At 33.8% G+C, this 57,671-nt stretch carries 49 protein-coding genes and 1 pseudogene (1 of these 50 cut by a window edge); 34 read left to right on the forward strand and 16 right to left on the reverse strand.

Annotated features, from left to right (window positions below):
* The 6 genes from BUC29_RS03280 to BUC29_RS03305 all read right to left on the reverse strand — a co-directional run.
* On the reverse strand, positions 1–44 hold the 5' portion of the coding sequence (locus BUC29_RS03280) for a Wzz/FepE/Etk N-terminal domain-containing protein (protein WP_073413299.1). The gene continues 838 nt to the left of window position 1, outside the view; 44 of the gene's 882 nt are visible here — the first part of the coding sequence; the start codon lies at positions 42–44; its stop codon lies beyond the left edge, outside the window.
* Between the two features lie 226 nt (positions 45–270).
* Positions 271–3,447 carry an efflux RND transporter permease subunit gene (locus BUC29_RS03285; RefSeq protein WP_073413301.1) on the reverse strand — a complete coding sequence of 1,059 codons (3,177 nt, stop codon included), beginning with the start codon at positions 3,445–3,447 and terminating at the stop codon, positions 271–273.
* Positions 3,448–3,539: 92 nt separating this feature from the next.
* Positions 3,540–4,607, reverse strand: a complete 1,068-nt coding sequence (locus BUC29_RS03290; RefSeq protein ID WP_073413303.1) for an efflux RND transporter periplasmic adaptor subunit — start codon at positions 4,605–4,607, stop codon at positions 3,540–3,542.
* 9 nt (positions 4,608–4,616) lie between these two features.
* Entirely contained in the window at positions 4,617–5,951 is a 1,335-nt protein-coding gene (locus tag BUC29_RS03295; RefSeq protein ID WP_073413305.1) for a TolC family protein, read from the reverse strand.
* A gap of 31 nt (positions 5,952–5,982) precedes the next feature.
* Positions 5,983–6,582: a TetR/AcrR family transcriptional regulator gene (locus BUC29_RS03300; RefSeq protein WP_073413307.1), complete on the reverse strand. Its 600-nt coding sequence runs from the start codon at positions 6,580–6,582 to the stop codon at positions 5,983–5,985.
* Between the two features lie 109 nt (positions 6,583–6,691).
* Entirely contained in the window at positions 6,692–7,213 is a 522-nt protein-coding gene (locus tag BUC29_RS03305; protein ID WP_073413309.1) for a YceI family protein, read from the reverse strand.
* A gap of 266 nt (positions 7,214–7,479) precedes the next feature.
* Here BUC29_RS03305 and BUC29_RS03310 point away from each other — a divergent pair, with 266 nt between their 5' ends.
* Positions 7,480–8,454 (forward strand): polyprenyl synthetase family protein, encoded by a 975-nt coding sequence (locus BUC29_RS03310; protein WP_073413311.1) that lies wholly within the window; start codon positions 7,480–7,482, stop codon positions 8,452–8,454.
* 147 nt (positions 8,455–8,601) lie between these two features.
* Here the strand turns inward: BUC29_RS03310 and BUC29_RS03315 are convergent, their stop codons facing one another.
* The 3 genes from BUC29_RS03315 to BUC29_RS03325 all read right to left on the reverse strand — a co-directional run bounded on the left by BUC29_RS03315 (position 8,602) and on the right by BUC29_RS03325 (position 14,640).
* Positions 8,602–10,470: an alpha,alpha-trehalase gene (locus tag BUC29_RS03315; protein ID WP_073413313.1), complete on the reverse strand. Its 1,869-nt coding sequence runs from the start codon at positions 10,468–10,470 to the stop codon at positions 8,602–8,604.
* Positions 10,460–11,680 (reverse strand): MFS transporter, encoded by a 1,221-nt coding sequence (locus BUC29_RS03320; RefSeq protein ID WP_073413315.1) that lies wholly within the window; start codon positions 11,678–11,680, stop codon positions 10,460–10,462. Before BUC29_RS03320 ends, BUC29_RS03315 begins: the two co-directional genes overlap by 11 nt.
* Before the next feature lie 320 nt (positions 11,681–12,000).
* A complete protein-coding gene (locus BUC29_RS03325; protein ID WP_073413317.1) occupies positions 12,001–14,640 on the reverse strand; it encodes a TonB-dependent receptor in 2,640 nt (879 codons plus the stop codon).
* A 165-nt stretch (positions 14,641–14,805) separates the two neighbouring features.
* Here BUC29_RS03325 and BUC29_RS03330 point away from each other — a divergent pair, with 165 nt between their 5' ends.
* Complete coding sequence (locus tag BUC29_RS03330) at positions 14,806–15,831, forward strand: LacI family DNA-binding transcriptional regulator (protein ID WP_073413319.1); 1,026 nt, start codon at positions 14,806–14,808, stop codon at positions 15,829–15,831.
* Between the two features lie 41 nt (positions 15,832–15,872).
* The gene (locus BUC29_RS03335; protein WP_073413321.1) at positions 15,873–16,226 is read left to right on the forward strand and encodes a hypothetical protein; all 354 of its coding nucleotides are present in this window, start codon (positions 15,873–15,875) and stop codon (positions 16,224–16,226) included.
* A 621-nt stretch (positions 16,227–16,847) separates the two neighbouring features.
* Here the strand turns inward: BUC29_RS03335 and BUC29_RS03345 are convergent.
* The gene (locus tag BUC29_RS03345; protein WP_073413325.1) at positions 16,848–17,399 is read right to left on the reverse strand and encodes a hypothetical protein; all 552 of its coding nucleotides are present in this window, start codon (positions 17,397–17,399) and stop codon (positions 16,848–16,850) included.
* 116 nt (positions 17,400–17,515) lie between these two features.
* Here BUC29_RS03345 and BUC29_RS03350 point away from each other — a divergent pair, with 116 nt between their 5' ends.
* The 6 genes from BUC29_RS03350 (at position 17,516) to BUC29_RS03375 (ending at position 25,326) form a co-directional block, all read left to right on the forward strand.
* Entirely contained in the window at positions 17,516–20,293 is a 2,778-nt protein-coding gene (locus BUC29_RS03350; RefSeq protein ID WP_073413327.1) for a 2-oxoglutarate dehydrogenase E1 component, read from the forward strand.
* Positions 20,294–20,375: 82 nt separating this feature from the next.
* Entirely contained in the window at positions 20,376–21,629 is a 1,254-nt protein-coding gene (odhB, locus tag BUC29_RS03355) for a 2-oxoglutarate dehydrogenase complex dihydrolipoyllysine-residue succinyltransferase (RefSeq protein WP_073413329.1), read from the forward strand.
* Positions 21,630–21,864: 235 nt separating this feature from the next.
* The gene (locus tag BUC29_RS03360) at positions 21,865–22,197 is read left to right on the forward strand and encodes a hypothetical protein (RefSeq protein WP_073413331.1); all 333 of its coding nucleotides are present in this window, start codon (positions 21,865–21,867) and stop codon (positions 22,195–22,197) included.
* A gap of 14 nt (positions 22,198–22,211) precedes the next feature.
* The gene (locus BUC29_RS03365; RefSeq protein WP_073413333.1) at positions 22,212–22,511 is read left to right on the forward strand and encodes a hypothetical protein; all 300 of its coding nucleotides are present in this window, start codon (positions 22,212–22,214) and stop codon (positions 22,509–22,511) included.
* Between the two features lie 5 nt (positions 22,512–22,516).
* Positions 22,517–24,076 carry a PepSY-associated TM helix domain-containing protein gene (locus BUC29_RS03370; protein ID WP_073413335.1) on the forward strand — a complete coding sequence of 520 codons (1,560 nt, stop codon included), beginning with the start codon at positions 22,517–22,519 and terminating at the stop codon, positions 24,074–24,076.
* A gap of 170 nt (positions 24,077–24,246) precedes the next feature.
* Positions 24,247–25,326, forward strand: coding sequence for a PepSY-associated TM helix domain-containing protein (locus BUC29_RS03375; protein ID WP_073413337.1), 1,080 nt, complete (start codon positions 24,247–24,249; stop codon positions 25,324–25,326).
* Positions 25,327–25,405: 79 nt separating this feature from the next.
* Here the strand turns inward: BUC29_RS03375 and BUC29_RS03380 are convergent, their stop codons facing one another.
* Together BUC29_RS03380 and BUC29_RS03385 are read right to left on the reverse strand one after the other, a co-directional pair.
* Complete coding sequence (locus BUC29_RS03380) at positions 25,406–25,753, reverse strand: toxin-antitoxin system YwqK family antitoxin (protein WP_073413339.1); 348 nt, start codon at positions 25,751–25,753, stop codon at positions 25,406–25,408.
* A 211-nt stretch (positions 25,754–25,964) separates the two neighbouring features.
* Positions 25,965–26,960 (reverse strand): TlpA family protein disulfide reductase, encoded by a 996-nt coding sequence (locus BUC29_RS03385; RefSeq protein ID WP_073413341.1) that lies wholly within the window; start codon positions 26,958–26,960, stop codon positions 25,965–25,967.
* Positions 26,961–27,116: 156 nt separating this feature from the next.
* Between BUC29_RS03385 and aspS the strand changes: the two genes are divergently transcribed.
* From aspS to BUC29_RS03475, 18 genes are all read left to right on the forward strand, one after another.
* A complete protein-coding gene (aspS, locus tag BUC29_RS03390; RefSeq protein ID WP_073413343.1) occupies positions 27,117–28,868 on the forward strand; it encodes an aspartate--tRNA ligase in 1,752 nt (583 codons plus the stop codon).
* Between the two features lie 307 nt (positions 28,869–29,175).
* Positions 29,176–29,370 (forward strand): cold-shock protein, encoded by a 195-nt coding sequence (locus BUC29_RS03395; RefSeq protein ID WP_007137066.1) that lies wholly within the window; start codon positions 29,176–29,178, stop codon positions 29,368–29,370.
* 244 nt (positions 29,371–29,614) lie between these two features.
* On the forward strand, positions 29,615–29,980 hold the full coding sequence (locus tag BUC29_RS03400; RefSeq protein ID WP_073413605.1) for an NADH-quinone oxidoreductase subunit A: 366 nt from the start codon (positions 29,615–29,617) through the stop codon (positions 29,978–29,980).
* A gap of 158 nt (positions 29,981–30,138) precedes the next feature.
* The gene (locus BUC29_RS03405) at positions 30,139–30,687 is read left to right on the forward strand and encodes an NADH-quinone oxidoreductase subunit B (protein ID WP_073413345.1); all 549 of its coding nucleotides are present in this window, start codon (positions 30,139–30,141) and stop codon (positions 30,685–30,687) included.
* Position 30,688: 1 nt separating this feature from the next.
* The gene (locus BUC29_RS03410; RefSeq protein WP_073413347.1) at positions 30,689–31,210 is read left to right on the forward strand and encodes an NADH-quinone oxidoreductase subunit C; all 522 of its coding nucleotides are present in this window, start codon (positions 30,689–30,691) and stop codon (positions 31,208–31,210) included.
* Positions 31,211–31,228: 18 nt separating this feature from the next.
* The gene (locus tag BUC29_RS03415) at positions 31,229–32,467 is read left to right on the forward strand and encodes an NADH-quinone oxidoreductase subunit D (RefSeq protein ID WP_073408169.1); all 1,239 of its coding nucleotides are present in this window, start codon (positions 31,229–31,231) and stop codon (positions 32,465–32,467) included.
* 200 nt (positions 32,468–32,667) lie between these two features.
* Positions 32,668–33,198, forward strand: a complete 531-nt coding sequence (locus BUC29_RS03420) for a complex I 24 kDa subunit family protein (protein ID WP_057115709.1) — start codon at positions 32,668–32,670, stop codon at positions 33,196–33,198.
* Position 33,199: 1 nt separating this feature from the next.
* Entirely contained in the window at positions 33,200–34,567 is a 1,368-nt protein-coding gene (gene nuoF, locus BUC29_RS03425) for an NADH-quinone oxidoreductase subunit NuoF (RefSeq protein ID WP_073413349.1), read from the forward strand.
* An 86-nt stretch (positions 34,568–34,653) separates the two neighbouring features.
* Positions 34,654–35,685: an NADH-quinone oxidoreductase subunit G gene (locus tag BUC29_RS03430; RefSeq protein ID WP_073413351.1), complete on the forward strand. Its 1,032-nt coding sequence runs from the start codon at positions 34,654–34,656 to the stop codon at positions 35,683–35,685.
* 3 nt (positions 35,686–35,688) lie between these two features.
* Positions 35,689–36,741: an NADH-quinone oxidoreductase subunit NuoH gene (gene nuoH, locus BUC29_RS03435; RefSeq protein ID WP_073413353.1), complete on the forward strand. Its 1,053-nt coding sequence runs from the start codon at positions 35,689–35,691 to the stop codon at positions 36,739–36,741.
* 81 nt (positions 36,742–36,822) lie between these two features.
* Positions 36,823–37,368, forward strand: coding sequence for a NuoI/complex I 23 kDa subunit family protein (locus BUC29_RS03440; protein WP_073413355.1), 546 nt, complete (start codon positions 36,823–36,825; stop codon positions 37,366–37,368).
* Positions 37,368–37,907 (forward strand): NADH-quinone oxidoreductase subunit J family protein, encoded by a 540-nt coding sequence (locus BUC29_RS03445; RefSeq protein WP_073413356.1) that lies wholly within the window; start codon positions 37,368–37,370, stop codon positions 37,905–37,907. Before BUC29_RS03440 ends, BUC29_RS03445 begins: the two co-directional genes overlap by 1 nt.
* Positions 37,907–38,227, forward strand: coding sequence for an NADH-quinone oxidoreductase subunit NuoK (nuoK, locus tag BUC29_RS03450; protein ID WP_012023318.1), 321 nt, complete (start codon positions 37,907–37,909; stop codon positions 38,225–38,227). The genes BUC29_RS03445 and nuoK overlap by 1 nt, the downstream gene beginning before the upstream one ends.
* A 7-nt stretch (positions 38,228–38,234) precedes the next feature.
* Positions 38,235–40,118: an NADH-quinone oxidoreductase subunit L gene (gene nuoL, locus BUC29_RS03455; protein WP_073413357.1), complete on the forward strand. Its 1,884-nt coding sequence runs from the start codon at positions 38,235–38,237 to the stop codon at positions 40,116–40,118.
* A 10-nt stretch (positions 40,119–40,128) separates the two neighbouring features.
* Positions 40,129–41,568, forward strand: coding sequence for a complex I subunit 4 family protein (locus BUC29_RS03460; RefSeq protein ID WP_073413358.1), 1,440 nt, complete (start codon positions 40,129–40,131; stop codon positions 41,566–41,568).
* A gap of 55 nt (positions 41,569–41,623) precedes the next feature.
* Positions 41,624–43,015 (forward strand): NADH-quinone oxidoreductase subunit N, encoded by a 1,392-nt coding sequence (locus BUC29_RS03465; RefSeq protein WP_073413359.1) that lies wholly within the window; start codon positions 41,624–41,626, stop codon positions 43,013–43,015.
* Between the two features lie 160 nt (positions 43,016–43,175).
* Positions 43,176–43,949, forward strand: coding sequence for a Bax inhibitor-1/YccA family protein (locus BUC29_RS03470; protein WP_073413360.1), 774 nt, complete (start codon positions 43,176–43,178; stop codon positions 43,947–43,949).
* 443 nt (positions 43,950–44,392) lie between these two features.
* A complete protein-coding gene (locus BUC29_RS03475; protein WP_073413362.1) occupies positions 44,393–47,218 on the forward strand; it encodes a pectate lyase family protein in 2,826 nt (941 codons plus the stop codon).
* 56 nt (positions 47,219–47,274) lie between these two features.
* Here the strand turns inward: BUC29_RS03475 and amaB are convergent, their stop codons facing one another.
* Entirely contained in the window at positions 47,275–48,828 is a 1,554-nt protein-coding gene (amaB, locus tag BUC29_RS03480; RefSeq protein ID WP_073413606.1) for an L-piperidine-6-carboxylate dehydrogenase, read from the reverse strand.
* Between the two features lie 182 nt (positions 48,829–49,010).
* Between amaB and BUC29_RS03485 the strand changes: the two genes are divergently transcribed.
* On the forward strand, positions 49,011–49,970 hold the full coding sequence (locus BUC29_RS03485) for an MBL fold metallo-hydrolase (RefSeq protein WP_073413364.1): 960 nt from the start codon (positions 49,011–49,013) through the stop codon (positions 49,968–49,970).
* Between the two features lie 56 nt (positions 49,971–50,026).
* On the forward strand, positions 50,027–50,314 hold the full coding sequence (locus BUC29_RS03490) for a type II toxin-antitoxin system RelE/ParE family toxin (protein WP_073413366.1): 288 nt from the start codon (positions 50,027–50,029) through the stop codon (positions 50,312–50,314).
* Here the strand turns inward: BUC29_RS03490 and BUC29_RS03495 are convergent.
* From BUC29_RS03495 to BUC29_RS03505, 3 genes and pseudogenes are all read right to left on the reverse strand, one after another.
* The gene (locus BUC29_RS03495; protein ID WP_073413368.1) at positions 50,307–50,618 is read right to left on the reverse strand and encodes a hypothetical protein; all 312 of its coding nucleotides are present in this window, start codon (positions 50,616–50,618) and stop codon (positions 50,307–50,309) included. The two genes, BUC29_RS03490 and BUC29_RS03495, sit on opposite strands and share 8 nt — an antisense overlap.
* 132 nt (positions 50,619–50,750) lie before the next feature.
* On the reverse strand, positions 50,751–51,290 hold the full coding sequence (locus tag BUC29_RS03500; protein WP_073413370.1) for a 3-hydroxyanthranilate 3,4-dioxygenase: 540 nt from the start codon (positions 51,288–51,290) through the stop codon (positions 50,751–50,753).
* Between the two features lie 104 nt (positions 51,291–51,394).
* Positions 51,395–52,492: pseudogene (locus BUC29_RS03505) on the reverse strand (endonuclease/exonuclease/phosphatase family protein).
* Positions 52,493–52,704: 212 nt separating this feature from the next.
* Between BUC29_RS03505 and BUC29_RS03510 the strand changes: the two are divergent.
* The 5 genes from BUC29_RS03510 to BUC29_RS03530 all read left to right on the forward strand — a co-directional run bounded on the left by BUC29_RS03510 (position 52,705) and on the right by BUC29_RS03530 (position 57,529).
* Entirely contained in the window at positions 52,705–53,604 is a 900-nt protein-coding gene (locus tag BUC29_RS03510) for a S66 peptidase family protein (protein ID WP_073413372.1), read from the forward strand.
* Positions 53,605–53,774: 170 nt separating this feature from the next.
* On the forward strand, positions 53,775–54,146 hold the full coding sequence (locus tag BUC29_RS03515; protein WP_073413374.1) for a YraN family protein: 372 nt from the start codon (positions 53,775–53,777) through the stop codon (positions 54,144–54,146).
* Positions 54,147–54,264: 118 nt separating this feature from the next.
* Positions 54,265–54,921, forward strand: a complete 657-nt coding sequence (locus BUC29_RS03520; RefSeq protein ID WP_012023298.1) for a hypothetical protein — start codon at positions 54,265–54,267, stop codon at positions 54,919–54,921.
* A 397-nt stretch (positions 54,922–55,318) separates the two neighbouring features.
* On the forward strand, positions 55,319–55,882 hold the full coding sequence (locus BUC29_RS03525) for an RNA polymerase sigma factor (protein ID WP_073413377.1): 564 nt from the start codon (positions 55,319–55,321) through the stop codon (positions 55,880–55,882).
* A gap of 468 nt (positions 55,883–56,350) precedes the next feature.
* A complete protein-coding gene (locus tag BUC29_RS03530) occupies positions 56,351–57,529 on the forward strand; it encodes a FecR family protein (protein WP_073413379.1) in 1,179 nt (392 codons plus the stop codon).
* Positions 57,530–57,671 lie beyond the last annotated feature (142 nt).

A 57,671-nucleotide genomic window follows, 5' to 3' on the forward strand; every position in this document is an offset into this window, starting at 1 on the left:
GAGATTGACCAGTATTCATTGTTTTCTTCTGTTATATGTGTCATGCTTTTTTTAATTAAATTGTAATACCAAATTCTACAAGTTCATCATTATATAATTTATTCGAAAGAGACATATATGATAACTAAATCAAAGATGCTTAAAAATTATTGCATTTACTAATATTATTTAAAAGCTGTTATTCTCTTTTAACTTCTCAAAAGTTAGTAATTAAAAAATCCCAAACTCCTTTCGGAATTTGGGATTTTTTCGTCTAAAATTAAATCAAAATTAATGGGTATGTTTAGGATTAAAACCGTCTTCGCTTAATTCTGTTGGCTCGTAATCAGCAACCATTTCAGCTTCGTAGTCGATTTTTTCTCCTTTAGAGAATTTCTGAATTAATTTCTCCATGATATTATAAATTACAGGAACCACAATTAAGGTTAGGAATAATGAAGAAATTAATCCTCCGATGATTACCCAGGCCAAACCGTTTTTCCATTCTGCTCCTGCTCCTTTTGCCAATGCAATTGGGAACATACCAAATACCATCGCAATTGTTGTCATCAGGATCGGACGTAAACGAGCGTGGTTTGCCTGAATTAACGCATTTCTGATTGATTCTCCGGCTGCTCTTCTTTGGTTGGTATAATCGACAAGCATGATCGCATTCTTACACACCAGACCAATCAACATGATGATACCTAAAATCGTAAAGATATTTAATGAGTTGTTAGTTAATGCCAGCGCTAACATCGCTCCAATGAACGAAAGCGGAATAGCAAACAATACCACAAATGGGTGTGCGAAACTGTCATACAAACTCACCATTACAAGGTAAACCAAAATAATAGCGGCTAATAAAGCGATTCCTAAAGTACCAAATCCTTCAGACTGGTTTTCCTGGTCTCCACCCCAAATATAATTTACTCCGGCTGGTTTATCTAATTTATCCAGTTTTGCCTGCCATTGCTGAACAATTGTTCCTGATGGAACCCCAACGTTTTGTCCTTTTACAGTTACAGATGCAGATTTATCTCTACGCTCTAACTGGCTAGGTCCAGAACCTTCAGTAATATCAGCAAACTGAGATAACTTAATTTGTTGTCCTGCTGCGTTTACAAAAATCAGATTACTTACGTCAGTAATACTTTTTCTGTCAAATGCATTGTATCTAATGTTGATATCGTACTCGTATTCACCAGCTCTGTATTTACCGTCAGTGTTACCACTAAAAGCAGTCTGCATGGTTAAACCAACTGTTTGAAGTGTCAATCCTAAAGCAGCCATTTTATCACGGTCTACTTTTACGTTAATTTCAGGGTTTCCATCTTCAACCGTTAATTTAATCTCAGTTGTTCCTGGAATTGTACGTAATTCAGCTTCCGCTTTTTTAGCAAATGCCATTGCCGCTTCTGTTGAAGGACCTGTTACGATTAATCCTAATGTAGCATCTTCGGCAGTACCTAAGATACCTACTGGAACTGTTTTTACTTTTGCACCAACTAATACTTTTTCAAGTTTACGTTTAATTTTTGCTGCGTAAACATTCGCATCATCTGTACGATCTTTTTGTTCGATCATTTTTACGTCAATCTCCGCTTTGTATGCTGTCGCTTGCGACGCTCCAAAACCTTCAGATGTTTGTCCTACCGTTGTAATTTGGCTGTGAACATATTCCTGAGATTTTAAGAAAGCTTCTGCTTTTTGCGTCATAAAGTTTGTTTGTTCTAACGAAGCATCTTTTGGCATCTCAATCTGCACTAAGAATTCACCACTATCAGAAGAAGCAAAGAACTCTCCACCAATGAAACCTCCGCCTACTAATCCAATTGTCGAAGCAAAGAATAATATGATTACTACAATAAAAGTTTTAATATAGTGATCTAAACACCAAGTCAATAAATTAGAAACCCAGTTTGTAAAACGTGTTAAATAGTTTTCGAAACCAAGAATAATTCTTCCAAATAAATTCTTTCCTTCAATATGCTCTAATTTACCGAAACGAGATGATAACCAAGGAATAATAGTAAACGAAGCTAAAAGAGATAACATCGTTGAGATAATTACCGTAACACAGAATTGCGTGATGATGTTTGATACTAGACCAGAACTCATCGCAATTGGCAAGAATACTACAACAATTACTAATGTAATCGAAGTTACAGTTCCGCCAATTTCTGCAGTTCCGTCATAAGAAGCACGGATTCGGCTTTTACCCATTTCCATGTGCCTGTAGATATTCTCCAGTACTACAATCGCGTCATCCACAAGGATACCAACAACAAGAGATAATCCAAGTAAACTCATTAAATTTAATGTATATCCCATTAAATAGATTCCGATGAAAGTTGCAATCAACGATGCAGGAATAGAAACCATTACAATTAACGAGTTTCTAATACTGTGAAGGAAGAACAACATTACAAATGCTACCAGAATTACGGCAATCAATAAATCGTGAACTACAGAGTCAGCAGCTTCAAGAGTAAAGATTGTACTATCTTTTGCAACTTCTAATTTCAACTGATTTTTTGCATAATCTTTTTCAAGAGTTGCAATTGTTTTTAACAACTGCTCACTTACCGCAACGGCATTTGCATCAGATTGTTTAATAATTTGTAAAACAATCGCACTTTTTTGATCTACACGAGATATTTTTTCGGCAATTTTCTGCGTATCCTGAACGTCTGCAATTTCACCTAAACGAATTTGGATTCCGTTTTGAGAAGAAACTACAAGGTTTCTTAATTCGTCAACACTTTTATATTTACCCGCTAAACGAATTAATATTTTTTGATTACGAGTCTGGATATTTCCTGTTGGGAAATCTAAGTTTGAACTCAAGATTGTTTGCTGAACCTGAGGAACAGATAATCCATAACCCTGCATTTTAACAGCATCAAGGTTTACCTGAATTTCACGCTCAGAACCACCAATAATATTTACCTGAGCAACCCCTTGTACACGAGATAAGATAGGAGCAATTTTTTTGTCAATTAAGTCATAAAACTCTGCTTCATCCATTTTACCATTGGCACCAAGCGTCATGATAGGTAAATCACTCAGCGAGAATTTGGTTAATGCCGGCGTTTTAACATCTTCGGGCAAATCACTAATAATCGCATTGATTTTACGCTGTGCATCATTTAAAGAGAAATCGACTTTTGCATTTGATGTCAATGTAATCGAAACGATCGATAAACTTTCGTAAGACTTTGAGTCAATCTTTTTTACGTTTTCCAGAGACGCAATCGCATCTTCAATTTTCTTTGTAACCGTATTTTCTACCTCACTTGGAGAAGCTCCAGGATAAATTGTAGAAATTGTAATAACGTTTTGTTCAAATTTTGGTATCAGCTCATAACCTAACTGGCTGTAGCTGAACAATCCACCAAGTGTCAGAATTGTAAACAATACAATTACCAACGACGGACGTTTTATGGATATTTCGGCTAATTTCATATATTTTTTCTTTATGCTTTAGGCTGTAGGCAATAGGCTTTAAGCTTTTAATTTTGCTTATAGCCTATAGCTCACGGCTTATAGCCAAATAATTATTTAATAATTTCTACTGTATTTCCGTCTTGTAAGTTAATCTGACCCGTAACAATTACTTTTTCACCATCAGATAAACCTTTGATAATTTCTACTTTATCACCCAAAATTCTTCCTGCAACTACCTTTCTTAATTTTGCAACACCGTTTTCTGCAACAAAGATTTCGTTACTGTTCACACTTCCTACGAATGCATTTCTCGGAACAACCATCAAGTTTTGTTTTTGTTGGTTTGATGCGAAGTTTGCAGTTCCGTACATACCAGCTTTTAAGTCGTTGTTTGCATTGTTTGTGATTTCAATTTCAACTGGGAAATTTAAAGAAGCATCTGCTTTTGAAGCTATAAAAGTAATTTTTCCAGAGAAATTTTTATCAGGATAAACACTAGCCGTTACATTAATATAGTTACCAACTTTTAAGCTTGCAACCTGATTTTCATTTACTGTAACAACCAATTTTAATTTAGAAACGTTTACAATATCAAATAAAGCTGTAGCTGGCATTCCTGCTAAAATAGATCCAGGCTCAATATATTTTTTATTGATAAATCCATTAATTGGAGCTTTTACTTTAGTATCTCCAACATTAATGTTTGCTTGTTTTAAATTAGATTCTGCATTTGTCAAAGCCAATTTTGCCTGATCCAATTGTTGTTTTGTAACACCGCCGGTTTTAAATGCATTTTCGTATCTGCTGTAATCTGATTTTGCATTTTGATATGCTGCCTGCGCTTGTTGTGCATTTACATTAATAACATCTCCTCTTACTGTTAATAATGTCTGACCCACTCTTACATAGTCTCCTTCTTTAGCTAAAACGCTGATAACTTTTCCGGATTTTTCAGCAGAAAAAGTTAACTCCTGAATTGGCTGAAAGTTTCCGTTTGCAACGAAATCTAATGAAACTTCTTCTGTTTTTACCGGAGATACTTTTACAGAAACTGCTGCATTTTTTTCGGCAACGATATCTGTTTTCGCTTTATTCTTTTTCTTATTATTATTTAAGACATATCCAATTACACCCAGAGATGCAATTATGATTACGATTGTTATAATAGTTTTCTTCATTGTAATTAGTTATTTAATAAGAGATTTAAGTTCGCCTTTTGATTTGATTAGAGATATTTCGGCAATTTTATAATTTAAAACTGCTCTTGTATAATTATTTTGAGCTTCAAGTGATGCATTTTCAGCGTCTAATAAATCCGTCAAAGATGCTAACCCCTGAAGGTAATTGTTTTTGGTATTACTTAAAATTTCAGTTGCCAAACGCATATTTTCTTTTTGATTTTCGATTGTAACAAGGTTATTCTCGATTTGAGCCATTGCATTTTTGTAATCTAAATCAAGAGAAAGTTTTGTGTCTTTAATATCTTCCTGAAGCGATCTGATTTGAACATCTGCTTGTCTTACTTTAGCACGGGTTCCAAAACCTGTAAAGATTGGTACATGCAGATTTAATCCTATTGCAGAGAAATCTGACCAGTAAACTCCATCTTTTGGTTTTCCAAACCATGGAAATTCAGGCCCCTGACCGATATAATTGTAACCAGCCGTTAATGAAAGTGTTGGGTAATACCCCGCTTCGACTGCTTTTTTGTTTAACACTAAAAGCTCTTCTTGTTTTTTCAAAAGAAGATATTCTGTTCTGTTTTCAATATTTGGTTCTTGTGTCAAGGCTGCAGGAACAACTTCAAATTCTTCTTTTGGCATTTCGATTTGAGTTTCAATTGGCATTCCCATGTAAAACTTCAAAGCATTTTCCTGTAAAGTAATTTGGTTTTTAATCTGCTGGCGTTCTGTATCAATATTTGACATTTTTACGACGATACGATCTAAATCAATTTTTTTAGCAAGACCATTATCATACTGACCTTTTACGATATCACGAACTTTTGTTGTATTTACGTAATTACTGTCTAACAAAGTCAATCTTTCTTTTTGTACATAAACAGAATAATAGTTATTTGCAACTCTTTCAATAACCTGCTCTTCTGTTAACTGATCGTTGATTTGATAAAACTCGCGTGTTGTTTTTGCTGCTCTCAACCCTGTAAAAACAGACTGATCGAACAATGCCTGTGTTAATGAAACTCCAGCTGTAGAAGTCCATTTTTGACCAAATGCTGCCTGAATTGTAGTTCCTGGTGCGCCAAATGCTGCTCCGTCAATAACTGTAGTCTGAATTACCGGATTATACGTTAAATTTCCGTTTGCAGAAATCTGAGGCAATGCTCTTGAACGTACTTCCTGAATTTGATATTCACTGTTTTCAACCTGAAGTTTTGCTTTTTTAGCATCGGCTTTATTTTGAAGCGCGTAGTTAACTGCGTCTTTTAAGGTTAAGTTGGTTACTTGTGCGTTGACCGACAGACCAATTGTGCACAAAAATATAAGAACTATTCGTTTCATATGTAGTTAAATATTATTTATTGATTGATGATTATGCCTTAATTTTTTGAAGTTGTTTTTCTAATTCGGCTATACCTTTTGGTGTTGCCATTGCCCGGGTATGATATTCTAATGCTTCTAATTCTATTCTTTGCGCTTCACTTTCAGAAACCGTATTTTCGTTAATATGAAAAATCAATGTATAGTAAAACTTCACATACACTTCTACATTCAAATCATTTCTGTACAATCCTTCGCGAACTCCTTTTTCGCTATTATCTCTAAAACACTGTGTACACTGATCAATTTCGATAGAAAGGATATTTTGATAAATCTCAGGATAATGCTTTTTCAACTGGTAAATTGGAGAAGTATCAATGTTATTTTTAAACATATCACGAAACATTTCTCTAATTTCAAAGTTTTCATGAATCGCATTATAATTCTTAGCAATAATCGTGTCCATAATTTCATGAACTTGTCTATGAACCATTGAAGTGCTTTCTTCAATTAAAACTTCTTTATTACAGAAATATTTGTAAATCGTTTTTTTTGAAATACACATTTCTCCTGCAATATCATCCATTGTAACACTCTTAAAACCAAGCTTTAAAAAAAGTTCGCTTGCTTTTGATATTATTTTCTCTTTCATTTTGATTTTTCCGATTGCATTACAAATATAGTCAGGAAACTAAAATTCTAAAAACAGTTTCCGTTGTTTTTGTAATAATTTTACATTAATTTATTCAATATGTAAGAATTTATATGCTGAATTCTAAATTTGCAATCAGCTTAATATCTTTTCCAAGAGCCAAACCCCCATTATGCTGAAAAGAATTATAATCTAAACCAAAATCCTGACGCTTGATATCGCCTTTAATTTCAAAAGCCACTTTCTTTTCTCCGTTATAAGTATTCACACCAATAAATTCTGCATCGAGTTCTACAACCCGAGTCACATCTTTTATGGTTAAATCTCCTTTAATGAAATTTATATTGTTATTAACTTTTTGAAATGAAGTCGATTTAAAACTTATGATTGGATGTTCATCTGCATCAAAAAAATCCTGAAGCTGCAAATGGGAATCAACCTGCTGAAAGCTTTCGTTTTTATTATTAATATCAAGTGAAAACTCAACCGATGCATCTTCAATTTCATTATCTTCAAGACTTACATAACCGCCAAATTTATTTATAGCTCCTCCTAAATACGCAATTTTTGAATGTCTCATTTTTATTAAAACATCTGATTGAGTAGAATCTAAAGTCCATGTTGTTTTCATAAATACCTAATTTTATTGAGTTTACAAACTCACTTAAACCTTCATGGAAACTTTTTAAGTGTTCTTAGTTTCCATTTCATGCTGCAAATATATACAGGAAACTATAAATACCAAAAAAGTTTCCAAGTTTTTTTGAAAAAAAATTAACATATTTGTCACTAACACCTTGCCGTAAATTTTGAATGTTTTGCAGCAATTGAAATTTTGAACCCAAAAATTCATAATTGAATTGTATCTTTGAGGCTCGTAAATCAGAATTTCATTTTATGCACGATATAAGTCAGTACCAGGATTTTTTTATTGAATATTTAAAAAAACAAGACATACATAAAGAACCTACAAATCTTTACGAACCTATTGAATACATTTTAGGACTTGGCGGAAAACGTATGCGTCCTGTACTTACTTTAATGGCTGCGGAAGTTTTTGATACTGAATATAAAGTGGCGCTTCCGGCTGCAATGGCTGTTGAAGTTTTTCACAATTTCTCTCTTGTTCATGACGATATTATGGATGATGCGCCTTTGAGAAGAGGACAAGTTACAGTTCACGAAAAATGGAACCTCAACACGGGAATTCTTTCGGGCGACACCATGTTAATTCTGGCATATCAATATTTTGAGCAATACGAACCTGAAGTTTTTAGAGATCTTGCGAAACTTTTCAGCAAAACGGCGCTTGAAGTTTGTGAAGGTCAGCAATGGGATGTTGATTTTGAAACCCGAAAAGATGTTACAATTCCTGAATATCTGAAAATGATTGAATATAAAACCGCTGTTTTAGTTGCTGCAGCCATGAAAATGGGTGCGATTGTGGCCAAAACTTCTGAAAAAGAAGCCAATTTAATTTATGATTTTGGATTAAATTTAGGTTTGGCTTTCCAATTACAAGATGATTATCTAGATGCTTTTGGAGATCCTGAAACTTTTGGAAAACAAGTTGGCGGCGATATTATCGAAAACAAAAAAACCTATTTATATTTAAAAGCTTTAGAATTTTCAACTCCTGAGAAAGCTTCAGAATTACAAAAATTATTCACTTTGCAATTAGAAGATAACACTGAAAAAATAGAAACTGCTAAAGCTATTTTTAACGAATCCGGAGCTTCAAAAGCAACACAGGAAGCGATTGAAATGTATACTTTTAAAGCTTTTGAAACTTTAGAAAAATTAGACATTAACGCTGAAAAGAAAAATATTCTGAGAACTTTTGGAGAGAATTTAATGGGCAGAAAAGTTTAGTTTTTTGTCCTGAATACAAATAGTAAACCCGACAGATTTTAAAAACCTGTCGGGTTTGTTATTTTCTACGTCTAGAGGGCTTCGACTTCGCTCAGCCTGACAAACGTTATCATAAAAATGAGTGTCATCCTGAGCGAAGTCGAAGGCTTATGAAAACAAATCATCGGGATCAACTAAATCTGATAATTTTTGTTTTAAATCCTCTTCTAAAATTGTCAAACCGAATTGATATGAAGCGTTCATCCACCCAAAACCTTCTTCGGTTATGTAATTAAATTCGGTTCCTACGTTTCCGTATTCGGCAAAAATTTTGTGTGAACTTATCGATAAATCAAACTTTTCGGGAATTGTTCCGTTGTAATCAACCGCGTTTCTGGTAATCAGCCAAAGCCAGCGATAAACCATTTCCTGTGCTTCTTCATTAAAATTATAATTCAGTAAACCTTCCCATAGAAGCATTTGATGCGGCGCCCAGCCAAACGGATAATCCCATTGTCTTGTTGGCGAATTATCATCAAAACCGGCGATAGATTCTTTGGTACTTCCAGAAATTCCGCCTTTCATTTTAAACTTCGGAAGTGTTTTTTTAACTAAAATATCGGCTTGTTCCGGCGTACTTATTTTTGCCCAAAGCGGATAAAAAGTTGTCGCAGCATCAAAAACATGCTGTTTTTCGTTTACAAAATCATAATCGAAATAAATTCCCTTTTCTTGATTCCATAACAATTTGTTTATTTTTTCTTTTCTCGAAGAAGCTTTTTGCAGCCAATATTCGCTTGAAAAAGATTTATCTTCAAAATACTGAAATTCGTTTTTAAAGTATTTTTGAATCAAAAAAGCAATGTCTGTTTCATATTTATAAAGCAAACTGTTAATTGCAACGGTATTTAAATTAGCGCAGACCCCAACCAATCTATGAGTTGTATCGTGTCCGCTTTCGCGCATGCTTCGGTCGTGCGTAAAATACTTATCAAGTTCAGGATCAACAATTTCTCTTTCGAGATATTTCTTTTCAAATTCACGGGTTGAGAGATTATATTTTGGCGCATATTTTTCCAGAATATCATCAAAATGTCCTTCTTCAACCTCAAACGGAAGTCCAATTCCTTCTGCTTTATAGCGATTTAAACCATTTGCAGTAAGTCTTTTTCCTTCTTCCATCCAAACCGTTAAATATTCTTTTATGGTAGTTTTTAAATGTCTTTCAATCCAAAAAATATCCGGATTTGACTTTTCTAAAACATCCATAATTAAAGATGTATAAAGCGGCGGCTGCGTTCGGGTTAAGTAATAACTGCGGTTGGCATTTAAAATTTTTCCGTAATGATCTATTTGATATTTGAAGTTTTCGGCAATGCCCAAAGCAAGGTCAATTTTATCATCAATCAAAAGTCCTTTGGCAATAAAATAACTGTCCCAGCCGTACATTTCGTTGAATCTTCCGCCGGGAACGACAAACGGTACGCCCGAAATTTCATTGTTTTTTATTTGAAGTGCCAAAGCCAGAATTCCCGGTTTTTTGTTTAGTGATAAAACGTATTCGGGAGTAATATTCTTAGGCAATTGTACCACTTTTAATTTTGGCGTTGTGGCTTCTAATTTCTTGAAATAATCAAAAACAATTTCGTCGCCAAAAGGCACATATAGATAGGCAAATTCATTTTCGATTTTATCGTCTTCCAGAATTTTCTTTACGCCCGTTGCGTCAATTGTTCGTGTAAGACCATTCCAGTATAAATCTTTTATTTTTCTTGAAATACGCTTTACAGGATCTTCGGTAATTTCATTTAAATCAATAACTGCAAATTCTGTATTGTTTTTTTTAGCCAAAGCCAATTCCTGCAATAAGTTAGAAAGCTGATACGTTCCTTCAATTACTGCCGAATTTCCGTTTTCATCATTCAATAAAAACTTCTTTGGACCGTTATCATCAATCGTAATTTTTTTATCGCCGTCAGTATCTTCCTGAGCCAATAATTTTTCGATGGTTTGGGTTATATGTAGTCTAAATTTCATCTTTTGCAGTTATTTTTTTAAGAATAAAAAAGGAGATCAGTAACAAAGTCATCGGAATTAAGGTGAAATAAAATGCTTTTTCCGGCCCTTCGTTTTTAAAAAGCCAGCCTGTTATTCTGGATCCTAATGTTCCGCCAAGTGCAGAAAAAATCACGATTAATCCGGTCATGGAACTTTGCAAATTCTTTGGTAAAGCGCTTAATACAATTGAATTTAACAGCGGATAAATAGGTGCAATAAATAATCCGATTAAAGGAAATGCAAAACCAATTAACGGAATATCTGAAAGTGTCTCGATGTTTTTTACTTCTAACCCAACTGTTTTTGGAAGTACAAATGTTACCAAAAGCATAGCGGAAATAATGCAAAAAGTCAATACCCAAATCCAGTTTACTTTTTTGGTTACAATTCCGGCAATCAATCTTCCAATCGCTAATGAAACTGCTAAAATACTGGCCATCATTATGCTGATATTTTCCGGCAGATGAAGCACTTTTGTATTAAATGTCGGCAGCCACGAAAGTATTCCCTGCTCGATCATTACAAATAAAAACACACTAATTACAAAAATAACAGTCAGCAGTTTTGCCATCAATTTGAACATCTGCAGAAAATCATCTTTTAGGTTTGCTCCTGCTGCAGCTTCAGTTTCTTCGAATTTTATAAAGAGTAAAAATAGAAACGATAAAAACGATAATCCGGCTAATAACCAATATACATTAAGCCATGAATCCCGATCATTTTCATTATTAAACGCCGGAAATAAAAAATAGGCCAGCGCAATTCCTACCATAAAAAATCCTTCAATACTGCTCATTAAGGCGTTGTGTTCTTTTTTGGTTTCGGTTACGGTTCCTATTAATGAATAAACAGAAACTTTTATCAAAGCAAATGAAACTCCAACGGTTGCAAAAAGAATTTTGGCATTGTCAAACGAGTTTCCAAAATACATAGAAATACAGGCCAAAGTCACTAAACTCAATCCTATTAACATGGCTTTTCTATAGCCAATTCGGGGCAAAAAAGAGGCTATAAAAAAGGATACAATAGCAATTGGCATGTCTTTAAAGGCTTCTAAAATACTCGCCTGAACCTCATCGACTCCATAATTTTTCTGCGATTTTAAAATCACAATTCCTACGCTGTTTAATAAAATAGCGAAGACAAAATAATTGAGGTAAAGTGAGATTTTAATTCCTATGTTTTTCATTTTTTATATGCTTTGTGGTTACTGTGTGGAGACGCACTGCTGTGCGCCTCTACAGTATACCATATACAATTTGTTTAACCCGTTGAGGATAAATTTAACACATAAAAACATAGTTTACTTTGCGTTAAAAGGCGTTTCACTTGCATTAATTCACATAGATAACTATGTGTGGAAACTAGTTTCTTTTTTGTTCTTTTTTAAAACAATAAAATCTATGTTTCTATGTGTTTAATATTTTTACAAACTACATTTATTCGTTGTGGTTACTTTATGGAGACGCACTACTGTGCGCCTCTACAGTAACTTTGAGTACATTAAATTTAGAAATTAATCGCTACCGAAAATCTAAACGCGCGTCCTAAAATAGGTCTTGCCATAAACACATCGCTTGCTGCAGATGTAGTTTGTCTTGGATCTCCTTCTGTTAAACCAATTTCGTTGAATAAATTTGAAGCATCGACTGCGAAACGAAGATTGTTATACGTATAATTTAACCCTGCTCCAACTTCTTTGTAAGCCGGCAAAACTTGTTTGTTATCCTGATTAGTGTATTTTTTATCATAATAAGAAAACTGAACGTAAGCTGTAAAATCTTTTGTTATATCAACTTCTGGTCTTAGGTTACAGAAAAATTTAGGGATTCTTCGTGCTGTATTTCCGTTAAAATCAAAAGTAGAACCGTCGGCATTTGTTCCGGTAAAGTTGTCGTATTCTGGTTTTTGAACTGTGAATGTAAAGTTCAGTTTTGCGAATTTATATCTTGCATTCGTTTCGACTTCTAGACCAATATTGTTTACGTCGGCAAATTTGTTTTCTGAAGATCCGTCTGATAAAATATCTGTGAAAGCAACGTTTTTCAAATTCATGTGAAACAAGTTGGCATTTACAGAGAAGAAAGAGCTTGAATATTTATACCCCAATTCAAATTGATTTACTTCTGTATTTTCCAATTTGCTTAAATCGGCCGCGTTATCATAAAACGATTCTTCAATTGGAGATCTAAAACCGTGGCTGTAACGAACGTAAGAAGCCATATTGTCGTTGAATTTGTAATTTCCGGCAGCTGTATACGACCATTCGCTTACATCATATCTCCAGTATGTATACGGATTTCCTTTTACCGTTGTTACCGCGTCGTCAGCCGTATTGTTGTCTAAAACTCCTAAGTTTTCTGCAAAAAATCTGGCGTTGTCTCTGTATCCGGAATATTTATCTTTATTATATCTTAAACCTGCGTTGAAGGTTAAATTATCTGTGGCTTTAATTTCGGCATCAGCATAAATATCATTCAAAAGACCTTTTGTCTGTGCATCTCTTTCGAGCCATGTAATTCTTTCGATACCATTCCAGGTGTGATCAACTCCTGTTGTATTATCTTTTACATTTAATAATCTCGGATTATCTGAAACGCTTACCAAATACGAGTTCCAGTTCCAGTATTGATTTGATTTCCAGTTAGAATAGTAGTAACCCGCTGTTAATTTCACAGGATCTAAATCAAAAGAAAAAGAGAAATTGTTCGCAAAGTTGTTCATCTTTTTCTCGATGTGCCAAAGATCTGCTCTCATAATCAAGGCGTTTGGATCCAGCGTTTGTCCGTTATCTACATAACTATAAGTCAAATTACTTGCCGTTGTGTTTTGAACTCCTGTTGCATACGCATCTTGTGTCCAAGGTCCGCCATTTGGAAAAATAGCATTGTAATTTAAATCAATGCTGGTTTGTTTAAAAGCATTTTTGAAAGTCACTTTTTCAGAAATTTTCTTTTTGAATTCAGCTCCAATTGAGTTGATAATTGGATGAGAACCATCTTCTAAATCTGCACTGAAAGTTCCACCTCCATATTGAGGAACATTTAAATGACTGAAATTAACAGAAGTCAGAGTTCCATAATTTGGATTAAAGCCCGGAATTCCTTCTACTTTTCCGTTATTGCTTTTTAACGGAATTGGCAAATAGAATGTATTTCTGTCGTCAAGATGTTTAAAATTAACTCTTAAATAGTCATTGTCGTCAAATTTATAGGTAAGATTTCCTTTTATTTGTCCGCCTTTGTTAGCCGTAAAACCAGTATTTCTTACTCCATTATCCGTTCTGTAGAATCCGCCGACATTAAAAAATAATTTATCCTGAACTAAAGCGCCAGATAAATTAAGATCGGTTCTGAACATTCCGTAATCTGAAGTTGTGAATTTTGCTCTTCCCTGAAAATCATTCTGACCCGTTTTCGTAATGAAGTTGATAATTCCACCCGGAGCATTATTTGCAAAAATTGACGCAGAACCTCCACGAACAGCTTCCATTTTACTAACCGTTTCGTCAAGTCTGTAAAATGTATCGGCGTTGGCAAATTGTAATGCACCATCTTCAAAAACCGGTAATCCATCTTCCTGAATTTGTACATATTCATACGCTCCTGCTGATGGAATACCTCTTGCAAAAAGGTTGTTTCCAATTTCTCCTCCAGATGCTTCAACCACAAATCCCGGAATTGTCTGTAATAAAGCCGCCGTGCTCGATGGCGCTCTGTCTTCGATTGCTTTTGCTCCCATTGTGGTAATGGCAACACTCGATTCTAATTTCGATCTCGGGGCAGATGAACCCGTTACTACAACTTCTTTTAAACTTTGAGATTCGGTTTCTAAAAGTAAATCTGTAACTACTGATTCTCCTTCTTTTACCGAAATTTCTTTGCTGTATGTTTTGTAGCCCACATTTGTAGCTTCTACAATATAATTTCCGGCAATAACATCTGTAAAAACGTAACGTCCGTTTTCATCTGTTATGGTATTTTTTCCAGTATCTTTTAAAGATACATTTGCTCCCGGAATAGATTGTCCGGTTTCGTCTAAAACTTTTCCGGAAACGGTGTTTTTTGCCTGAGCAAATACCTTATTTTGAACAGTAATTAAGCATATTATCAAAAATAATATACCTAAATAAGAATGTTTCTGTTTCATGATTTTTTGGTTTAGTTAGTAAATTTTTCATTTATACTGTAAACTTAAAACACTAATTAAATACAATTTAGCAATTCTAAATCGAAAACGTTTTCGAAATCACCTAAAACGTTTTCGGAAATATATTTTTTATCAATCAAGTTTATTTTTTACTACATTTATTTCATGAATGATACAAAGTTAATAGATATAGCCTCGGCCTTAGGAATATCGGTTACAACGGTTTCAAAGGCATTAAAAGGATATACAGACATTAGTAAATCGACGCGCGCCAAAGTTATCGAAATGGCCGAATCGATGAACTATATGCCTAATTCTGTTGCGGTGAATTTACGAACCAACGAAACCAAAACGATTGGTGTTATTATTCCGGCGACGGTTCATCACTTTTTTTCGAGTGTTTTAAATGGTATTTTGGAAGAAGCCGAAAAAAGAGGTTATCTGGTTATCATTCTACAATCGAATGAAAAATATGAAATGGAGAAAAAACAGCTTGCTTTATTAATTCAAAAGCGGGTTGACGGCGTTTTGATGTCACTTTCTAATGAGACAGATGATTTCTCTCATATTAATGACGCCATCCGAAAAAATACTCCGGTTGTTTTATTTGATAAAATTGCCAAAAGAGTTGATTGTTCCAAAGTGGTTATTAATGATGCCAAAGCGGCTTTTGATGCTGTTTCGTATCTTATAAATAAAGGTTATAAAAAAATTGCACATTTTAGAGGTTCTTATGTTCCTCAAAATTCTATTGATCGTTTTCTTGGTTATAAACGTGCACTCGAAGCGCACGGAATTGAGTACGATTCGAAACTCGTTTATGTTTGCGATAATAATACCGATTTTGAAGACGGCTACGAAAATGCTCAAAAAATCATGACTGAACATCCTGATATCGACGCTATTTTTGCGATTACAGATTTGGTTGCTATCGGAATTATAAAATATTTTAATGAGGCGGGCATAAAAACGCCGGATCAGGTTGCGGTTTTTGGCTTTAGCAACTGGTTTATGAGTACTGTTATTTCGCCTAAATTAACAACAATCGATCAGCCGGGATTTGAAATGGGACATACTGCTGTTTCGATTTTAATTGATGAAATTGCCGATATAAAAGAGCATCGAAAAGTAGAACATCAAATTATAGAACTTCCAACGAGAATCATAGAACGAGAATCGACGGTTAAATGATTTTTTAGTTTTAACTTTGCGTAAATTATTAAAAAGCATCAATGTTTCCGATTCCTGAAAATACCGATTTTTTATTGGCTGATGCCGAAAAAGAAAATTTATATTTAAGCTTAATCGAACAGATTAACAAAGATTTTAATCTGGCAAATGAAGGGATAGATTTTCCGTTAAGCATTTCTCCAAATGAATTAAAAATTCAGCTTCACGAAAAAATCTACAGAATGATTCAGTACAAATTTGCCGAATATTTAAACCTGCTTTACATTATTGATGTTCCCGAAAATGAAATCAAACAACTCGACGGTTCTGATTTGGTAATTCTGGCTGAGCAAGTTGCTTTTTTAATTTTAAAAAGAGAATGGCAGAAAGTGTGGTTTAGAAATCACTATAAATAGAGGTTCTAAGTTGCTTAGATACTAAGGCTGTTAGATTTTTTGATCACGAAAGCTTTTTTTCTAAATAGAATTTATATTCCATTTGTTGTTTATTGCTAACACTTTAATTTTATTTCTTTCATTCTCATCTAACGATTTTAATTTAAGAACTACATCCGTTTTGGTAATTCCTTTTTCACCAAAATTAATTTTTACTATACCATTGTTAAAATTAATTTTGTCAGGCTTTTTAACATAAGCAAAAGGAAATTTATTCAGAAAATAATCAATATCACGAGTTAAAATTATCGGAAATGAAAGTTGTTTAAAAAACTATCTTTCTTAAATCCCAATATTATAATTGCATTTTTTGTTACATATAAATCACAATGATTAAATAAGAAATTAGTATTTCTTAATCCTATTGTAAAATTAAAAGTTCTAACCTGTTCACAATAGAAATCTACTTCAACTTTAATGTTTTCAATTAAAAATTCATATTGCTGTTCTCTAGTTTTGTTTAAAGATTTCGTGCCGAAAATTAGCAGAAATAGTAAACTTGAAATCATTATGATTGGAATAAACATATTTATTTTACTTAAAAAAAACTTAGAATCTCAGCATCTTAGAACCTTAGCAACTCTAAAAATATACTCTCACAAAAGGCATAAATCCAGACCCATAAAGGCTTTTATCAGGATCATATAACACATCGTAACGAGCGCCAATTGTCACATTTCCGGTTCTGTAACCAGCTCCAAGATATAAGGCTGTATTCCAGTAAGCATCAGAAAAAGCTGGTCTGTTGATATTTGATTCATATCTTGTATCTATTCTTACCTGTTCTAATTCGGCAGATAACTGAACCTCGGGAATTGGGTTTACAAGCGTAATTAAACTTCCGCCATAAACATAAGATTCGTAGTAGTTTTTTGAAGATAAATAGCCAAATTGAAGTCCAACTCCAACGGCAAAAATTTCGTTAACATTGTAAATGGCACTTGGCATTACAGAAATGTCGGTATATCCGGAACCAATTCCTAAACCCAGACCGCCTCCAAATTGTACTTTATCCCAAAAATGATTTTTGTTATCAATAATATACGTTTGCTGCGCATTTGCATAACTTGAGAATAAGACTGTCAAAATCACAAAAAAAGATCTGCAATCGATTGAAAATTGTTTTTTATTCATAGTTAACGTTTATTTTAACAAATTTTTACGTAAAAGTACGTAAAAAAAAGATTTAAATAAAGGCGATTGTTGTACTTTTGCCATTCTATTTAACAAAAAGTATATTCACTAATATTATGGATAGGTTTTCATTTTTAAATGCAGCGCATACCGAGTTTTTTGCACAATTATACGATCAATATTTAGTTAACCCAGACAGCGTTGAGCCTAGCTGGAGAAGTTTCTTTCAAGGTTTTGACTTTGGACAAACGACTTATAATGACGAAAATCCAGTGCAGACGATTGTTGAGTATGTGACTAGCCCAAACACAGATTACAGTCAGGTATCAGAAAAACTGCAAAAAGAATTTAACGTTCTAAAATTAATTGATGGATACCGTACACGCGGGCACTTGTTTACAAAAACCAACCCGGTTCGTGACCGCAGGCAGTCTTCTCCAACTTTAGATATCGAGAATTTCGGATTATCTGCAGCTGACCTTCCTACTGTTTTTGATGCTGCACAAACAATTGGAATTCCTCCTTCTTCATTAGAAGCTATCGTAAATCGTCTTAAAACTATTTACTGTCAGCATATTGGTATTGAATATATGTACATCAGAAATCCTGGCGTTGTAAAATGGATTCAGGATAAATTAGCTGTAAATACTAATCAGCCTAATTTCTCTACAGAAGAAAAGAAAACGATCTTAAATAAATTAAACGAAGCCGTATCTTTTGAAAACTTCCTTCATACTAAATATGTTGGTCAAAAACGTTTCTCATTAGAAGGTGGAGAATCTATCATCCCGGCTCTTGATGCTTTAATTGAGCAAGCTGCTGAAAAAGGTGTTGAACAATTCGTAATGGGAATGGCTCACCGTGGTCGTTTGAACGTTTTGGCAAACATCTTTGGAAAATCTACTCAGGATATTTTTGGTGAATTTGACGGAAAAGACTACGATCAGGAATATTTTGATGGTGACGTAAAATACCACTTAGGTCTTACTGCCGACAGAAAAACAAGATCTGGAAAAAGTATCAACATCAATTTAGCGCCAAACCCTTCTCACTTAGAAACTGTTGGAGCTGTAATTGAAGGTATCACAAGAGCAAAACAAGAAAGACATTTCCCGGAAAATATTTCAAAAGTATTGCCAATCGCTGTTCACGGTGATGCTGCAATCGCAGGACAAGGTATTTTGTATGAAATCATTCAAATGTCTTTATTGGACGGATACAAAACCGGAGGAACGATTCACATCGTAATCAACAACCAAGTTGGATTTACAACAAATTATTTAGACGCTCGTTCTTCTACTTACTGTACAGACGTTGCCAAAGTAACGCTTTCACCAGTATTACACGTAAATGCTGATGATGCTGAAGCTGTTGTACATGCTGTATCTTTTGCATTAGACTACAGAATGCAGTTTGGACGTGACGTATTTATCGATTTATTAGGATATAGAAAATACGGACACAACGAAGGTGACGAACCTCGTTTCACACAGCCAGTTTTATATAAAATCATTGCAAAACATAAAAACCCAAGAGACATCTATGCTGAGAAATTACTTTCTGACGGCGTAATCGATGCATCTTATGTAAATGCTTTAGAAAAAGAATACAAATCTGCTTTGGAGGAGAATTTAGAAGCTTCTCGTAAAAAAGATTTAACAATCATTACTCCATTCATGAAAAACGAATGGGAAGGTTTTGTTCAGGTGACTGACACGCAAATGCTGCAAAAAGTTGATACTTCTTATCCAAAAGAAAAATTAACTCAAATTGCAAATGCACTTTCTAATTTACCTGAAGACAAAAAATTCATCAGTAAAATTCAAAAATTAATCAACGACAGAAAAACAATGTTCTTCGAAACTAATCTTTTAGATTGGGGAATGGCAGAACATTTAGCGTACGGATCTTTATTACAAGAAGGTTTTGATGTTCGTATTTCCGGACAAGACGTAGAAAGAGGAACTTTCTCTCACCGTCATGCAGTAGTTAAAGTTGAAGATTCTGAAGAAGAAGTAATCTTAATCAACAGCCTTGAAGACAAAAAAGGAAACTTTAATGTTTACAACTCTCACTTATCTGAGTACGGAGTTTTAGGTTTTGATTACGGATATGCATTAGCAAGCCCAAAAGCTTTAACAATCTGGGAAGCACAATTTGGAGATTTCTCAAACGGAGCTCAAATCATGATTGACCAGTATATTTCTTGTGGTGAAGATAAATGGAACAACCAAAACGGTATCGTTCTTTTATTGCCTCACGGATACGAAGGACAAGGTGCTGAGCACTCTTCTGCAAGAATGGAACGTTACTTACAACTTTGTGCAAGACATAATATGTATGTTGCCGATTGTACAACGCCAGCTAACTTCTTCCACTTATTGAGAAGACAATTAAAAACAAACTTCCGTAAACCACTTGTAGTATTTACTCCAAAAAGTTTACTTCGTGACCCAAGATGTGTGTCTCCGGTTGAAGATTTAGTAAACGGAAGCTTCCAGGAAACAATTGACGATACTACAGTAAACAAAAAAGATGTTAAAACTTTGGTTTTCTGTACAGGTAAATTCTATTATGATATTGTTGCAGAAAGAGAAAACAACGGAAGAAAAGATGTTGCAGTTGTTCGTATTGAGCAATTATTCCCTTTCCCTGTTGAGCAGATCAAAGAAATCATTGCACAATATCCAAATGCAGATGATTATGTTTGGGCTCAGGAAGAACCTAAAAACATGGGAGCTTACAGCTATATGTTAATGAATTTTGATCTTGTAAAATGGAGATTAGCTTCATTAAAAGCATATTCTGCTCCTGCATCAGGAAGTTACACACGTGCAAAACGCCGTCATGCAGATGCAATTAGAATGGTATTCGATAAAAATTTATTTAGATAATTAAAAAAATGTTTCAAGTTTTAAGTTTCAAGTTTAACAACCTGAAACCTGAAACCATAAAAACCTTAAACAAAGAAATAAGATGATTTTAGAAATGAAAGTCCCATCACCAGGGGAATCAATAAAAGAAGTTGAAATTGCAACTTGGTTAGTAAAAGACGGAGATTATGTAGAAAAAGATCAGGCGATTGCTGAAGTTGATTCAGATAAAGCTACTCTTGAATTACCTGCTGAAATGAGTGGTGTTATTACGCTAAAAGCTGAAGAAGGTGATACAGTAGCTGTAGGCGCAGTAGTTTGTTTAATTGATACTGATGCGGCAAAACCTGCAGGAAGCGCTCCGGCAGCAGAAGCACCAAAAACTGAGGCTCCTAAAGCGGAAGCCCCAAAGGCAGAAGTAAAAGAAGCTCCAAAAGCTGAGCCAGTTCAGGCTCCGGCAGCTACAAGTTACGCAGCTGGAACTCCATCTCCTGCAGCTAGAAAAATATTAGATGAAAAAAATATAGCTCCTGCAGCAGTTACAGGAACTGGAAAAGGCGGCAGAATTACTAAAGACGATGCAGTAAATGCTACAGCTGTAGCTTCTATGGGAACTCCAACTGGAGGAAACCGTGGAACTGAGCGTACAAAATTATCAATGTTACGTCGTAAAGTAGCAGAAAGATTAGTTGCAGCTAAAAATGAAACAGCTATGCTTACTACTTTCAACGAAGTAAACATGACGCCAATCAACAATATCCGTAATGAATACAAAGATGCTTTCAAAGCTAAACACGGTGGTTTAGGTTTAGGTTTTATGTCATTCTTTACAAAAGCAGTTACAAGAGCCCTTCAATTATATCCAGATGTAAACTCTATGATCGACGGAGATTACAAAGTAGGATACGATTTCTGTGATATCTCTATCGCTGTTTCTGGACCAAAAGGATTAATGGTTCCTGTTGTTCGTAACGCTGAGAACTTAACTTTCCGTGGAATTGAAGCTGAAATTAAAAGATTGGCTTTAAGAGCTCGTGATGGTCAAATTACAGTGGATGATATGACTGGAGGAACTTTCACAATCACTAACGGTGGTGTTTTCGGAAGTATGTTATCAACTCCAATCATCAATCCTCCTCAATCAGGAATCTTAGGAATGCACAACATTATTGAGCGTCCGATTGCTGTAAACGGAAAAGTTGAAATTCACCCAATGATGTATGTAGCTCTTTCTTACGATCACAGAATCATCGACGGACGTGAGTCTGTTGGTTTCTTAGTTGCTGTAAAAGAAGCTTTAGAAAATCCATTAGAATTATTAATGAATGGCGACGCTAAACGTGCTTTAGAGTTGTAATCAGAAGTAATTTTCATTAATATATAAAACCTGTTCATTAAATTGGACAGGTTTTTTTGTTTTTAAATTTCTCAGTAATATAAAATTTAACCTATAATTTAAAAAAATTTATTTAGAATGAATAAGAATAACTTGTTTTGTTTGATTTGATAACTTAGATTTGCAGAATGAAACAATTTAAAACCATTCTAAATACAACTAAAAGAAGAATGGATCAAATATAATCTGCAGATTTATGATAACAATAGCCAGTCTTATCGTTTTTTTAGCTTTTTACACCCTTTACTATACTTCAAAAAGAGCCACATTATCGTATGATTTTGGTTTTGAGAAATGGATGCAGAAAAATCCAAAACAAACCAAAATTACAGGCTTACTCCTTCTTGTTACAGCTTATACAATATGGCTTTTTATTCAATCTTTAGGAAGCGGCACACTCATGTTTTTTATTCAGCTAATGACAATTGGGAGCTTAATTATAATTCTGAGACCATTAAAAAAAATAAATAGCAGGCTCCTTTTATTAATCCTGATTCTTGTTGCTTTATTAGAACTTTATTACAACTAAACCAGATTTAACCAATGCCTGCAAATCCAAAATATTTGACTCCTGCATTCTGGCCTCGTTTCGCCAAAATTACAGCCGCAATCTTAGGCGGTTATTTCGTTTCTGTTACTTTTCATTTAGCTCTGGCTTCCTGGTTTAACCGTCCTGAAGTTTTAATGACAATGGCTTTTAGCGGATTCATACTTTGGGTCATTTTAATGGTAATGGCATTCTTAGCAAAAAGCGGCTGGAAAATATGGGGAATTTATATTCTCCTTTCTTTAGTTTTTTCTCTTCTTATTTATTTTGGTCAAACTTATAATACTGCTGCCTAATACCTATGAATAATCGCCATTACAACATTTATTTTCATACACATACTGTTAGCGGTATTGTTATCAGCGTTGTACTTTTTGTGATCTTTTTTGCAGGATCTTTTTCTTTTTTTAGAGATGAAATCATCAATTGGGAAAGAAATGAATCTACCGTAATTTCAAAAGAAATTCAATTAGATTACAATACTGCTTTAAAAAACATTGACAAAGAATACATATTACACGGTAGAAATATTACCATCTCTAAACCATCTGTCGAAAACAGAGTTGCGGTTTATATGGAAGGTACCAAAGATACTTTGGCTTCAGCCAAACAAAAAGAAGGATCTTTCTTTTATCTGGACAATAAAAAATTCAAATCATATACTTATGAAGAATCTTATTCTTTAGGAGAATTTCTATACCGACTGCATTTCTTTGCCCAGATTCCGTATCCTGTTGGATATTATCTTTCCGGATTTACCGCTTTGTTTTTTCTTTTTGCGATTATTACAGGACTTTTACTGCATTGGAAAAAAATAGTTTCTAACTTTTATGTTTTCCGTCCAAAAGAAAAACTAAAAACTTTATGGACAGATGCTCACACGGCACTAGGAATGATCGGACTTCCGTTTCAGTTTGTATATGCGGTAACAGGTGCATTTTTTATGATTAAACTTTTAATCGTGGCTCCTGCTGTTATGGCTCTTTATAAAGGCGACGAAAACAAATTATATAAAGAATTAGAATACAATGATCCCGATTATAAATTTGAGAATAAAAAATTAGCGACGCCTTTTGATATCAATCAGCTTGTTGCCAAAGCAAAAAACAATTGGTCTGATTTTGAAATTACACGAGTTTTCATTCAGAATTATGGCGATGCAAATATGCATGTTTTAGTGGAGGGTGAATTGTTAAGCGACAAAAAATTCACCGGAATTGGAAAAGTTGTCTATCGAATTGCCGACGGAAAAGAAATTGCCCGCAAAAATCCAATTACTCAGAATGGTTATATTGATATAGTAAAAAATGTTTTATACCGAATTCATTTTGGAGATTATGGCGGATATGCTTTAAAAATCGTAAGTTTTATATTAGGAATTATAACTTGTTTCGTTATCATTTCAGGAGTTATGATTTGGCTTGTAGCAAGACAAAAAAATAATTTGCCAGAAAAGAAAAAACGTTTCAACGCTGCAGTTGTTCGTATTTATCTGGCGATTTGTTTAAGTATATATCCTGTTACTGCCTTATCTTTTATCGGAACAAAAATATTTTATCCTTTAAGTCAGTCCAATCTGTTTAGCTTATATTTTGGCGGATGGCTTTTATTAACAATTTTCTTTATCATTAAAAAGAATGATGCTTTTACGAATAAATTTTGCTTAATTTCTGGAAGTATTTTAGGTTTTTTAATTCCAATTACAAACGGAATCGTTTCCGGAAATTGGTTTTGGAATTCTTTTATGGAACACAGAATTCAGATTTTCTTTATTGATGTTTTTTGGATTGCTTTGGCTTCAATATCACTTTATACGGCGTATCATCTAAAGTCTAAAAAAGAAGTTGCTTCTTTAAAATAGTTGAATATAATCTCGCAAAGTCGCAAAGTAATTAATCAAACTTATCGACTTTGTGTCTTTGCGAGATTATTTCTTAGCTAATCCGTAATCTTCCATATTTATTAGCGAAATAATTAGAATAACTTGCTCCATATTAATATAGCATATACTTTTACGCCTTTAATCAAAAAATGGGATTTAAAACGAAAATACGTTTTCTGCATAAATGGCTCGGATTGATTTCCGGGCTTATTGTTTTTATAGTCTGTATTACGGGTTGCATTTTCTGTTTTCATGACGAAATAAAAGACATCACCAGAAAAGAATGGCGTTTTGTAGAACCTCAGAATAAACCATTTTTGATGCCTTCGGTTTTACAGGAAAAAGCAAAAGAAATCCTTCCGAAGAACAAACAGTCAATGGTTTCTTATTATGGAAAAAACCGCTCGGCCATTGTTTTTACATATTCAGACACAGGAAGTTTATATCTTTATTTTAATCCTTACACAGGAAAATATTTAAAAACCGAAAATCCAGAAACAGATTTTTTCATTATTGTCGAATATATCCATTTGTATTTACTGCTGCCCGATTATATTGGCAAACATATAATTGGCGGAGCAACGATTATTTTTATTCTGTTATTAATTTCAGGAATTATACAATGGTGGCCGAAACGAAGAAATGATGTTAAAAGAAGTTTTACTGTAAAATGGTCGGCAAAATGGCGTCGTGTCAATTACGACTGGCACAATACTTCGGGATTTTACATCGCTTTGATTGCACTTATTCTTGCCATAACCGGTTTAACTTTTACGTATGAATGGGTTGGAGACGGAATTTATAAGACTTTTAATTTGGGCGGAGACAAAGCTGCCGAAACAAAAGCGCCTGTAATCGACACAACCAAATTCAATTCAAACTCTATAACGGCTGTCGATCGCGCTTTTATTCAAACCATGAAATTGCAGCCAAAAGCCGAAATGTTTTTTGTTTTATATCCACAGCAAAAAGGTGATGTTATCAATACGGGTGCATATCCGCATGCGTTACGTTACGATCACCAGAGTAATTATTATTTTCACCCCAAAGATGGAAAACTAATTCAAAGCGACCCTTATCATTCTAAAAGTTTAGGTTTGCAGGTTGTCGAAATGAATTACGGGATTCATACCGGACAAATTTTAGATTTACCGGGAAAAATTATTGCCTTTACCATAAGTTTAATTGCTTCGGCTTTACCTCTAACTGGATTTATAATTTGGTATTGAAGAGGAAAAAAATCTAAAAAGAGGAAACAAAAAAACCGTCTTTAATGAGACGGTTTTTTTATAAATCATCGAAACAAAATTAGTTTCTGTTTGCTAAAGCATTTTTCTGTAAGTTTTTAACTGAGGCTACTTTATTGTCAACATAAGCAACTTCGCTTAAATTGTCTTCATTAAAGTAAATCCATTTTCCAGTTTTTACTCCGTCTGCATATTCTCCAACGGCTTTTTTATTTCCTTTTTCGTCATAAGATACCCAGACACCGTCTAATTTACCATCCTTAAAAAAGCCTTCTTGCTGCACTTTACCATTTTCATAATAATAAGTAGCTTTTACCTTGTTTCCAACTGCTTCCAATTCTGGTTTTACTTCCTGCGCAGTTAATATTCCAGAGAACAAAACCGCAGCTAAAATTACACTCTTTTTCATATCTAGTAGGTATTAATGTTAAGAAATCGTTATCAAATATAATTATTTATTTACATTAAAAAAACTTTTGCTTAACAATTTGGTAACATTGAATAAAAACTTAACATTGGAAATTTTCCAAAAACAGTAAAACCAATGCTGAAGCATTGGTTTTACTGATATTTTAGCAAAAAACTAAAATTACGATAACGTTATAAATTTCGTAAATAAATTAGTTCAATAAACTGTTTAACTGTTCCTGAAGCTTAGGATCAGATGGTCTGGAAGCATCAGAACTCACAATGTTACCATTTGGATCAATTAAAATAAATCTCGGAATTCCGGTTACACCGTACTTTACCACAAAATCAGATTCCCAATCTTTGTCTGCAAATAATTGTACACCGCCTAATTTTTTATCGGTTACAAATTTTTTCCATTTTTCATTATCCTTTGCTTTATCAATAGAAATACTCACAAATTCAATGTTTTTATCATGGTATTTTTCTTCCACTTTTTGAAGATAAGGGATTTCAGCTCTGCATGGCGCACACCAGGTTGCCCAAAGATCTATATATATGTACTTTCCTTTTAAGTCAGCCAGTTTTGTTTTTCCTCCTTTAAAATTTTCATAATCAAATTCAGGCGAAGGCTTTCCAATTAATTTTCTCGCTGCAGCAGTTCTTTCATAATCCTGAGCTGCGTATTGATTAAAACTTTCAAAACTCGTTTTCAAGGCAGTTTTAAATTCAGGATCGTAATTTCCTTTTTCAAGGCTTTCAAAGTCTGTTTTCTTTTTTGCTTCTAAAAGTGAAGCAAATTCTACGGCTTCTTTAGTATAAGCTTCATTTTGGAATTTTTCATCTTTTAGAGCCTGCTGCGCTAAAAAATTACTCTCATCAACACCTTTTCCTTTGTATACTATAGTTTCATCAAATTCCTTGGCGTTCATTGTTAAATTAATTTCAGAATTTGGTTTCAGATATAAATTAGAAGATTCTGTTCCGTCAGAAAACATATAAAATCCTTTCGGAGCTTCAAAAGAAGCGATAAACATTCCTTTTTTATCAATTGGAATAACTTGCTTAAAATTATTTCTTCCTTTAATAACTAAAGTATCACTGTTTCTATTCTCAATTTTGGCAGTAAATTTTACTTGTTCTTTAGCTTGTCCTATAACATTCAACCCGCTAAAAATCAACAAACCTGTAACAAAAAGTTTTTTCATAGTATTAAAATTTGTTTTTAGTGACTCAAATCTAAAGAAATAACAGCTTCGGATTTTTAGAATTAACAAAATATTTGAAATTATTCTGAATCAACTTATCACTTTACTATATTATCTTGAATTTTGTATTTACTTTTGCAGTCTAAAATTTTGATTATGTATAGAAGTCATAATTGTGGCGAATTAAACGCTTCAAATATTAATACCGAAGTTACACTTGCGGGCTGGGTTCAAAAATCACGTGATAAAGGATTTATGAATTGGGTCGATTTACGAGACCGTTATGGAATTACTCAACTTATTTTCGACGAAAGTCGTACCGATAAAACCGTTTTTGAATTGGCCAAAACCCTTGGACGTGAATTTGTAATTCAGGTAAAAGGTATTGTTATTGAACGTGAAGCCAAAAACAAAAATATTCCAACAGGCGAAATCGAAATTTTAGTTTCTGAACTGACTATTTTAAATTCTGCCTTAACTCCTCCATTTACAATTGAAGATGAAACAGACGGTGGAGAAGACATCAGAATGAAATACCGTTACTTGGACATTCGTAGAAATCCAGTAAAAAACAGTTTATTATTCCGTCATAAAGTAGCGATGGAAGTTCGTAAATATTTATCGGATTTAGATTTCTGCGAAGTTGAAACGCCTTACTTAATCAAATCAACTCCGGAAGGAGCAAGAGATTTCGTTGTACCAAGCCGTATGAACGAAGGACAATTTTATGCATTGCCACAATCTCCGCAGACTTTCAAACAATTATTGATGGTGGGTGGAATGGATAAATATTTCCAGATTGTGAAATGTTTCCGTGACGAAGATTTACGTGCAGACCGTCAGCCAGAGTTTACTCAAATTGACTGCGAAATGGCATTTGTGGAGCAAGAAGACATTTTGAATGTTTTTGAAGGTTTGACAAGACATTTATTAAAAGAAATTAAAGGTGTAGAAGTAGATAAATTCCCAAGAATTACTTACGACTATGCTATGAAAACATACGGAAACGACAAACCGGATATTCGTTTTGGAATGAAATTCGGTGAGTTAAACGAATTTGCACAGCATAAAGAATTCCCTGTTTTTAATACAGCAGAATTAGTTGTGGGAATCGCTGTTCCGGGAGCAGGAAATTATACTCGTAAAGAAATCGACGGGTTAATTGACTGGGTTAAGCGTCCGCAGGTTGGAGCATCTGGAATGGTGTATGTAAAATGCAACGAAGACGGAACATACAAATCATCTGTAGATAAATTCTACGATCAGGATGATTTAGCAAAATGGGCAAAAGCAACAGAAGCAAATCCTGGCGATATGATTTTTGTACTTTCTGGTCCTGCAAACAAAACACGTGCACAGCTTTCTGCACTTCGTATGGAATTGGCAACTCGTTTAGGATTACGTAATCCTGAAGAATTTGCTCCATTGTGGGTTGTAGATTTTCCATTATTAGAACTTGATGAAGAAAGCGGCCGTTATCACGCGATGCACCACCCGTTTACTTCACCAAAACCAGAAGATATTGCTTTATTAGAAACACAGCCGGGAAACGTACGTGCAAACGCATACGATATGGTTTTAAACGGAAACGAAATTGGAGGAGGTTCTATTCGTATTCACGATAAAGCAACACAGCAATTAATGTTCAAATATTTAGGATTTACCGAAGACGAAGCAAAAGCGCAATTTGGTTTCTTAATGGATGCTTTCCAGTTTGGAGCACCGCCGCACGGAGGACTTGCTTTTGGTCTTGACAGATTAGTAGCCATTTTAGGCGGTCAGGAAACCATCAGAGACTTTATTGCTTTCCCTAAAAATAATTCCGGCCGTGATGTCATGATCGATGCGCCTGCTGCAATTGATGAAACTCAATTGAAAGAATTACACATTAAAATTGATTCTCTATAAAAATTATAGAACATTAGATACCAAAAAAGCCGGCCGAAGAATATCAGCCGGCTTTTTTTATTCAAAAACTATAAGAATAATCCTAAAATTTACATTTTTTGAAATGCGAAATTCCTACAATTACCTAGTTTTTATATTCTTACAATTAATGATTCTCAAATATTAGTGTTTTATAAATAAATTGACGCAAGAAACCACGTAAAAACACTGTAAATCAATAATTTTTACAAAATTTTAACATGTATATGTCTTTTATATGAATTTAAATATTACATTTGTTTTATTATAAATTATTATTACAATTACAATGCGTACAGGTACAGTAAAATTTTTCAATGAATCTAAAGGTTATGGATTCATTACAGACGAAGAAACAGGAAAGGACATCTTCGTTCACGCTTCAGGAATTAACGCGGAAGAATTACGCGAAGGTGACCGTGTAAGCTATGAAGAAGAAGAAGGAAGAAAAGGGAAAGTTGCTGCTAAAGTAGCAGTAATCTAAGAAAAATATAGCAATTTATTTTTTTTGCCTCTGAATGGTTTTAAGAAACGTCCCGAAGTATCGGGACGTTTTTTTTTTGACCTATTTCTTAAAAAAATATTAAAAAAGCCGAACGTTATTTATAATCAATAAAAATTACATATAAACATGGTTTCATGGCATACTTATATCCTTCTTTAGTTTGTGATTTACGTAGTTGAAAGTTATCTTTGTGGCTTATTCTTTAAGTAAAAAAGTTAAGCTTATGCAATCTGATCAATACAGCTACATTCCTATCCTGATGCAGTTCATTCTTGCAGTTGGTTTTGTGGTAGGAACAATCATTATTTCTGGAAAATTAGGACCAAGAAGAACCTCAGAAGTTAAAGATAAAAACTTCGAGTGTGGTATCGAATCTGTTGGAAATGCACGTATTCCTTTTTCAGTAAAATATTTCCTTGTTGCTATCTTGTTTGTATTGTTTGATGTAGAGGTTATCTTCCTTTACCCTTGGGCAGTAAACTTTAAAGATCTTGGCGTAGAAGGAATGTTGAAAATGATTGTTTTCATGGCTTTACTTTTAGTTGGTTTCTTTTACATCATTAAAAAGAAAGCACTAGAATGGGAATAATCCCGATTTTGAATTTTAGATTTCTGATTTTAGACTTACAAATCTTGAATTAAAATTTAAAATTTAAACTCAATAGAATTTAATACTGATTTAAAAAATTGATTTTACTTTTTATGATTTCCAAAAATCTAAATCTAAAATCAGAAATCTAAAATAAAATGAGCGATTCAAAAGTAAATATGGTGTCTCCTCCAGAAGGTCTTGCTGGTGAAGGATTCTTCGCTACAAAACTAAATGATGTTGTAGGTTTGGCACGCGCGAATTCTCTTTGGCCTTTACCATTTGCAACTTCTTGCTGCGGAATTGAGTTTATGGCAACAATGGCTGCACATTACGATTTAGCAAGATTTGGTTCTGAGCGTGTGAGTTTCTCTCCTCGTCAGGCAGATATGCTGCTTGTAATGGGAACCATTTCTAAAAAAATGGCACCAATCTTAAGACAAGTTTACGAACAAATGTCAGAGCCGCGCTGGGTAATTGCTGTAGGAGCCTGTGCTTCTTCGGGTGGTATTTTCGACACTTACTCAGTTCTTCAGGGAATTGATAAAGTTATTCCGGTTGACGTTTACGTTCCGGGATGTCCTCCTAGACCAGAACAAATCGTTGATGGAGTAATGAGATTACAAGAATTGGTAAAAAGCGAATCTGTTAGACGCAGAAGTTCACCAGAATACCAGGAATTATTAGCTTCCTATAATATTTCATAAGATGGCTTTAGAAAATACCCAAATTCAAAATAAACTTACGGAAACATTCAATAATGATGTTTTCAACTTTCATGAAGAAAGAGATATTTTTACTTTAGAAGCTTCTGCCGATAAAATTACAGCATTAATTCTATTCTTAAAAAATGATCCTGAACTACAATTTCATTTTTTAACAGATTTATGCGGCATTCACTATCCTGACAATGAATCTGAACGTCAGTTTGCAGTTGTATACCATTTACACAACTGGTTCGAAAACAAGCGTATCAGAATCAAAGTTTACCTAAACGGAGAAAAACCTGAAATCAAAACTATTTCAAATATTTTCTTAAGTTCAAACTGGATGGAAAGAGAAACATACGATTTCTACGGAATCAATTTTATTGGTCACCCGCAGTTAAAACGTATTTTAAATATGGATGAAATGGTGTCTTTCCCTATGAGAAAAGAATTCCCAATGGAAGACAGCGGAAGGACTGACAAAGACGACAGATTCTTCGGAAGAACAGTATCAAATTGCTAAATAATTCAACATTATAAAATGTCAGAACTATTATTACCACCAGAGCATCGTTATGCTAAAATAATTAAAGAGCGACACAATGAAGACGGAAGCGAGCTTTCGGTTCTTAATTTAGGTCCGACTCACCCTGCGACTCACGGTATTTTTCAAAATATCTTATTGATGGATGGTGAAAGAATTTTAGAAGCTGAACCAACTATTGGTTACATTCACAGAGCTTTCGAAAAAATCGCCGAAAATCGTCCTTTTTATCAAATTACACCTCTTACAGACCGTATGAACTATTGCTCCTCTCCTATTAATAATATGGGATGGTGGATGACTTTAGAAAAACTATTAGGTATTGAAGTCCCAAAAAGAGCTCAATATTTAAGAGTTATTGTTATGGAGCTGGCTCGTATTACAGACCACATTATTTGTAACTCGATATTAGGTGTAGATACTGGTGCGTATACTGGTTTCTTATACGTTTTTCAATTTAGAGAAAAAATCTACGAAATCTACGAAGAAATTTGTGGAGCTCGTTTGACTACAAATATGGGAAGAATTGGTGGTTTTGAAAGAGACTGGTCTCCGGAAGCTTTCAGAAAACTAGATAAATTCCTTGAAGAATTCCCACCAGCGTGGAAAGAATTCGAAAACTTATTCGAAAGAAACAGAATTTTCCTTGACAGAACTGTTAACGTAGGCGGAATCACTGCCGAAAAAGCAATGGCTTACGGTTTTACAGGTCCAAACTTACGTGCAGCCGGAGTTGATTACGACGTTCGTGTAGCACATCCTTACTCATCTTACGAAGATTTTGATTTTATTGTCCCTGTTGGAAAATCAGGAGATACTTACGATCGTTTCTGTGTTCGTAATGCCGAAGTTTGGGAAAGTTTAAGTATCATTCGTCAAGCGTTAGAAAAAATGCCTGCAGGAAATGAATACCATGCGGAAGTTCCAGATTATTACCTTCCTCCAAAAGAAGATGTATATAACTCAATGGAATCTTTAATTTATCACTTTAAAATTGTTATGGGAGAGGTTCCTGTTCCGGTTTCAGAGATTTACCATGCTGTTGAAGGAGGAAATGGGGAACTTGGTTTCTATTTGTCTACTGACGGAAGCAGAACTCCATACAGATTACATTTCAGAAGACCTTGCTTTATTTATTATCAGGCATTCCCTGAAATGATTAAAGGAGCATTACTTTCTGACGCTATTATCATTTTATCGAGTTTAAATGTAATTGCGGGAGAATTAGACGCGTAAACGAATTGTAGATTTTAGAATTTAGATTCTAGATTGCTGATTGAGAATGCAGATTTTAGAATTTAGATTTAAAATTATAATACAGGAATTGAAAAATTCAGATTGAAGAATCTAAAACTTAAACAATGATTGAAGAATCATAGATTGTAGATAAAGATTAAAAAAATCTAAAATCTAAAATCTAAAATCTAAAATTAAAAATGGAACGTAAACATTACAAACAAGAAATAAACATGACTGAGGCATTGATGAACCGCATCAATGAATTGATCAGTCATTACCCGGAAGGCAAACAAAAATCAGCTTTACTGCCTGTTTTACACGAAGTTCAGGATGCGCATAACAACTGGCTTAGTATTGAATTGCAGGATAAAGTTGCCGAAATTCTTCAGATAAAACCAATTGAGGTTTATGAAGTGGTTACTTTTTATACCATGTTCAACCAAAAACCAATTGGAAAATACATGTTTGAATTTTGCCAGACTTCTTGTTGCTGTTTACGTGGTGCTGAGGATTTAATGGATTATACTTCTGAAAAACTAGGCATAAAAATGGGTGAAACTACTCCAGATGGAATGTTTACCATTGCTGGCGTAGAATGTTTAGGTGCCTGCGGATACGCTCCGATGATGCAGTTAGGAGATTTCTACAAAGAAAAATTGACAGAAGAAAAAATCGATCAGATAATTGCTGATTGTAGAGATGATAAAATAATATTACACGATAAATAAGATGTCACAAAAAATATTATTAGATAAAATCAATATTCCTGGAATTAAAACCTACGAAGTCTATCGTCAAAACGGCGGTTATGCTTCTGTAGAAAAAGCTTTAAAAACATTAACTCCGGACGAAGTTACTGAGGAAGTAAAAAAATCAGGTCTTCGCGGACGTGGTGGTGCAGGTTTCCCTGCCGGAATGAAATGGAGCTTTATTGATAAAAAATCAGGAAGACCTAGACACTTAGTGTGTAATGCCGACGAATCTGAGCCTGGAACATTTAAAGATCGTTATTTGATGGAATTTATTCCTCACTTATTGATCGAAGGAATGATTACTTCAAGTTACGCTTTGGGCGCTAACCTATCATACATCTACATCCGTGGAGAATATATGTGGGTTTTCAAAATATTAGAAAGAGCAATTGCCGAGGCAAAAGCTGCCGGATGGTTAGGAAAAAATATATTAGGAACAGGTTATGATCTTGAACTTCACGTTCACTGTGGAGCTGGAGCTTATATCTGTGGAGAAGAAACAGCATTGATCGAATCATTGGAAGGTAAAAGAGGAAATCCTCGTATTAAACCCCCTTTTCCAGCGGTTTCTGGTCTTTGGGCAAATCCAACTGTAGTAAACAATGTTGAAACAATTGCTACTGTACCTTGGATTGTAAACAATTCAGGAGATGATTATGCTAAAATTGGTATCGGTCGTTCTACTGGAACTAAATTAATTTCTGCTTCAGGACACATCAAAAATCCTGGAGTTTACGAAATTGAATTAGGTTTAAGCGTTGATGAATTCATGAATTCTGATGAATATTTAGGAGGAATGTCTTCAAGCCGTCCGCTAAAAGCATTCGTGCCCGGAGGTTCATCTGTGCCAATCTTACCGGCTGAATTGATTTTCAAAACAGCAAACGGTGAAGATCGTTTAATGACTTATGAATCTTTAAGTGATGGTGGTTTCGCTACCGGATCTATGTTAGGTTCCGGAGGATTTATTGTATACAACGACACTGCTTGTATCGTAAGAAATACCTGGAACTTTGCTCGTTTTTACCACCACGAATCTTGCGGGCAATGTACACCTTGCCGTGAAGGAACAGGATGGTTGGAAAAAATCTTATGGAGAATCGAAAACGGTCAGGGTCGAGAAGAAGATATCGAATTATTGTGGAGCATTCAAAGTAAAATTGAAGGAAACACAATCTGTCCACTTGGTGATGCCGCTTCCTGGCCAGTAGCTGCAGCAATTCGTCACTTTAGGGATGAGTTCGAATATCACGTTCGTTTCCCTGAAAAAATCAAAAATAGAGATCACTTTGTTGCTGAACCTTTTTCACAAGTGAAACATTTAGTAGGCAGACAAACAGTTTAAAATATAGTTTCAAGTTTCATGTTTTTTTAGTTTCAAGTCTAAATAACCTGAAACTTTAAACCTGAAACTAAAAAAACAAATAAGAGATGAAAGTAACCATAGACGGTCAAAGTATAGACGTAGAGCCAGGAACAACAATCCTGCAGGCTGCACGTATGATTGGTGGGGATTTGGTACCGCCAGCCATGTGCTATTACTCAAAATTAAAAGGAAGCGGAGGAAAATGCCGCTGCTGTTTGGTTGAAGTTTCAAAAGGCAGTGAGGCTGATCCAAGACCAATGCCAAAATTAATGGCATCTTGTGTAACAGGATGTATGGATGGAATGGAAGTAAATAGTAAATCTTCTGCCAGAGTTATGGAAGCCCGTAAATCTGTAACAGAATTTTTATTAATCAACCACCCATTAGACTGCCCTATTTGTGATCAGGCTGGAGAATGTGATCTTCAAAATTTAAGTTTTGAGCACGGAAACCCAAAATCACGTTACATTGAAGAAAAAAGAACATTTGAACCAGAAGATATTGGTCCAAATATTCAACTGCATATGAACCGTTGTATCTTATGTCAAAGATGTGTGCAAGTTGCAGATCAACTGACAGACAACAGAGTTCACGGAGTATTAGATCGTGGTGACCACGCTAATATTTCAACCGGAATTTCTAAAGCAATCGACAATGAGTTCTCTGGAAACATGATTGATGTATGTCCGGTTGGAGCTTTAACAGATAAAACTTTCCGTTTTAAATCAAGAGTTTGGTTTAACAAACCTTATAACGCGCACAGAGAATGTACTACTCCGGGATGCTGCGGTAAAACTACAGTTTGGATGTTTGGTGGAGAAATTCAGCGTGTAACTGGTCGTAAAGATGAGTACCATGAAGTTGAAGAATTCATTTGCAACAGCTGTCGTTTTGATCATAAAGATGTAAATGACTGGGTTATTGAAGGACCAAGAGAATTTGAAAAAGATTCTGTAATCAATCAAAATAACTATACTCAGAAATTAGAGAAAGTTACTATCGATACTGAAAAGAATATTCTTTTAGGCCGCGATGTTGACCGTAAAAAAATTAGTATGGCAGCAATTCCATTAACTGATAAAGACAAAAAACAATAAGAAATGGAAAGTGCATTTATTATAGAAAAGAGTGTTGTTATTGTTGTCGTTTTTGCGGTAACAATGATTATGGCGATGTATTCTACATGGGCAGAACGTAAAGTTGCTGCTTTTCTGCAAGACCGTGTTGGACCAAACCGTGCTGGATGGGGAGGTTTGTTACAGCCACTTGCCGATGGTATGAAATTATTCTCGAAAGAGGAGTTTTTCCCAAATACACCAAATAGATTTTTATTTATTGTGGGGCCTGCAATTGCCATGAGTACAGCTTTAATGACAAGCGCTGTAATTCCTTGGGGAGACAGACTTCATCTTTTTGGAAAAGATATTATTCTTCAGGCAACTGATGTAAATATTGCATTATTATACATTTTTGGAGTTCTTTCTGTTGGAGTTTATGGAATCATGATTGGTGGATGGGCTTCTAACAATAAGTTCTCATTAATGGGAGCAGTTCGTGCGGCTTCTCAAATGGTTTCTTATGAAATCGCAATGGGATTATCAATGATCGCTTTATTGATGATGACGGGCACAATGAGCTTAAAAGAAATTTCATTACAACAGCAAGGACTGCATTGGAATGTTTTTTATCAGCCATTATCTTTCCTGATCTTTTTAATTTGTTCATTTGCAGAAACGAACAGAACTCCATTCGACTTAGCAGAATGTGAAAACGAATTAATTGGAGGTTACCATACTGAATATTCATCTATGAAAATGGGATTCTATTTATTTGCTGAATATGCAAGTATGTTTATCTCTTCTACTATCATCTCTGTATTGTTCTTTGGCGGATACAACTATCCGGGAATGCAGTGGATGGTTGAGAATGTTGGTGTAAATACAGCTAACTTATTAGGAATTGCGGCATTGTTTGTAAAAATATGTTTCTTCATATTCTTCTACATGTGGGTTCGTTGGACAATTCCAAGATTTAGATATGACCAGTTGATGAACTTAGGGTGGAGAATTTTAATTCCACTTTCGATTATTAACATCATGATTACGGGTGCAGTTATATTGAGACACGATATTGCAGCAGCGTTAGGATTCTAAGAACCGTAATTAGCTTAAATAAAAACAAAATAGATTTGAATTTGAATCATCAAAATTTGAATCATAAATTATAATAGTAAAATGTCAATAGAAACTATATCATTATCGGGTAGAAAGAAAGTGGTCTCTAACAAGGATATGACTTTTATTGAGCGATTGTATCTTGTGGCGATTGTAAAAGGTTTGGCAATTACGCTTAAACACCTTTTCAGAAAAAAAATTACCATTCATTACCCAGAGCAGGTTCGTGAAATGAGCCCTGTATATCGCGGTCAGCACATGTTGAAACGTGATGAACAAGGACGCGAAAACTGTACTGCCTGCGGATTATGTGCTTTATCATGTCCTGCAGAAGCTATTACAATGAAAGCTGCTGAGCGTAAACCGGATGAAAAACATTTATATAGAGAAGAAAAGTATGCTGAAATCTATGAGATCAATATGCTTCGTTGTATTTTCTGTGGTTTGTGTGAAGAAGCCTGCCCGAAAGATGCAATCTATTTGACAGAATCTAAAGTATTAGTTCCTGCTAATTACGACAGAGAAGATTTCATTTTTGGAAAAGACAAATTAGTGATGCCTTTAGAAATGGCAATTAAAAATACTCAACTTAATAACGCTAACTAATGATACACATTCCAGATCTTGCAAACGCAACTCCTGTAGGAGTGATATTTTGTATCCTAGCGTTTATTACAGTAATTACTGCCTTCCTGACTATTTTTAGCAGAAACCCAATTCACTCAGCAATTTACTTAGTGATTTGTTTCTTCTCTATTGCCGGTCATTATTTATTATTAAACTCTCAATTTTTAGCTGTAGTACATATAATAGTATATTCCGGAGCAATCATGATTTTGTTCCTGTTTACGATTATGTTGATGAATCTTAACGAACAAAAAGACGTTCACCGACCAAGAATTACACGTCTTGGGGCGATTGTTTCTTTCTGTTTGATTGTTATTGTTTTGATTGCCATCTTCATCAATTCTAAACCAATTGTTGGCGATTATGATTCAACGGGAGAAGATTTCCAGTCTATTAAAGTATTGGGTAAAATATTGTTGAACGAATATATGGTACCTTTTGAATTTGCTTCGATTTTACTTTTGGTTGCGATGATTGGAACTGTATTATTGTCTAAAAAAGAAAAATTAAATAAATAATGGGTAATATATTAAATCAAATAGGTATTGAAAATTACATCTTTTTAAGTGTTGTACTTTTTTGTATTGGTGTTTTTGGTGTATTGTACAGACGAAATTCAATTATCGTTTTCATGTCTATCGAGATCATGCTAAATGCAGTAAACCTTTTATTTGTGGCTTTTTCAACTTACCATCAGGATGCACAAGGACAAGTTTTTGTATTCTTCTCGATGGCGGTTGCTGCTGCTGAAGTTGCGGTAGGATTAGCGATTTTAGTTTCTATTTTCAGAAACATTGGCTCAATTAGTATCGATAATTTAAAAAATTTAAAAGGATAAAATAGAAATGGATACCAATTTAGCTTTAGTTTTAGTTTTAGCTCCTTTTTTAGGGTTTTTAATTAATGTTTTCTTTGGAAAAAGCTTAGGAAAAACAGTTTCTGGATTTATCGGGACTGCTGCCGTAGCGATTTCTTTTATAGTTACTCTTGTACTTTTTAATCAAATAACTTCAACCGGAAAAGGAATTGAAGTTACTTTATTTGACTGGATTCAAATTAGCAACTTAAAAATCAATCTTGGATTTTTATTAGATCAACTATCAGTTCTTTGGTTATTGTTTGTAACCGGAATCGGATCTTTGATTCACTTATACTCTATCAGTTACATGCATGATGATGAGAATATGCACAAATTCTTCGCATATTTAAATCTCTTCGTATTCTTTATGATTACACTTGTAATTGGAAGCAACTTATTAGTTTTATTTATTGGCTGGGAAGGTGTTGGACTTTGCTCTTATTTATTAATCGGATTCTGGTATAAAAATCAGGATTATAACGATGCGGCAAAAAAGGCTTTCATCATGAACAGAATTGGAGATTTAGGTCTTTTAATTGGTATGTTCATCATTGGTTCAATGTTCTCTACATTAGATTATGCAACTTTAAAAACGGCAATTGCAGGAGCAGCAAACTTAAATTTACCCTTACTTTCTTTAGCTGCATTATGTTTATTCATTGGAGCCTGTGGTAAATCTGCTCAAATTCCTTTATATACCTGGTTACCTGATGCGATGGCTGGTCCAACTCCGGTTTCTGCGTTAATCCACGCGGCAACAATGGTTACTGCTGGTATTTTCATGGTAACAAGATTAAACTTCGTTTTTGATTTAGCTGTTGATGTACAAACTGTAATCGCAGTAATTGGAGCTATAACTTCTTTAGTTGCTGCTACAATTGGTTTAGTTCAAAACGATATCAAAAAAGTATTGGCATACTCTACTGTTTCACAATTAGGATTAATGTTTTTAGCATTAGGATTTGGAGCTTATGAAGTGGCTGTTTTTCACGTAATCACACACGCTTTCTTTAAAGCTTGTTTATTCTTAGGTTCAGGTTCTGTAATTCATGGATTGCACGGAGAACAGGATATGCGTAACATGGGAGGATTGCGTAAAGCAATGCCAATTACATTCTGGACAATGCTTATTTCATCATTAGCAATTTCAGGAGTTCCGTTTTTCTCAGGTTTCTTCTCAAAAGATGAAATTTTATTAACTGCTTTCCACCACAGTATTCCATTATACGTTGTTGGATCTGTGGCTTCAATCATGACAGCTTTCTATATGTTTAGATTAATGTTCCTGACTTTTTTCAAAGAATTTAGAGGAACTGAAGAGCAGAAACATCATTTACACGAAAGTGGTGCTTTAATTACTTTCCCTTTAATGATTTTAGCACTTCTGGCAACTTTTGGAGGTTTAATTAGTTTACCTGGAAACAGTTGGTTAAATGAATATTTAGCTCCTCTTTTCACAAAAGTCGCTGGTGAAGAGCATCATTTAGGTACAACAGAATATACTTTAATGGGAGTTGCTGTTTTAGGTGGATTATTAGGTATTTTAATTGCATACATTAAATACTTTAAACAAGATAATGTTCCAGAAGCAGATGAAAATATTACAGGCTTAACCAAAGTGTTGTATAACAAATATTATGTAGATGAGGCTTACGAAGCGATTTTTGTTCGTCCGGTAAATGCATTATCAAGATTCTTTAGAGACTATATTGAAACTGGCTTATCTGCTGTTGTTTTTGGATTAGGAAAAGCAGCAAACGAATTGGCGTTTCAGGGTAAAAAACTACAAACGGGAAGTATTGGATTATATCTTTTCGCTTTCGTTTTAGGTCTTTGTGCCATTGTTTCTTATATATTTTTAGCTCAATAATTTTATAACTATGAACGTTTCTCTTATATTAATTATTCTTTTAGTTGGTGCATTTATCACCTATTTTGCTGGTGACAAACTCGCTTCAAAAGTAGCTTTGTTCTTTAGTTTGGCAGCTTTAGGCTGTTCGGTTGTATTGTTAAATCATTTTAATACTGGAGAAAATATCAGCCTTATCAATGCATGGATTAATCAACCTAAAATTTCATTTGCGCTAAATGCTGACGGATTGGCTCTAGCTATGCTTTTATTAACAACGGCTTTGACTCCGGTAATTATATTCTCTTCTTTTGGAAATGAATATAAAAATGCAAAAGCTTTTTATGCACTGATTTTATTTATGGCATTTGCAATGACAGGAACTTTCCTGGCTGCGGATGGTCTTTTATATTATATTTTCTGGGAGTTAGCTCTTGTTCCAATTTATTTTATTGCTCTTATCTGGGGTAACGGTGATGCAGAAGAACGCAGAAAAGCAGTGGTTAAATTCTTTATTTATACACTTGCAGGTTCGTTATTTATGTTAACTGCTTTTATCTATTTATACCAAAAAGCAGGTTCTTTTTTAATTGAAGATTTATACAAAGTACAATTATCAGCTTGCGAACAACTTTGGATTTTCCTAGCTTTCTTCTTGGCTTATGCCATCAAGATTCCAATTATTCCATTTCATACATGGCAGGCAAATGTTTACCAAAAAGCACCAACTGTTGGGACAATGCTTTTATCTGGTATCATGTTAAAAATGGGATTGTATAGTGTTATTCGCTGGCAATTGCCTATTGCGCCACTTGCTGCAAAAGAATACATGAACATTTTTATTGCTTTAGGAATTGCTGGGGTTATTTACGGTTCAATTGTAGCTTTAAGACAAAAAGATTTAAAGAAATTATTAGCATATTCATCTCTTGCTCACGTTGGATTAATCGCTGCAGGATCTTACACTTTAACTCTTGATGGTTTCCGCGGAGCTGTTTTACAAATGATTGCTCACGGTTTTGTAGTAGTTGGATTATTCTATGCTGCAGAAATTATCTACAGAAGATTTGAAACAAGAGATATTGCTGCATTAGGAGGAATCCGTGCGCAGTCTCCAAAATTCACTTCAATGTTTTTAATTTTGGTTTTGGCATCTGTTGCTTTACCTACTACCTTTAACTTTATCGGAGAGTTTACAGTATTATACAGTCTTTCTCAAATTAATATATGGTTTGCTGTTTTAGGCGGAACAACGATCATTTTAGGAGCTTACTATATGCTGAAAATGTTCCAAAATGTGATGTTGGGCGAAACAAATTCAAAAACTTTTGCAGATGTTTCTATAAATGAAGGAATTTCTTTGGCAGCAATTATTGCTGTTTTAATTTTCTTTGGATTTTATCCAAAACCAATTACAGATTTGATTACTCCAAGTTTAGAAACGATTTTAAACGTTATCAATAAAAATTAATATTTTAAATAAAATAATTAGGGCGTTTTAGATTTCCTAAATCAAAAAAACAAAAATGAATACATTAATAGCTATAACAGGATTGGGTATTTTCTGCCTATTGTTTGAAATTCTAAATTTTAGAAAGGGCATTGTTCCGTTTACCATTTTGGGTTTATTGGGAGTTTTAGCACTTAATTTTTACGAATTTGGAACTACAGCAAGTTATTACAATAATATGGTTGCGGTAAATAAATTCTCTTCTGCATTCTCATCATTATTTATTATTTTAACCATTTTCCTTGTAGCGTTAAGCCATAATTTTTACGAAAATCACCAGACAAAAATTTCTGATTATGTTGCAATAAAAGTGTTTTTATTAGCTGGTGCTGTTGCTATGGTTTCTTTTGGAAACTTAGCAATGTTTTTCCTTGGAATCGAAATTTTATCTATCGCGTTATATGTTCTTGCAGCTAGCGATCGTTTAAATATTAAAAGCAACGAGGCAGGTATGAAATATTTCTTAATGGGATCTTTCGCATCTGGAATCATATTATTTGGAATTTGTTTGATTTACGGAGCTATGGGAACTTTTGATATTGCTGAAATTCACGAAAGCTCTTTATCTGCTGAGTTACCAATCTGGTTTCCTATCGGAATGATTTTAATGACTATTGGAATGTTATTTAAAATTGCTGCAGTTCCATTCCACTTTTGGGCTCCGGATGTTTATGAAGGTTCTCCTGCTTTAACAACTGCTTTAATGAGTACTTTGGCAAAGGTTGTTGCCATTGCTACATTATATAAATTAGCAGAAGGATTAAATTTAATTCCGTCATTAGAAAATCAGGATCTTTCAAACACATTTATAAACGTTGTACTTACCATTTCAATTGCTTCTATGACGGTTGGTAATATCATGGCGCTGCGTCAGGTAAATGTAAAACGTATGCTGGCATTCTCTGGAATCTCTCACGCAGGTTTCATGTTAATGACATTTTTAACAATTGCAACTTCTGCGGGCATTCTTTTATATTACACTGCTGCTTATGCTTTAGCCGGAATCGCTGCTTTCAGCGTTATTCTGTATGTTTGTAAAAATCAGGATAATGAAGATATCACAAACTTTCATGGTTTAGGAAAAACAAATCCGCTTTTGGCAGCAATCTTAACGGGTTCATTATTGTCTATGGCCGGTATTCCGATTTTCTCAGGATTTTTTGCAAAATTATTCTTGTTTGATCAGGCACTTCACGCTGGTTATGTAGCAATCGTAATCGTAGCCGTAATTAACTCTATTATAAGTGTTGGATACTATTTCAAATTAATTTTGGCAATGTATTCAAAAGAACCAAACGAAGAGCGTACAGGAAAACCTTTTCTTATTTATGCGGTAGCTGTAATTTCTATTGGTTTAAATATCGCTTTAGGTTTATTCCCTTCATTAGTTTTAGATTTATTGAACTAAAATTCAAACTAAAAAATATACAAATCCATCAAGAGTTATTTTGATGGATTTTTTATTTTATAACACTTTCAAAAGAAAAATTCATGTTAAAAATTATGGTTTAACCCTGTAGACTTCGAAAAAACTCCATATATTTGAATTCACTAAAAGCATTAAAATTATGGCCTTTAATTCAAAAAATCCTTTTTTAAGTAACAAGCGTTTTTCGTCAAATGCTGTTTCTAGAGCTGAAGAAGTACACGAAGCAAAGATTATTGATTACAATCAGGAAATGACTTTGTCTGGTACGATTAATAAAACAGCTATTTTATTTTTAATTCTATGCGGTGCAGCTATGGTAACATGGTGGATGGCATTTAACGGAATGAATATTATACTTCCTGCTATTGGTGGTGCAGTCATTGGATTTGTTTTAGTCCTTATCTCGGCATTCAGACCACAAGCTTCACCATATCTGGCTCCGGGTTATGCCTTATTTGAAGGACTATTTATTGGTGGTATTTCTGCAATATTCGAAGCTAGGTTTCCTGGAATTGTTATGAATGCTGTAGGAGCAACTTTGGTAACATTTTTAGTATGTTTAGGTTTATATAAATTTAAATTTGTAAAAGTTACAGAACAATTTAAATCAATCGTGATTGCTTCTACTCTTGCAATTGCAACATACTATTTAATTTCCTGGCTGGCTTCTTTAGTTTTTAACTTCACACCTGTTCATTATGGAAATGGAATGATGAGTATCGGAATAAGTGTTTTTGTAATTGTTATTGCTGCTTTAAACCTGTTTTTAGATTTTGATCAAATTGAGCAGGGAGTTCAGCAAAGAATGCCAAAATTCATGGAATGGTACGGCGCAATGGGATTAATGATTACATTGGTGTGGCTGTATATTGAATTTTTACGATTATTGGCAAAACTTTCTAGTAAAGATTAATTTTTTAATTTTTTTAATACAAAGCCTTTTTGAAATTCAAAAAGGCTTTTTTTATGATTTATATTTTTCATAATAATCCTTAACCTGAAAAAACAGAGGTGTAAAAATGTTTTTTTTTTACAAAAATAAATATTTAACAAAAATAGATCCTAAAGTTATAAAAATAAAAAAATTAGAATATACCTACTATTACTTTCTTCAAAATGTCAATAAAATCAACTACTTCAGATGAAATATTTTAACATGTAATAAATTACAATTTGTGCAATAAATTACATTTTAATCAAAATATAGTGTATTATTTTTTCATATATATGTTTTTTAGATAAAATAAATAAGAATATATAAATTTTGTATAAATTCGTGTAATCGATTACAATTTTAATGTAAACGATGAACATACAAAACCACAAAAAACATTATTATATCTAACTTGAACAATTATGAAAAAAAACTTACTTTTTCTGACTATGTTTTTAATCGCTTTTCAGACATGGTCGCAGCAGATTAACGAAGCAAGCGGATGGCTGGAATCTGCATTTGTAAAATGGCAGCCTGTGATTAATGCTCAAACTTATAATGTGTATTATACCGGAGAAGGAATTGTAGACAAAAAAATTGATGATCAACTTATTAGAAGTTATGGTTCATACTTTCGTGCTGACATTCCAGGTTTAAAAGCGGGATCATACATTGTAAAAATTAAACCCGTAATTTCTGGTGTGGAAGGAGCAGGAACCACTACAGGTTCAATAATAGTTGCTGCACAAGACAGAAACGGGTTTGCATTTGAAGGCGGCAGAGTGCCCGGCGGATATAAAGCTGATGGAACCCCAAAGGACAATGCGGTGATTCTTTACATTACTCAAAACACAAAAAACACAATTTCTATGAATATTACGGGTGCGAGTTCAAATCCGTGTATTGGTTTACAGAATATCTTGTACGCAATTAAAAAAGGAAAAGATACACGTCCGTTTATCATTAGGATTATCGGAAACATAACCGATATGACCGTTATGGAAGGTGGTGATGTTGTTATAGAGAATGCAAATAACGCATCCAGTTATCTTACTATTGAAGGAATTGGAAATGACGCTGTCGCGAATGGCTGGGGTGTACGTCTAAAATCAGCATCCAATATTGAAGTGAACAATCTTGGTTTTATGAACTGTGATAGCACAGCAGGAGATAATGTGGGAATGCAGCAAAATAATGATCATATTTGGGTTCATAACTGCGATTTGTTTTATGGAAATGCAGGAAGTGATGCCGACCAAATAAAAGGTGACGGGGCATTGGATAATAAATCTTCGACATATATAACATTGTCTTATAATCACTTTTGGGATAATGGAAAAGCCAGTCTTTTAGGTTTAAGCGAGGGAACTACAACTGGTTTGTATATAACTTATCATCACAATTGGTTTGACCATTCTGATTCACGTCATCCACGTGTTCGCTACTATTCTGCTCATATTTACAACAATTATTATGATGGAAATTCTAAATATGGCGCAGGATCTACAGAAGGTTCATCTTTATTTATAGAAGGAAATTATTTCCGTAACAGCAAACATCCAATGCTTACTTCACTTCAGGGAACTGATATTTGGGATGAGGCTAATCAAGTAAATAATGCGGGAACTATGGGAACTTTTTCTGGTGAAGCTGGTGGAACAATCAAAGCCTATAATAATATTTTTGATGCATCGAATGGAACTAATAACATGCGTTTTGTAGCTTATAATGACCCAAATCCTTTGTATAATATCTCAGGAAAAATAAGTTCATTAACCGATTTTGATGCTTATGTTGCCACCACAAGAGGAGAAATTGTAAGCAGTACCATTAAATCTAAATCTGGCGCAAATTCATACAACAATTTTGATACCGATGCCGCATTATATGTAAAAAACTTAGTTATTGATCAGCCAGCCACAGCCAAAACAAAAGTAACTCAATATTCCGGTCGTGTTTCCGGCGGTGATCTAAGATGGACATTTAACAATAGTACAGACGATACTTCTTCACTTGTAATTACAGCACTAAAATCTGCACTTACTAATTATACAGGAAATCTGGTTTCGGTTCAGGGTGAAGCAAATTCAGCAGGTTCTCAAACTTTAACGTCGACTGGAAATAATAATCAAACAGTTACAAGCGGAACTGCAATTGCTTCAATTGTATTTACGTGGGGAGGAGATGCAACTGATGCGACCGTAACTGGTTTACCAGCTTCTGGATTGGCTTTTGTAAAAAACACATCGACTAAAACAATTACTATTAACGGAACTCCTACTGCAACAGTAACTTATTCTATTGCTACTACAGGAAGCGCTGGAACACCAGCTACAGGATCTGGAACGATAACAGTTAATGCGGCAGGAACTCAAACTTTAACATCTACGAATAACAATAGTCAAGCGGTAACGAGCGGAACTGCTATAAACACTATTATTTTTACCTGGGGCGGAACTGCAACAGATGCAACAGTTACTGGATTACCAGCATCCGGATTATCTTTTGTAAAAAATACTTCTGCAAAAACGATTACTATTTCTGGCACTCCAACTGCAACTGTTTCTTATTCTGTAACAACAACAGGAACAGGAACTGCTGCAACTGCATCAGGAACGATAACTGTAAATTCCGGAAGTTCAGGAAGCGAAATTCACAATTTCACTACATCTGGAAAAACAAGCAGTTTTTATACTATAACGGGAAATCTTTCAACCACAAAAGGAACGGTAACTTACAACGGTTTAACTCTTACTCAGTGTTTAAAAATTGAATCTTCTACAAGTATTACTTTTACAACAACACAAACAAGTACGTTAACGCTGGTTTTTGTTGAATCTGCGGCAACCATAAAAGTAGATAATGTAGATAAAATAGCTTCTGGCGGAATCGTAACGATATCATTGGCAGCAGGTAGTCATACAATTACCAAAAAAGATACTGCTAATTTATTCTATATGAGTATTGTTTATAATACCGGAACTCTTAAAATGACTAAAGAAGAAGCTATTGCAGATAAGGATTCAAAAGTTCTTATATATCCAAATCCGGTATCAAACACATTGTATATATCTGATCCAAATTTAAAATTAGAGAAAATTTTAATCTATAATATTTCTGGAGTTCTGGTAAAAACTGCTGAAAAAGGAAACGAAGCGATTGATATAAATCAACTATCGACTGGAACTTATTTGGCTAAAATTTTTACTACAGATGGTTCATACAACCAAATTATTATAAAAAAATAATCATTAAAAATATTTAAAAAAAGAAAGGCTTCCAAAACCGGAAGCCTTTTGTCTTTTTATAAATCAAATTTAATTCCTTGTGCCAAAGGAAGATTTGTAGTATAATTAATCGTATTGGTTTGACGTCTCATATAAATTTTCCAGGCATCAGAACCAGATTCACGTCCGCCGCCGGTTTCTTTTTCACCACCAAAAGCACCGCCGATTTCAGCTCCTGAAGTTCCAATATTTACGTTTGCGATTCCACAATCAGAACCTGTAACAGATAAAAATCTTTCAGCTTCTCTCAAATTGTTTGTCATAATTGCAGAAGATAATCCCTGTGCAACTCCATTTTGAATTTCGATAGCATTATCTACATCCCCAGAATATTTAATCAAATATAAAACGGGAGCAAAAGTTTCGTGCTGTACAATAGCAAATGAATTTTCAGCTTCGGCAATTGCTGGTTTTACGTAGCAGCCACTTTCATAACCTTCTCCAGAAAGAACTCCGCCTTCAACCAAAATTTTTCCACCTTCGGCTACAACTTTGTTTAAAGCCACAGCATATTGTTCAACAGCATGCGTATCAATAAGCGGCCCAACGTGATTTTTTTCGTCAAGTGGATTTCCAATTCGTAATTGTTTGTAAGCAGCGACAAGCGCCTCTTTTACTTTATCATAAATACTTTCGTGAATAATCAATCTTCGGGTCGAAGTACAACGTTGTCCGGCCGTTCCAACAGCTCCGAAAACTGCTCCAATTACAGTCATTTTTATATCAGCATCCGGAGTCACAATAATGGCATTGTTTCCTCCTAATTCTAATAACGATTTTCCTAATCTTCCGGCAACAGTTTGTGCTACAATTTTACCCATTCTGGTAGAGCCTGTTGCAGATATTAACGGAATACGAGTATCTTTTGTTAACAATTCTCCTATTTTATAATCTCCGTTTATTAAGCAAGAAATTCCTTCCGGAAGGTTGTTTTCTTTAATAACCTGAGCAATTATATTTTGACAGGCAATTCCGCAAAGAGGTGTTTTTTCAGAAGGTTTCCATACGCAGACATCTCCCGAAATCCATGCCAAAGCCGTATTCCAAGACCAAACCGCAACCGGGAAATTAAATGCCGAAATGATTCCAACAACTCCCAATGAATGATATTGTTCATACATTCTGTGTCCTGGTCTTTCAGAATGCATCGTTAATCCGTGTAACTGGCGCGACAATCCAACAGCAAAATCGCAGATGTCGATCATTTCCTGAACTTCTCCATAACCTTCCTGCAATGATTTTCCCATTTCATAGGAAACCAATTTCCCAAGAGCTTCTTTATTTTGACGTAATTTTTCTCCAAACTGACGCACAATTTCACCACGCTGCGGGGCAGGAATCAACCTAAAAGTTTTAAAAGCTTCTGTTGCAGAACGCATAACTTTTTCATAATCTTCAAGTGTTGAAGTTTTTACAGATGCAATTAGTTTTCCGTCTACAGGAGAAAAACTATCTAAAATTTCCCCTGATGAAAAGTTCTCTACTCCCGTTGAAGTTCCTTCGTTAATTAGTTTAATTCCCAGTTTTTCCAGAGCTTCATTCATGCCAAATTGTGATGCTATTGTTGTCATTGTAACTTTTTTAGTTAAAATTGTTATATTTTTTCGTAAAGATATTATTTTAGAATTAATTTCAAATGAATTCAATTATTAAAAACAAAGTAAATTTAGCGTTATTTTATAAGTATTAACGCAAACTGATGGCTAATTATTCAGTAAAAATGGTGAAATTTGTATTCTCAAAATTTTAAAATATGAACTTTTTCCGCCTCCTTTTACTTTGTTTTCTTCTGATCTCTTTTAATGCATTTTCTCAAAAAGAACAAAAAACTTCTTTTCAGGTTGTTCCTTTGGGAATAAAAGGCGGAATTGACGAAAAAAATCTTTCGGCTTATTTATTGGCGCCAGTAAACACAAAAGATTTTATTTGCTTGGATGCAGGAACTATAAATACAGGAATAGAAAAAGCTATTGAAAACAAAACTTTTAAAGTATCGACAAGCGAGGTTTTAAAAAAATATATAAAAGGATATTTGATTTCGCACGCACATTTAGATCACGTTTCGGGACTAATTATAAATTCTCCGGCAGATTCTTCTAAAACTGTTTATGCAACAGAAAAATGTATGGAAATGATGGAAAACCATTATTTTAATGATCAAACCTGGGCAAATTTTGGAGATAAAGGCGTAGGATTTCCATTGAAAAAATATCATTTTCAAACTTTAAATGTAAATGAAGAAACGCCGCTTTCGAATACAACAATGACGGTTAAAGCTTTTCCTTTAAGTCATGTTAATCCTTTTGAAAGTACTGCATTTTTAATCAAAAATGACGATAATTATGTGCTTTATTTAGGAGATACCGGACCTGATTCTGTTGAAAAAAGCGATAAACTAAAAACTCTATGGACAGCTGTTGCTCCTTTAGTTCAAAGTAAACAACTTAAAGGCATTTTTATCGAAGTCTCTTTTCCAAATGAGCAGCCGGATAAATTCTTATTTGGTCATTTAACTCCAAATTATTTAATAAAAGAACTTCATATTTTAGAGGATTTAGCCGGTAAAGGTTCCCTAAATAATTTCAAAATTATTATTACACATTTGAAACCGCCAGCTAAAAATATTGCTAAAATTAAACAGCAGTTGAAAAGTCAAAATGATTTAGGATTTAAGATTATTTATCCTGAACAAGGGAAAAGATTTGAGTTGTAAAAACTTAGCTTTATGTAAGTTTATTTTTATAAATTTGTAGATATTTCGAATTTATAATGAAGATTATTTGGTCTAAAAAAGCAGAGTACAACTTTGATACTATTGAGAATTATCTTAAACATTTTTGGTCACCGCTCATAGCTCAAAAATTCATCAAGGATATTTTACACATAATAAGTTTGCTGGAAAATAATCCTTCGCTTGGAAAATATAATCCAAAATTGAAATGTCGAAGTATTGTCATTTCGAGAAATGTTACATTATATTATGAAGCTACACAAGATTATATCGAATTGATTGCTTTTTATAACAATCGGCAAAAACCAATAGATATATTTATATAAGATTTCTTCTCTTCAGTTTAGCCAACATTTCTTCATGCGTTATAAAGTCTCCATTTTTTATATCTAACTTTCCTTGCTCAATATCCGCCTTCAATTCTAAAATATAATTTTCTTCAGGAGAAAGAATTTTTGCAATTGAAAGCATTTCATCAGGAGTAAATGAATGTGTTTTCAATTTTCTGTAAAACGTTGGACTCGAAATACCAACTTTTTCAATAATATAATTTCTCTTATAAGTTGATTTATCAATTAAACCCTCAATATTTTCTAATATATTCTTATATGCAATAATTTCTTGTATCATTTTTATCTGTTTTTTGTAATATATTTGACACAAATATATTACAAAAATGATACAAAAAAAACACTCTTTAACATAATAATAAACCCGACAGGTTTTAAAAACTTGTCGGGTTTTAAATTGAGATTAAAAAAATTACTTCTTAACCGTAAATCTAGGATCCGTTTCCATAACAGTGCCACAACTATTGCAGGTTCTTAATTCTTCCGAATTGTAGAAATGTTCAAAGTGTGATAGAAAATCTTTTTCAATATTATGTAACTCAAAATATACTTCATAAAGTTTATGATTGCAATTATCGCAATGCCAAAGCAAACCATCTGTAAATCCTTTTCCGGCACGTTTACGTTCAATTACTAATCCGATTGAACCTTCAGAACGAACTGGTGAATGCGGAATTTTGGCAGGATGCAGATACATATCGCCAGCATTTAATTCCATTTCTTTACGCTCGCCATCTTCCTGAATTACAACTTTTATACTTCCTTCTAATTGATAAAAAAGTTCTTCGGTTTCGTTATAATGATAATCCTTTCGGGCGTTTGGTCCGGCAACAATCATTACGATATAATCGCCTGAGTCTACATATAGATTTTTATTTCCAACTGGTGGTTTTAGTAAGTGTCGGTTATCTTCAATCCATTTAGTAAGATTGAATGGTTTTGCTATAGCCATTTTTTCAAAATTTGTGAGTAGCTAAGATAATGAATTTGTAGAGATGCACCGCAGTGCGTCTAATAGGTTTTGATTATACAAGCGAGACATACTGCGGTGCGTCTCTACAATTTTTCTTTTATCAAATAAATATAAACCGGAAAATGATCGCTAAAACCTGCTTCTGTTAAAGTATTTCGCAACGGATAACCTTAATACTTTCCAGAAGTCTGAATTAAATAAGGCCTGTTGAAAATACCTGCTTTCCAAAATTTAAAATTTGAAAAATCAGGTTCAATAAAAGGTTTCGTCATTATGATTTGATCAAAAATATCCCAGGAATCTCTAAAGGCTAAGGTTCCCATTCCTTTTTCAGCCATTTCTTCAAAAGGATTATAAACGCCAAATTCAGGAACGTCCGCTTTTTTTGCTTTTGTTCCCAATGCAATTTTTAAGCTTTTATTAAAAGGCCCGTCATTTAAATCTCCCATGGTTAGTATTTTCGCATTTGGATTTATTTGCTGTAAAGAATCTATAATTTTTCTGTTCAATCTTCCTGCTGCTTCCCGAAAAGGACTACTGGCTTTTTCTCCGCCAGATCTTGAAGGCCAGTGATTCACTATAATATGTATTTCTTCATCTTCTAAAAAACCGGTAACCAAAAGCTGATCTCTTGTAAAAACTCGGTTTTTAGTATCAATTTTAATTTCAACATCGCCTAAATCTTCATTGTTATTTTCCTCAAGAATTGCTTTGTTTTTGTAAATCAATAACGGAATATTTGAATAAGAAGTAGGTCTGAAATATTTCTTTTGATACAAAAGCGCAACATCAATTCCACGTTGGTCTGGAGAATCAAAATGAATGATTCCGTAATCGTAACCAGCTATTTTTTCTTGTTTTATCAAATCTTCCAAAACTCCTCGATTTTCTATTTCAGAACAGCCTAATAAAGTTGGCGCATTAGAATTTTCAGGAGTTCCAATTTCAGAAATTACTCTGGAAAGATTTTTTAGTTTTTGTTGGTATTTTTCTTTTGTCCAATGCTGAGCGCCTGTTGGAGTCCATTCGTCATCATTTGTGTTTGGATCATTATTGATATCAAAAAGGTTTTCAAAATTGTAAAATGCTGCGGTATGGATTATATATTTTTTTGATTGTGCGTTTGAGACAGAAATTATAAAAAAGGCGAGTAAACAAAAGTGAAATTTAATAATTTGCATAACTTTAAAAATTTAAGGGCTCAATTTAAATAAATTGTAAGAATTTTCAATAATTTACTTGAGTAAATAATTTATATTTGTTAATCTCAACATTCAAATAAGCAAAAGATATTATGAAAAGCTTCCTTACTATCACAAAATATTTTAATCGTGCTAAACTGGCATTTCTTATTTTTGCTTTACAATCATTCAACTGTCAATCCCAACAAAACATGATAACACCACCTTATTTACAAAAAGGAGATACTGTAGCTCTTTTGGCAACGGCCAGAAAAAATATCGACGACAACTTAAAACCTACAATAGATTTGCTTAAAAGCTGGGGTTTAGAAGCTGTAATTGGCAGTACAATTGGATTAGATTATCATCAATTGGCCGGAACTGACGAACAGCGTGCTGCCGATTTTCAAAAACAATTAGATAACCCAAATATAAAAGCGATTTGGTGCGTTCGCGGCGGTTATGGAACTGTGAGAATGCTGGATCTGTTGGATTTTACAAAATTCAAACAACATCCAAAATGGATTATCGGTTTTAGCGACGTAACGGTTTTACACAATCATTTAAATACAATGGGTTATAAATCGATTCATGGGGTTATGCCGGTTACAATTCCGCGTGCAACTCCGGCAGCGATTAGTTCTATGAAATCAAGTTTGTTTGGCGAACCTCTTTCCTATTCTATTGAACCAAGCAGCATGAATCGTTTTGGTAAAGCAACTGGTGAATTAGTTGGAGGAAATCTTTCTATTTTATATAGTTTATTAGGTTCTCCATCGGCAATTGACTGCAAGGATAAGATTTTATTTATCGAAGATTTAGATGAATATCTTTATCATATTGATCGTATGATGATGAATTTAAGACGAAACGGCTGTATCGAAAACCTTAAAGGAATTATCATCGGCGGAATGACGAAAATGAAAGACAACGAAGTTCCGTGGGGGAAAAATGCTCTGGAAATTATTGATGATGTTACTAAAAAATATAATATTCCAGTAATATTTAATTTCCCTGCCGGACATATTCAGGATAATCGCGCTTTAATTATGGGAAGTACTATTTCTATTGATGTAAATGCATCCGGAAGTACGGTTACTTTTCAGAAATAATATTATTTCTTAAGCCAGGAAAAAAATACCACGCATAAAAAATCTCGCAAAGACGCGAAGTGGCAAAGTTTAAATTTTACTTTGCGACTTCGCGTCTTTGCGTGCAAAAAACTTTATCAAGATTAAAAAAACCTGAAACTTGAAAAACTTTAAATCTGAAACAAAAAAACATGGCAGAACATAACGAACTTGGCAAAAAAGGGGAAGAACTTGCTGTAGAACATCTACAAAAAAATGGTTACGAAATTTTAGAGCGAAACTGGGTTTTTCAAAAAGCAGAAATAGATATTATTGCTCAAAAAAATGATGTTTTGGCAATCGTCGAGGTGAAGACAAGATCGAGTTTAGAATTTGGTTCTCCGCAGGATTTTGTGAAACCAAAAAAAATCCAACTTCTAATAAAAGCAGTAAATGCCTACATAAACTATAGGGAAAAGGATTTTAATGAAGATTTAAATATTCGTTTTGATATCGTTGGAGTCCATAAAAATGGGGAATCATTTGCAATTGAACATCTTACAGACGCATTTTATCATTTTTAACATAATTTTTTCTTGTTATAATTGTAACAAATTGTTTTTTTATTTATCTTTGCAAAGATTTATAACATCAAATTAACTAAACCAACCCAATTACGTTACAAAAAAAAAGAAAAAAATTATGAAAACCGTTTCTTCCATCGTCGAAAATTACATCAAAACAAAACCCTTTCTTTTAAATGCTTTATCTCTCGGGATTATCAACCTGACTTCTCTTTCTCGGAACATTATGACCGAGCTTGAAAATGAGTTTGGTAAAGAAGTAAAACAAGGTGCCGTTGTAATGTCGTTGAAACGATTAACCGAAGAATTAGATTTTAAATTAAACCACAAAATCAATAAAGTAATTAAGAATATTGGTGAAATTACAGTAAGATCTGAATTGACAGATTATACTTTTGCAGCTTCTGAAACTGTTCTAAACAAACAAGCTGATTTAATTTCAGATATCAATGCTTTATCTGACATTTTTTACACTTCATCTCGTGGTGTAAACGAAACCAATATTGTAGTAAGCAGCAGTGTAAATCATTTAGTTGAAAAACACTTTATGAGAGAAAAACTAATTCAGAAATTAGACAATCTGGCTTCGATTACTGTTAAATTGCCAAAAGAAAACATCGTTGTTCCTGGTATTTATTACTTCATTTTCCAGCGTTTAGCCTGGGAAGGTATTATTATAAATGAGGTAATTTCGACTTCAAACGAATTTACAATTCTTGTTGGAGAAGATCAGGTTGATGTTGCTTTTAAAGTAATTAAAGACTTGAAAAACTAATCCCAAAAAGTTTAATTTTACATCTTAAAATAAATTCAATTTTCAATTAATCCTTTTGTCTTTCTAAAAAAAGATAAAAGGATTTTTTTTACAAATTCATATTTACAATTTTCACTCACATAATCCTCAAATAAGAATATTCTCAAAAAACAAACTTCATTATAGTTAATTTTTAATTTTTTAGCCAAAAAGTTATCAACTTGATAAAAAGGTTTTTACTGCCGTGTTTACTGAGATTGTACTCAAAATAAATCACAAAAAAGCGAATTAAGTTTATTTTAGGATTATTTGCTGCGAATAATATTTTTATATATTTGCTAACCACTCAACACATTAGAGTATCGATTTTTGATAGTATCGTAATATAATTAGATTTAAATACAAACTAATTAATTTAATGTTGGAAGCCAAAGACTATAGCGACAAATTATTGGTAAGCGAATTAAAAAATGGCAGCGAAAAAGCATTTCGTTCCCTTTTTGATTTGTATTATCAGGATATTTACGGCTACAGCATAAGTCTTTTAAAATCGAAAGAAGCCGCCGAAGAAAATGTTCAGGATGTTTTTATGAAAGTCTGGCAGCACCGCGAAAACCTCAACACAGAGCAATCTTTTAAAGCTTATATATTTACCATTGCAAGAAATCAGGCTTTTAATACTTTGAATAAAGCCGCCAATGATTTGGTTTTGAAAGAAGCCGTTTTTTACGAAAGTCAAAAATCGCATGAATACGGAGATTATTCCATTCGCGAAGAAGACTGCAAAAAACTGCAAAAACAGGCAATGAAACAGTTACCGCCAAAACGGAAACAAATTTTTAAAATGTCACGAAAGAAAGGCATGAGTTACGAAGAAATTAGTCAGGAACTCGGCATTTCTATAAATACTGTCAGGAATCAGATGAGTAAAGCATTAGAATCAATGCGGGTCTTTTTTCAGGTTCACGACGAGATTATCTAACCAAAACCAATTTTTAACCAATTAAATCACTTCTTTTCGAAGTGATTTTTTTTTGCCTTAAAGTGATAGATGCCTACTGATTTTACAGATGAAACGGGTTTCCGCAGGTTTTTATTTTTTTTATTCAACTCAATATTCTAAATTTCAAATATAGCCCGCGGTTTCAACCGCGGGGACGCAGCATATAAGCAATGCATAATCACAATACGTTTACCGTGGTTGAAACCACGGGCTATATTTTAATAAAAAAACCCTGCGGAAACCCGTTTCATCCGTAAAATCTGTGGGCAAAAAACGCATTTCTTTTAATTTTTACAAAAAAATTCTTTTCAAAATCACCTATAAATCAATGCTACAATAAGTTCTATTTTTTTAAATGTTAAAATTGAAAAATTTATAACGTTTGAGTAGTACTGAAATCGTTTTCGGCTGTATTATATTCAGAACCCGACCTAAAAACAATTCGTAATGAATTCAAATTCTGAAATAAAAAGTCTTTTACAAAAGTTTGTTTTAAACCAATGCACGCCCGAAGAAGTAAACGAAGTAGTTGCTTATTATAAAAAAAATCAACTTACGGATGATTTTCCAACGGTAGAAGACATTCAAAATCTTCTTGGCGAAATGCCAAAAATGGATAAACAAACTGCCGATGATATTTTCATGAATATTTTATCGGCTTCTAAAGAAGAAGAAACTATAATTGAACTGCCTGAGAGAAGATCAAATTTCAGAAAATATATTTCGATTGCTGCTTCGGTTGTTGTTTTATTGGGAATTGGATTCTTCTACAAACAGCATGTTTCAAACAAAGTTGTGGAACAAAAATTCGATTTTAAAAGTTCTGACATCGTGCTTCAATTAGAAAATGGCGAAACGCAGATTTTATCTGAACACAATTCAGCACAAATAAAAGATTCTAAAGGAAATATTGTTGGAAATCAAAGCGGAGATAAAATTGCTTATGAAAGCAGTTTAGATCCTGAGAAACTAGTTTACAACACGATTAAAATTCCATACGGAAAAAAATTCCGTCTTCAGTTATCTGACGGAACTATGGTGCACTTAAACGCCGGAACAACTTTAAAATATCCTGTAAAATTTATTGCCGGAGAAAACAGACAGGTTTTTCTGGATGGAGAAGCTTTTTTTGATGTTGCAAAAGATAAAAAACATCCGTTTATCGTAAATGCTGACGAATTGAATGTCCGCGTTTTAGGAACACATTTCAATGTTTCTAATTATCCTGAAGATGCTGCTACAGATGTTGTTTTAGTTGAAGGTTCTGTTGGAATGTATCAGTCAAACGAAGAATTTGATGCCTTAAAAAATACGATTCTGAAACCGGGATTTAAAGGAAGTTTTAATAAAGAAAATGCTAAAATTTCGACGAAAGCGGTTATCACAGATATTTATACTTCATGGATAGACGGCGGACTGACTTTTAGAAATATGACTTTCAAAAACATTATTACAAAACTCGAAAGACGCTATAATGTTACGATTGTAAACAAAAATGAAAAACTGGCCAACGAGAAATTCAATGCTAGTTTCAAAGATGAATCTATTGATAAAGTGATGAGTTATTTCAACGACATTCACGGTATTAATTACACCATAAAAAACGATCAAATACTAATTAAATAACCACTTAAACCAATGAAAAAATATGAAGAAATAAAATTACAGGAATAAAAAAATCGGAAAGAGCTGCGAACAATTTCCGATTAACTAAGTGATTGAATATAACGAATTAACTACAATCAATTAACAAAATTATGAAAAAAAA

Source organism: Flavobacterium defluvii (genome assembly GCF_900129555.1).
Classification (GTDB): domain Bacteria; phylum Bacteroidota; class Bacteroidia; order Flavobacteriales; family Flavobacteriaceae; genus Flavobacterium; species Flavobacterium defluvii.

Bases quoted from the DNA above. Each gene is read 5' to 3' on its own strand.
- BUC29_RS03335 (WP_073413321.1), top strand. From the start codon at position 15,873: ATGTTTCCGATTCCTGAAAATACCGATTTTTTATTGGCTGATGCCGAA.
- BUC29_RS03305 (WP_073413309.1), bottom strand. From the start codon at position 7,213: ATGAAAACAACATGGACTTTAGATTCTACTCAATCAGATGTTTTAATA.
- BUC29_RS03495 (WP_073413368.1), bottom strand. From the start codon at position 50,618: ATGATACAAGAAATTATTGCATATAAGAATATATTAGAAAATATTGAG.
- BUC29_RS03300 (WP_073413307.1), bottom strand. From the start codon at position 6,582: ATGAAAGAGAAAATAATATCAAAAGCAAGCGAACTTTTTTTAAAGCTT.
- BUC29_RS03485 (WP_073413364.1), top strand. From the start codon at position 49,011: ATGAACTTTTTCCGCCTCCTTTTACTTTGTTTTCTTCTGATCTCTTTT.
- nuoK (WP_012023318.1), top strand. From the start codon at position 37,907: ATGGGTAATATATTAAATCAAATAGGTATTGAAAATTACATCTTTTTA.
- BUC29_RS03470 (WP_073413360.1), top strand. From the start codon at position 43,176: ATGGCCTTTAATTCAAAAAATCCTTTTTTAAGTAACAAGCGTTTTTCG.
- BUC29_RS03410 (WP_073413347.1), top strand. From the start codon at position 30,689: ATGGCTTTAGAAAATACCCAAATTCAAAATAAACTTACGGAAACATTC.
- BUC29_RS03440 (WP_073413355.1), top strand. From the start codon at position 36,823: ATGTCAATAGAAACTATATCATTATCGGGTAGAAAGAAAGTGGTCTCT.
- BUC29_RS03375 (WP_073413337.1), top strand. From the start codon at position 24,247: ATGGGATTTAAAACGAAAATACGTTTTCTGCATAAATGGCTCGGATTG.
- BUC29_RS03330 (WP_073413319.1), top strand. From the start codon at position 14,806: ATGAATGATACAAAGTTAATAGATATAGCCTCGGCCTTAGGAATATCG.
- BUC29_RS03370 (WP_073413335.1), top strand. From the start codon at position 22,517: ATGAATAATCGCCATTACAACATTTATTTTCATACACATACTGTTAGC.
- BUC29_RS03325 (WP_073413317.1), bottom strand. From the start codon at position 14,640: ATGAAACAGAAACATTCTTATTTAGGTATATTATTTTTGATAATATGC.
- BUC29_RS03310 (WP_073413311.1), top strand. From the start codon at position 7,480: ATGCACGATATAAGTCAGTACCAGGATTTTTTTATTGAATATTTAAAA.
- BUC29_RS03295 (WP_073413305.1), bottom strand. From the start codon at position 5,951: ATGAAACGAATAGTTCTTATATTTTTGTGCACAATTGGTCTGTCGGTC.
- BUC29_RS03420 (WP_057115709.1), top strand. From the start codon at position 32,668: ATGGAACGTAAACATTACAAACAAGAAATAAACATGACTGAGGCATTG.
- BUC29_RS03520 (WP_012023298.1), top strand. From the start codon at position 54,265: ATGAAAACCGTTTCTTCCATCGTCGAAAATTACATCAAAACAAAACCC.
- BUC29_RS03475 (WP_073413362.1), top strand. From the start codon at position 44,393: ATGAAAAAAAACTTACTTTTTCTGACTATGTTTTTAATCGCTTTTCAG.
- BUC29_RS03430 (WP_073413351.1), top strand. From the start codon at position 34,654: ATGAAAGTAACCATAGACGGTCAAAGTATAGACGTAGAGCCAGGAACA.
- BUC29_RS03400 (WP_073413605.1), top strand. From the start codon at position 29,615: ATGCAATCTGATCAATACAGCTACATTCCTATCCTGATGCAGTTCATT.
- BUC29_RS03380 (WP_073413339.1), bottom strand. From the start codon at position 25,753: ATGAAAAAGAGTGTAATTTTAGCTGCGGTTTTGTTCTCTGGAATATTA.
- BUC29_RS03445 (WP_073413356.1), top strand. From the start codon at position 37,368: ATGATACACATTCCAGATCTTGCAAACGCAACTCCTGTAGGAGTGATA.
- BUC29_RS03365 (WP_073413333.1), top strand. From the start codon at position 22,212: ATGCCTGCAAATCCAAAATATTTGACTCCTGCATTCTGGCCTCGTTTC.
- BUC29_RS03515 (WP_073413374.1), top strand. From the start codon at position 53,775: ATGGCAGAACATAACGAACTTGGCAAAAAAGGGGAAGAACTTGCTGTA.
- BUC29_RS03285 (WP_073413301.1), bottom strand. From the start codon at position 3,447: ATGAAATTAGCCGAAATATCCATAAAACGTCCGTCGTTGGTAATTGTA.
- BUC29_RS03490 (WP_073413366.1), top strand. From the start codon at position 50,027: ATGAAGATTATTTGGTCTAAAAAAGCAGAGTACAACTTTGATACTATT.
- BUC29_RS03530 (WP_073413379.1), top strand. From the start codon at position 56,351: ATGAATTCAAATTCTGAAATAAAAAGTCTTTTACAAAAGTTTGTTTTA.
- odhB (WP_073413329.1), top strand. From the start codon at position 20,376: ATGATTTTAGAAATGAAAGTCCCATCACCAGGGGAATCAATAAAAGAA.
- BUC29_RS03510 (WP_073413372.1), top strand. From the start codon at position 52,705: ATGATAACACCACCTTATTTACAAAAAGGAGATACTGTAGCTCTTTTG.
- BUC29_RS03500 (WP_073413370.1), bottom strand. From the start codon at position 51,290: ATGGCTATAGCAAAACCATTCAATCTTACTAAATGGATTGAAGATAAC.
- BUC29_RS03290 (WP_073413303.1), bottom strand. From the start codon at position 4,607: ATGAAGAAAACTATTATAACAATCGTAATCATAATTGCATCTCTGGGT.
- BUC29_RS03315 (WP_073413313.1), bottom strand. From the start codon at position 10,470: ATGAAATTTAGACTACATATAACCCAAACCATCGAAAAATTATTGGCT.
- BUC29_RS03360 (WP_073413331.1), top strand. From the start codon at position 21,865: ATGATAACAATAGCCAGTCTTATCGTTTTTTTAGCTTTTTACACCCTT.
- BUC29_RS03465 (WP_073413359.1), top strand. From the start codon at position 41,624: ATGAATACATTAATAGCTATAACAGGATTGGGTATTTTCTGCCTATTG.
- BUC29_RS03415 (WP_073408169.1), top strand. From the start codon at position 31,229: ATGTCAGAACTATTATTACCACCAGAGCATCGTTATGCTAAAATAATT.
- BUC29_RS03460 (WP_073413358.1), top strand. From the start codon at position 40,129: ATGAACGTTTCTCTTATATTAATTATTCTTTTAGTTGGTGCATTTATC.
- aspS (WP_073413343.1), top strand. From the start codon at position 27,117: ATGTATAGAAGTCATAATTGTGGCGAATTAAACGCTTCAAATATTAAT.
- BUC29_RS03525 (WP_073413377.1), top strand. From the start codon at position 55,319: ATGTTGGAAGCCAAAGACTATAGCGACAAATTATTGGTAAGCGAATTA.
- nuoF (WP_073413349.1), top strand. From the start codon at position 33,200: ATGTCACAAAAAATATTATTAGATAAAATCAATATTCCTGGAATTAAA.
- BUC29_RS03405 (WP_073413345.1), top strand. From the start codon at position 30,139: ATGAGCGATTCAAAAGTAAATATGGTGTCTCCTCCAGAAGGTCTTGCT.
- BUC29_RS03320 (WP_073413315.1), bottom strand. From the start codon at position 11,680: ATGAAAAACATAGGAATTAAAATCTCACTTTACCTCAATTATTTTGTC.
- amaB (WP_073413606.1), bottom strand. From the start codon at position 48,828: ATGACAACAATAGCATCACAATTTGGCATGAATGAAGCTCTGGAAAAA.
- nuoH (WP_073413353.1), top strand. From the start codon at position 35,689: ATGGAAAGTGCATTTATTATAGAAAAGAGTGTTGTTATTGTTGTCGTT.
- BUC29_RS03345 (WP_073413325.1), bottom strand. From the start codon at position 17,399: ATGAATAAAAAACAATTTTCAATCGATTGCAGATCTTTTTTTGTGATT.
- BUC29_RS03350 (WP_073413327.1), top strand. From the start codon at position 17,516: ATGGATAGGTTTTCATTTTTAAATGCAGCGCATACCGAGTTTTTTGCA.
- BUC29_RS03395 (WP_007137066.1), top strand. From the start codon at position 29,176: ATGCGTACAGGTACAGTAAAATTTTTCAATGAATCTAAAGGTTATGGA.
- nuoL (WP_073413357.1), top strand. From the start codon at position 38,235: ATGGATACCAATTTAGCTTTAGTTTTAGTTTTAGCTCCTTTTTTAGGG.
- BUC29_RS03385 (WP_073413341.1), bottom strand. From the start codon at position 26,960: ATGAAAAAACTTTTTGTTACAGGTTTGTTGATTTTTAGCGGGTTGAAT.